The 56,370-nt window shown below is 69.3% G+C and carries 57 protein-coding genes and 1 tRNA gene (1 of these 58 only partly in view); 19 read left to right on the top strand and 39 right to left on the bottom strand.

The genetic code is table 11. The annotated features are described in order from the left end of the window. On the bottom strand, positions 1-1,769 hold the 5' portion of the coding sequence (locus tag DEA06_RS15480; protein ID WP_116648907.1) for a fibronectin type III domain-containing protein. 658 nt of this gene lie to the left of the window's left edge; only the first 1,769 of its 2,427 coding nucleotides appear in the window; its start codon is at positions 1,767-1,769; the stop codon falls past the left edge of the window. A 151-nt stretch (positions 1,770-1,920) separates the two neighbouring features. Further along, positions 1,921-3,123: a HupE/UreJ family protein gene (locus tag DEA06_RS15475; RefSeq protein ID WP_116648906.1), complete on the bottom strand. Its 1,203-nt coding sequence runs from the start codon at positions 3,121-3,123 to the stop codon at positions 1,921-1,923. A 191-nt stretch (positions 3,124-3,314) separates the two neighbouring features. Between DEA06_RS15475 and DEA06_RS15470 the strand changes: the two genes are divergently transcribed. After that, the gene (locus DEA06_RS15470) at positions 3,315-3,953 is read left to right on the top strand and encodes a BMP family ABC transporter substrate-binding protein (protein WP_133241802.1); all 639 of its coding nucleotides are present in this window, start codon (positions 3,315-3,317) and stop codon (positions 3,951-3,953) included. 18 nt (positions 3,954-3,971) lie between these two features. Here the strand turns inward: DEA06_RS15470 and DEA06_RS15465 are convergent, their stop codons facing one another. Both DEA06_RS15465 and DEA06_RS15460 read right to left on the bottom strand, forming a co-directional pair. After that, positions 3,972-4,994 carry an NADPH:quinone reductase gene (locus DEA06_RS15465; protein ID WP_116648904.1) on the bottom strand — a complete coding sequence of 341 codons (1,023 nt, stop codon included), beginning with the start codon at positions 4,992-4,994 and terminating at the stop codon, positions 3,972-3,974. Beyond that, complete coding sequence (locus tag DEA06_RS15460; RefSeq protein ID WP_116648903.1) at positions 4,991-5,422, bottom strand: DUF2809 domain-containing protein; 432 nt, start codon at positions 5,420-5,422, stop codon at positions 4,991-4,993. The genes DEA06_RS15465 and DEA06_RS15460 overlap by 4 nt, the downstream gene beginning before the upstream one ends. A 220-nt stretch (positions 5,423-5,642) precedes the next feature. Here DEA06_RS15460 and DEA06_RS15455 point away from each other — a divergent pair, with 220 nt between their 5' ends. From DEA06_RS15455 to DEA06_RS15445, 3 genes are all read left to right on the top strand, one after another. Next, a complete protein-coding gene (locus DEA06_RS15455) occupies positions 5,643-7,052 on the top strand; it encodes a carotenoid 1,2-hydratase (RefSeq protein ID WP_165818050.1) in 1,410 nt (469 codons plus the stop codon). 55 nt (positions 7,053-7,107) lie between these two features. Continuing rightward, positions 7,108-8,847: a DEAD/DEAH box helicase gene (locus DEA06_RS15450; protein WP_116648901.1), complete on the top strand. Its 1,740-nt coding sequence runs from the start codon at positions 7,108-7,110 to the stop codon at positions 8,845-8,847. Between the two features lie 268 nt (positions 8,848-9,115). After that, positions 9,116-11,665: an excinuclease ABC subunit UvrA gene (locus DEA06_RS15445; protein WP_116648900.1), complete on the top strand. Its 2,550-nt coding sequence runs from the start codon at positions 9,116-9,118 to the stop codon at positions 11,663-11,665. Between the two features lie 4 nt (positions 11,666-11,669). Here the strand turns inward: DEA06_RS15445 and DEA06_RS15440 are convergent, their stop codons facing one another. Then, complete coding sequence (locus tag DEA06_RS15440; RefSeq protein ID WP_116648899.1) at positions 11,670-12,509, bottom strand: aldo/keto reductase; 840 nt, start codon at positions 12,507-12,509, stop codon at positions 11,670-11,672. Between the two features lie 110 nt (positions 12,510-12,619). Between DEA06_RS15440 and DEA06_RS16865 the strand changes: the two genes are divergently transcribed. Continuing rightward, positions 12,620-13,399: a peptidase M23 gene (locus DEA06_RS16865; RefSeq protein WP_240606984.1), complete on the top strand. Its 780-nt coding sequence runs from the start codon at positions 12,620-12,622 to the stop codon at positions 13,397-13,399. A 296-nt stretch (positions 13,400-13,695) separates the two neighbouring features. On the opposite strand, the gene DEA06_RS15430 is transcribed toward DEA06_RS16865, so the two are convergent. Further along, positions 13,696-14,355 carry a DUF1345 domain-containing protein gene (locus DEA06_RS15430; protein ID WP_240606983.1) on the bottom strand — a complete coding sequence of 220 codons (660 nt, stop codon included), beginning with the start codon at positions 14,353-14,355 and terminating at the stop codon, positions 13,696-13,698. 345 nt (positions 14,356-14,700) lie between these two features. Further along, positions 14,701-15,453: a gamma-glutamyl-gamma-aminobutyrate hydrolase family protein gene (locus DEA06_RS15420; protein WP_165818049.1), complete on the bottom strand. Its 753-nt coding sequence runs from the start codon at positions 15,451-15,453 to the stop codon at positions 14,701-14,703. Positions 15,454-15,511: 58 nt separating this feature from the next. On the opposite strand from DEA06_RS15420, the gene arfB reads away from it, so the two are divergent. After that, positions 15,512-15,949: an alternative ribosome rescue aminoacyl-tRNA hydrolase ArfB gene (gene arfB / locus DEA06_RS15415; protein WP_116648922.1), complete on the top strand. Its 438-nt coding sequence runs from the start codon at positions 15,512-15,514 to the stop codon at positions 15,947-15,949. A gap of 108 nt (positions 15,950-16,057) precedes the next feature. Here the strand turns inward: arfB and DEA06_RS15410 are convergent, their stop codons facing one another. After that, a complete protein-coding gene (locus DEA06_RS15410) occupies positions 16,058-16,279 on the bottom strand; it encodes a PLD nuclease N-terminal domain-containing protein (protein WP_116648921.1) in 222 nt (73 codons plus the stop codon). A 187-nt stretch (positions 16,280-16,466) separates the two neighbouring features. Here DEA06_RS15410 and DEA06_RS15405 point away from each other — a divergent pair, with 187 nt between their 5' ends. Together DEA06_RS15405 and DEA06_RS15400 are read left to right on the top strand one after the other, a co-directional pair. Next, positions 16,467-17,006, top strand: coding sequence for a universal stress protein (locus DEA06_RS15405; protein WP_165818048.1), 540 nt, complete (start codon positions 16,467-16,469; stop codon positions 17,004-17,006). Beyond that, positions 17,003-17,308, top strand: coding sequence for a universal stress protein (locus DEA06_RS15400; protein ID WP_165818047.1), 306 nt, complete (start codon positions 17,003-17,005; stop codon positions 17,306-17,308). The genes DEA06_RS15405 and DEA06_RS15400 overlap by 4 nt, the downstream gene beginning before the upstream one ends. A 32-nt stretch (positions 17,309-17,340) precedes the next feature. On the opposite strand, the gene DEA06_RS15395 is transcribed toward DEA06_RS15400, so the two are convergent. From DEA06_RS15395 to DEA06_RS15385, 3 genes are all read right to left on the bottom strand, one after another. Beyond that, positions 17,341-18,165: a universal stress protein gene (locus tag DEA06_RS15395; RefSeq protein ID WP_116648895.1), complete on the bottom strand. Its 825-nt coding sequence runs from the start codon at positions 18,163-18,165 to the stop codon at positions 17,341-17,343. Positions 18,166-18,241: 76 nt separating this feature from the next. After that, positions 18,242-18,877 carry a response regulator transcription factor gene (locus DEA06_RS15390; protein WP_116648894.1) on the bottom strand — a complete coding sequence of 212 codons (636 nt, stop codon included), beginning with the start codon at positions 18,875-18,877 and terminating at the stop codon, positions 18,242-18,244. Continuing rightward, on the bottom strand, positions 18,874-20,493 hold the full coding sequence (locus tag DEA06_RS15385; protein WP_165818046.1) for a GAF domain-containing protein: 1,620 nt from the start codon (positions 20,491-20,493) through the stop codon (positions 18,874-18,876). The genes DEA06_RS15390 and DEA06_RS15385 overlap by 4 nt, the downstream gene beginning before the upstream one ends. Before the next feature lie 233 nt (positions 20,494-20,726). On the opposite strand from DEA06_RS15385, the gene DEA06_RS15380 reads away from it, so the two are divergent. Beyond that, positions 20,727-21,269: a pyridoxamine 5'-phosphate oxidase family protein gene (locus DEA06_RS15380; RefSeq protein ID WP_116648892.1), complete on the top strand. Its 543-nt coding sequence runs from the start codon at positions 20,727-20,729 to the stop codon at positions 21,267-21,269. 3 nt (positions 21,270-21,272) lie between these two features. Here the strand turns inward: DEA06_RS15380 and DEA06_RS15375 are convergent, their stop codons facing one another. From DEA06_RS15375 to adhP, 6 genes are all read right to left on the bottom strand, one after another. Beyond that, complete coding sequence (locus DEA06_RS15375; RefSeq protein WP_116648891.1) at positions 21,273-22,124, bottom strand: universal stress protein; 852 nt, start codon at positions 22,122-22,124, stop codon at positions 21,273-21,275. Further along, a complete protein-coding gene (locus DEA06_RS16655) occupies positions 22,121-22,285 on the bottom strand; it encodes a hypothetical protein (RefSeq protein WP_165818045.1) in 165 nt (54 codons plus the stop codon). The genes DEA06_RS15375 and DEA06_RS16655 overlap by 4 nt, the downstream gene beginning before the upstream one ends. Positions 22,286-22,298: 13 nt before the next feature. Further along, positions 22,299-24,194, bottom strand: coding sequence for a heavy metal translocating P-type ATPase (locus tag DEA06_RS15370; protein ID WP_116648920.1), 1,896 nt, complete (start codon positions 24,192-24,194; stop codon positions 22,299-22,301). Between the two features lie 23 nt (positions 24,195-24,217). Continuing rightward, positions 24,218-24,643 (bottom strand): pyridoxamine 5'-phosphate oxidase family protein, encoded by a 426-nt coding sequence (locus DEA06_RS15365; RefSeq protein ID WP_240606982.1) that lies wholly within the window; start codon positions 24,641-24,643, stop codon positions 24,218-24,220. Between the two features lie 14 nt (positions 24,644-24,657). After that, positions 24,658-25,137: a hypothetical protein gene (locus DEA06_RS15360; protein WP_116648890.1), complete on the bottom strand. Its 480-nt coding sequence runs from the start codon at positions 25,135-25,137 to the stop codon at positions 24,658-24,660. 102 nt (positions 25,138-25,239) lie between these two features. Further along, positions 25,240-26,265: an alcohol dehydrogenase AdhP gene (gene adhP, locus DEA06_RS15355; protein WP_116648889.1), complete on the bottom strand. Its 1,026-nt coding sequence runs from the start codon at positions 26,263-26,265 to the stop codon at positions 25,240-25,242. A gap of 581 nt (positions 26,266-26,846) precedes the next feature. Here adhP and DEA06_RS15350 point away from each other — a divergent pair. From DEA06_RS15350 to DEA06_RS15340, 3 genes are read left to right on the top strand one after another with little or no spacing between them, the layout of a single operon-like run. Next, positions 26,847-27,212, top strand: coding sequence for a metalloregulator ArsR/SmtB family transcription factor (locus DEA06_RS15350; RefSeq protein ID WP_116648888.1), 366 nt, complete (start codon positions 26,847-26,849; stop codon positions 27,210-27,212). Positions 27,213-27,238: 26 nt separating this feature from the next. After that, positions 27,239-27,874, top strand: a complete 636-nt coding sequence (locus DEA06_RS15345; protein WP_240606981.1) for a sodium-independent anion transporter — start codon at positions 27,239-27,241, stop codon at positions 27,872-27,874. Continuing rightward, complete coding sequence (locus tag DEA06_RS15340; protein ID WP_116648886.1) at positions 27,871-29,406, top strand: multicopper oxidase domain-containing protein; 1,536 nt, start codon at positions 27,871-27,873, stop codon at positions 29,404-29,406. Before DEA06_RS15345 ends, DEA06_RS15340 begins: the two co-directional genes overlap by 4 nt. Before the next feature lie 502 nt (positions 29,407-29,908). Here the strand turns inward: DEA06_RS15340 and DEA06_RS16405 are convergent. Next, positions 29,909-31,252, bottom strand: coding sequence for a hypothetical protein (locus DEA06_RS16405; protein WP_133241801.1), 1,344 nt, complete (start codon positions 31,250-31,252; stop codon positions 29,909-29,911). Between the two features lie 43 nt (positions 31,253-31,295). Here DEA06_RS16405 and DEA06_RS16650 point away from each other — a divergent pair, with 43 nt between their 5' ends. From DEA06_RS16650 to DEA06_RS16400, 4 genes are all read left to right on the top strand, one after another. Beyond that, positions 31,296-31,451 carry a hypothetical protein gene (locus DEA06_RS16650; RefSeq protein WP_165818044.1) on the top strand — a complete coding sequence of 52 codons (156 nt, stop codon included), beginning with the start codon at positions 31,296-31,298 and terminating at the stop codon, positions 31,449-31,451. Positions 31,452-31,701: 250 nt separating this feature from the next. Continuing rightward, on the top strand, positions 31,702-32,286 hold the full coding sequence (locus DEA06_RS15325; RefSeq protein ID WP_116648883.1) for a hypothetical protein: 585 nt from the start codon (positions 31,702-31,704) through the stop codon (positions 32,284-32,286). 90 nt (positions 32,287-32,376) lie between these two features. After that, entirely contained in the window at positions 32,377-33,153 is a 777-nt protein-coding gene (locus tag DEA06_RS15320; protein WP_116648882.1) for a nucleotide-binding protein, read from the top strand. 119 nt (positions 33,154-33,272) lie between these two features. Beyond that, positions 33,273-33,620, top strand: coding sequence for a hypothetical protein (locus DEA06_RS16400; protein WP_133241800.1), 348 nt, complete (start codon positions 33,273-33,275; stop codon positions 33,618-33,620). Between the two features lie 82 nt (positions 33,621-33,702). Here the strand turns inward: DEA06_RS16400 and DEA06_RS15310 are convergent. The 3 genes from DEA06_RS15310 to DEA06_RS15300 all read right to left on the bottom strand — a co-directional run bounded on the left by DEA06_RS15310 (position 33,703) and on the right by DEA06_RS15300 (position 34,611). Beyond that, a tRNA-Pro gene (locus DEA06_RS15310) sits at positions 33,703-33,776 on the bottom strand. 26 nt (positions 33,777-33,802) lie between these two features. After that, complete coding sequence (locus DEA06_RS15305; protein ID WP_116648880.1) at positions 33,803-34,066, bottom strand: hypothetical protein; 264 nt, start codon at positions 34,064-34,066, stop codon at positions 33,803-33,805. Next, positions 34,036-34,611: a low temperature requirement protein A gene (locus DEA06_RS15300; protein WP_165818043.1), complete on the bottom strand. Its 576-nt coding sequence runs from the start codon at positions 34,609-34,611 to the stop codon at positions 34,036-34,038. The genes DEA06_RS15305 and DEA06_RS15300 overlap by 31 nt, the downstream gene beginning before the upstream one ends. A 91-nt stretch (positions 34,612-34,702) precedes the next feature. Between DEA06_RS15300 and DEA06_RS15295 the strand changes: the two genes are divergently transcribed. The 3 genes from DEA06_RS15295 (at position 34,703) to DEA06_RS15285 (ending at position 37,419) form a co-directional block, all read left to right on the top strand. After that, positions 34,703-35,392 (top strand): lysoplasmalogenase, encoded by a 690-nt coding sequence (locus DEA06_RS15295; protein WP_116648878.1) that lies wholly within the window; start codon positions 34,703-34,705, stop codon positions 35,390-35,392. Further along, entirely contained in the window at positions 35,389-35,769 is a 381-nt protein-coding gene (locus tag DEA06_RS15290) for a S4 domain-containing protein (RefSeq protein WP_116648877.1), read from the top strand. Before DEA06_RS15295 ends, DEA06_RS15290 begins: the two co-directional genes overlap by 4 nt. Before the next feature lie 111 nt (positions 35,770-35,880). Next, positions 35,881-37,419 (top strand): HNH endonuclease signature motif containing protein, encoded by a 1,539-nt coding sequence (locus tag DEA06_RS15285; RefSeq protein WP_116648876.1) that lies wholly within the window; start codon positions 35,881-35,883, stop codon positions 37,417-37,419. Here the strand turns inward: DEA06_RS15285 and DEA06_RS15280 are convergent. From DEA06_RS15280 to DEA06_RS15200, 18 genes are all read right to left on the bottom strand, one after another. Continuing rightward, on the bottom strand, positions 37,416-38,381 hold the full coding sequence (locus DEA06_RS15280; protein WP_116648875.1) for an NUDIX hydrolase: 966 nt from the start codon (positions 38,379-38,381) through the stop codon (positions 37,416-37,418). The two genes, DEA06_RS15285 and DEA06_RS15280, sit on opposite strands and share 4 nt — an antisense overlap. Before the next feature lie 105 nt (positions 38,382-38,486). After that, a complete protein-coding gene (gene der, locus DEA06_RS15275) occupies positions 38,487-40,010 on the bottom strand; it encodes a ribosome biogenesis GTPase Der (protein WP_116648874.1) in 1,524 nt (507 codons plus the stop codon). After that, complete coding sequence (cmk, locus tag DEA06_RS15270; RefSeq protein ID WP_116648873.1) at positions 40,000-40,701, bottom strand: (d)CMP kinase; 702 nt, start codon at positions 40,699-40,701, stop codon at positions 40,000-40,002. The genes der and cmk overlap by 11 nt, the downstream gene beginning before the upstream one ends. Further along, positions 40,694-41,827: a prephenate dehydrogenase gene (locus DEA06_RS15265; RefSeq protein ID WP_205781305.1), complete on the bottom strand. Its 1,134-nt coding sequence runs from the start codon at positions 41,825-41,827 to the stop codon at positions 40,694-40,696. Before DEA06_RS15265 ends, cmk begins: the two co-directional genes overlap by 8 nt. A gap of 52 nt (positions 41,828-41,879) precedes the next feature. After that, the gene (locus DEA06_RS15260) at positions 41,880-42,686 is read right to left on the bottom strand and encodes a pseudouridine synthase (protein ID WP_116648872.1); all 807 of its coding nucleotides are present in this window, start codon (positions 42,684-42,686) and stop codon (positions 41,880-41,882) included. Further along, positions 42,683-43,285 carry an SMC-Scp complex subunit ScpB gene (scpB, locus tag DEA06_RS15255; RefSeq protein WP_116648871.1) on the bottom strand — a complete coding sequence of 201 codons (603 nt, stop codon included), beginning with the start codon at positions 43,283-43,285 and terminating at the stop codon, positions 42,683-42,685. The genes DEA06_RS15260 and scpB overlap by 4 nt, the downstream gene beginning before the upstream one ends. Continuing rightward, the gene (locus tag DEA06_RS15250) at positions 43,275-44,069 is read right to left on the bottom strand and encodes a ScpA family protein (protein ID WP_240606985.1); all 795 of its coding nucleotides are present in this window, start codon (positions 44,067-44,069) and stop codon (positions 43,275-43,277) included. Before DEA06_RS15250 ends, scpB begins: the two co-directional genes overlap by 11 nt. A gap of 40 nt (positions 44,070-44,109) precedes the next feature. Continuing rightward, positions 44,110-44,997 (bottom strand): ParA family protein, encoded by an 888-nt coding sequence (locus tag DEA06_RS15245; protein WP_183042513.1) that lies wholly within the window; start codon positions 44,995-44,997, stop codon positions 44,110-44,112. Positions 44,998-45,078: 81 nt separating this feature from the next. Further along, positions 45,079-46,731: a M20/M25/M40 family metallo-hydrolase gene (locus tag DEA06_RS15240; RefSeq protein ID WP_116648868.1), complete on the bottom strand. Its 1,653-nt coding sequence runs from the start codon at positions 46,729-46,731 to the stop codon at positions 45,079-45,081. Between the two features lie 98 nt (positions 46,732-46,829). Continuing rightward, positions 46,830-47,753: a site-specific tyrosine recombinase XerD gene (gene xerD, locus DEA06_RS15235; protein ID WP_116648867.1), complete on the bottom strand. Its 924-nt coding sequence runs from the start codon at positions 47,751-47,753 to the stop codon at positions 46,830-46,832. Between the two features lies 1 nt (position 47,754). Continuing rightward, positions 47,755-48,363: an NUDIX hydrolase gene (locus DEA06_RS15230; protein WP_116648866.1), complete on the bottom strand. Its 609-nt coding sequence runs from the start codon at positions 48,361-48,363 to the stop codon at positions 47,755-47,757. After that, positions 48,360-50,057: a CTP synthase gene (locus DEA06_RS15225; protein ID WP_116648865.1), complete on the bottom strand. Its 1,698-nt coding sequence runs from the start codon at positions 50,055-50,057 to the stop codon at positions 48,360-48,362. The genes DEA06_RS15230 and DEA06_RS15225 overlap by 4 nt, the downstream gene beginning before the upstream one ends. Before the next feature lie 92 nt (positions 50,058-50,149). Next, complete coding sequence (gene recN, locus DEA06_RS15220; protein ID WP_116648917.1) at positions 50,150-51,847, bottom strand: DNA repair protein RecN; 1,698 nt, start codon at positions 51,845-51,847, stop codon at positions 50,150-50,152. Continuing rightward, a complete protein-coding gene (locus tag DEA06_RS15215; protein WP_116648864.1) occupies positions 51,844-52,764 on the bottom strand; it encodes an NAD kinase in 921 nt (306 codons plus the stop codon). Before DEA06_RS15215 ends, recN begins: the two co-directional genes overlap by 4 nt. After that, positions 52,761-53,561: a TlyA family RNA methyltransferase gene (locus DEA06_RS15210; RefSeq protein WP_116648863.1), complete on the bottom strand. Its 801-nt coding sequence runs from the start codon at positions 53,559-53,561 to the stop codon at positions 52,761-52,763. The genes DEA06_RS15215 and DEA06_RS15210 overlap by 4 nt, the downstream gene beginning before the upstream one ends. Continuing rightward, entirely contained in the window at positions 53,558-53,734 is a 177-nt protein-coding gene (locus DEA06_RS16645) for a hypothetical protein (RefSeq protein ID WP_165818042.1), read from the bottom strand. Before DEA06_RS16645 ends, DEA06_RS15210 begins: the two co-directional genes overlap by 4 nt. Before the next feature lie 18 nt (positions 53,735-53,752). After that, positions 53,753-54,787, bottom strand: coding sequence for an HAD-IIA family hydrolase (locus DEA06_RS15205; protein ID WP_116648862.1), 1,035 nt, complete (start codon positions 54,785-54,787; stop codon positions 53,753-53,755). Beyond that, positions 54,787-55,587, bottom strand: a complete 801-nt coding sequence (locus DEA06_RS15200; protein ID WP_240606980.1) for a hypothetical protein — start codon at positions 55,585-55,587, stop codon at positions 54,787-54,789. The genes DEA06_RS15205 and DEA06_RS15200 overlap by 1 nt, the downstream gene beginning before the upstream one ends. Positions 55,588-56,370: the final 783 nt, after the last annotated feature.

The raw sequence follows: 56,370 nt of genomic DNA, 5'->3' as shown, positions 1-56,370 counted from the left end.
AGGCTGTAGTACTTCGACCCGGACGCCGAGTTCGCCGTGACGTAGAGAACCCCGCCGGGGCCCGCGGTCACCGTGTCGGCTCCGGCCTGCTCCGCAGCATCCGCCTTCTCACCGTTGCGGATGAGGTAGCTGCGCGCGTAGCTGTGGTCGTGACCCTGGAGGACGAGGTCGATGCCCAGATCCGAGATCGCCGTCGGAAGAGCCAGACGACGGTCGTTGACGATGTCGTTGTCGGTCGCGTGCGGACCCGACGAGTAGATCGAGTGGTGGAAGGCGAGCACCTTCCATTTCGCGTTCGCGCCCTGCTCGGCCACGATGCGGTTCATCCAGGCGATGTGCGAGGCGTTGTCGCGGCTGTTCGAGTTGATGTTCATGAACAGCACGTCTTTGTAGATGAACCAGTAGTCACCGCCCGACGACGAGCTCGAACCGGCGCCCGCGGTGCGGTCGACGTTCGGCGTGTTGAAGTGCTGCTCGTACGCCTTCGAGCCGACGTCGTGGTTTCCGTTGGTAGCGACGAACGGGATGCTGCGGAGGGCGTCGGGCGTGAGGAACGCCGTGTAGTGCGACTCGTTTCCGGCGGACTCGACCTGGTCGCCCGACGAGAAGAGCATCTCGGCGTTCGGGTAGGCCGCCGTCGCGACGTTCAGCGTGTCCTGCCAGCCGGCGGTGTCGCTCGGGATGTTGCCCGAGGATCCGATCTGGGGGTCGCCCAGGAACAGGAAGTCGAAGTCGCCCGAGAGCGCCTGCGTGCGGAAGGAGTACGTCGCCGACCAGGCGCCGGCGGTGCCGACGCGGTAGGAGTACACGGTGTTCGCCGTGAGGCCGGAGATGGTCGCGAAGCGGTTGAACTCACCGCTCGTCGTGGCGCCGCCGGTGGCGTCGACCTTCACGGACGACGAGGGGAAGGTGCCGCCGACGACGTCGGACGACGGCGCGAACTCGACCACCTGAGCGACGTCGGTCGAGGAGTACCACGAGAGGTTGCGCTGGGTCTCGTCCGACCCGATCCCGAGCACGATGTCGCTGAGGGTGGGAGCACCGGCGACCTTGGAGACGGGGACGAGCGACTTCAGGTTCAGGTACAGGTCGCTGGAGGTGGCGCGGTCCTGGTAGAGCGCGATCGCGATGGTGTTCGTGCCCGTCTGCAGTGCGGCCGACGGGACCGTGAACGTCGAGGTGACGGGGTCGCCGCCGCTGTTGCCGGCGTAGGTGAGGTTCTTCTCGGCGTCGGGCGCCGCGATCACGCGGTCATCCACGAAGCCGGCGACCTTCGAGCCGTTGACGAAGATCTGCACGGCGTCGTCGTAGACGACCTCGCCGGTGAGGCCCGAGATCGCCGAGAGCGTCGCCGCGTCGACGGTGAAGCTGGAGCGGAAGTGCTCGGTCGGAACGTCGACCTTCGACGAGGCCGTCGGGTCGATGTACTGGTTCAGAACGGTCTTCACGGGGAAGTTCGCGCCCAGGTTCGGTGTCGCGGAGCCGCTCTTGGCACCGAAGGCGCCCGTGCCGCTCTTCCACGCGGTGTCGTCGTAGCCGGCCTTGGTCCAGACGAGTCGGTCGGCGTTGCCGGCGGCCGGATCGGTGTTGTTGTCGGAGTACTTCCACGTGGCGGTGGCGTCGAGCACTGTGGCCGGAAGATCCGCCGCCGTGGCCGACATCGCCGTGAAGGCGAAGGAACCCGCGATGACGGAGGCGGCACCGAGCGTGGCGACAGCCGCGCGCAAGGTGTGCCGACCCGAGGGGGTCCGAGGAGTGGTTCTCAGCATCTGAGTGTCTGTCTTTCGATCTCGGGTGACGACGAGACGCCCGGCGGGCGCGCGTCAAGCGTGTTTTCGGGGGGTGTCCGGCCGGTGAATGGAAGCGCCGCAATGGGTGACTCGGTCGACAAGCTTGAGTGTTATCAACCAAATCGCGGACTCACCCGACGCCGAGCAGTCGCTGCACGAACCACACCAGCGAGATGGCGGCGACAGCCGCCGCGAGCACGACACCGAGCCACAGCGCCAGGCGGGGACGCCGCCGGCGCAGCAGCATCAGCAGGGGGAAGACGATCGCGATGATCGTCAGCTGCACGGCTTCGATCCCGACGTTGAAGACGAGGAGGGATGCCAGCAGCGTCCACGACCAGGGCTCGTCGATGCCGAGCGCCCCGGCGAAGCCGAGTCCGTGGATGAGGCCGAACGCGAACACCACGATGAGACGGAGGAGTGCGGGGCGGGTCAGCCCCAGGAATCCGCGCTTCTCCTCGAGATCGAGCGATGGTTCGCTGCGCCGGCGCCAGGCGCCCCACAGATACCACCCCGCGACCACCGCGATCGACAGCGCGATGACCGGCTCGACGATCGACGCCGGCAGGTCGACCACACCGAGGGCCGCCAGGAGGAAGGTCAGGGAGTGTGCCACGGTGAACGACGTCGCCGCGAGCACGACTTCGCGCAGCCGCCAGGATCCGACGATGAGCACGAGCAGGAACAGGATGTGGTCGATCCCACCGAGCAGGTGCTCCGCCCCGAGGAGGAAGAACTCGCCCAGGCGCTCCCAGAACGGCTGATCGCTCGACCACGAGGTGTGGGCGGAGTCGAGCACGACACTGCCCTCACCCTCCCCGAAGTCGTAGGAGACGATCGTCTTCGCGTCGGTGACGTATCCCTCATCGTCGGGAAAGAGCGTGCTGTGCATCTCGTACCCGCCATCGCCGACCTCGCAGTCGTACGAGACCACGAACGTCGCATACGGCACCTCGTCGCGGATGTGGGCCGAGGGCTCCTGCACGAGGCGCGAGGCGCACGCGGCACCCGATGCCGCCACACCGAAATGGTCGTCGATGTAGGCGAGCACCGTGTCGGAGTGGGCCCGGAGGGCGGTCGCCTCGTCGCCCGTCTCGAACAGGCCCATGCCCTCCTGGAAGAAGTCGTCGTCGTTCTCGTTCTCGGCCGCCGAGACGACCAGCAGGTCGTACTCGAGGTCGAGCTCCGCGACCACCGTGCCATCGCCCGAAGCGGTGAGGTCGACGTACGCCGTCGAGGTGAAGCCGTGGGCGGATGCGGCGGACGCCGAAGCGACGACGCCGATACCGACGACGGCGAGCGCGATCGCCACGCGGTGGATGAGCCTGTGCACTGCGGAACTCCTTCGGGAACTCCGGAACTCTCCCCCGCGTTCGTGAACGGCGGACCATCCGCGGCGGAACCGCGGGCGAACGGATCGTGGTGCACCGGAGGGAGATGTTGGCCGTGCGTTCACCCGGGCGGACCGGGTCCGACACGGTCGCGCCCGCGCCGGTTGTCATGCTCGCCTCCCGGAGGTACGACGTGACTCGAAGAACTGCCGCGATCGTCGCGGCCACGATGTGCGCGGCGATCCTCGTCGGATGCGCGGCCGGGATCGACGGCGACGACGATCACCGCGGCGCGTTCCTCGGGGGCATCGCGACACCGACGCCGGAGGCCACCATCACCCCGAGCCCTGACTCGTGGGTGCACGCACCGACCGAGCGGGGCTATCGGATCGTGGTCATCTCCGCCGATGACGATCCGCCCACGACCACGGTGTTAGCGGCGGTCGATGCGTGGGCCGACGAGCACGACGCCGACGTCACGGTCCTGGCCGCAGCCGACGACGACCAGGTCGAGGAACGCATCGACGAAGCGGTCGCGGCTGCACCCGACCTCGTCATCGGCGCGGGTGCGGGCGTGGTCGACGTGTTCGCCCTCCTTGCTCCCCAGCACCTCGCGCAGCAGTTCCTGGTGCTGGGCGCACAGCTGCCGGAACCGACCGAGAACAGCACCGCCGTCATCTGGAAGGGCGCGAGCTTCCGCGGCTCCGGCATCAGCACCGCCGACGACACCGATCCCTCGTCGGTCACCCCCGAGAGGGCGGCCGATGCGATCGCCGCCGGACTGGCCAGCATCCGGTGGGGGCTCACCGGAATCGTCGTGTCCCTGCCCTGACCGGGCTGCGCCGGGGCGTCAGACGTCGTCGGAGACCCGGATGAGCACCTTGCCCGTCGCGCCCGCCTCGACCGCGTCGTGAGCGGCCGCCGTCTCGGCGAGGGGGAACCACAGGAGCGGGAGCCCCGCTCCCTCCCCGACCGGAAGCGCTCCGTCTTCGAGCGCACGGGCGATGTCGTCCGCCGCCGCCGAGAGCGCGTGATCGCCGACCGTGTACAGGAGCAGTCCCTGCAGGCGCACGTTCTTCGCGAAGGAGGAGCGGATGGGCCCGCCGAACTGGTCGCCGCCGTTGTCGGCGTAGTAGGCGATAGACCCGTGGTTGGCGACGACCTCGAGGTCGAGACCGAGGTTGGTCGCGAGCGAGACCTCGACGATGTGGTCGACACCGTCGGGAACGATCTTCCCGACCTCGGTCGCGACGTCCTGCGTGCGGTAGTCGATGATGTGGTGCGCGCCGGCCGTCCGTGCGAGGGCCGCCTTCTCGGGCGAGCTGATCGTCGTGAGCACCGTCGCCCCGGCCCATACGGCGAGCTGGATCGCGGCGTGACCGACAGCACCCGCGCCGCCGGCGACGAGCACGGTGCGCCCCTCGAGCGCTCCCGGGCCCAGACGCGCGGGGCCGGATTCGTGCACGGTGAGTGCGCGGTGCGCCGTCATCGCCGGAACGCCGAGGCTCGCGGCGACGTCGAAGCCGATGTCGTCGGGGAGACGTACGGCGCGCATCGCCGGAACCACCGCGTACTCCTGGGCCGTCCCACCCGGCTGGCCGTGCTGCGCGAGGTAGATCCAGACACGGTCGCCCACCGAGAGGTCGTCGACGCCCTCGCCGACGGCATCCACCGTTCCCGCGCCGTCCTGGTTCGGCACGATCTCCGCGAACTCCATCGGACGGTCGGCCGCGCGGGCCTTCCAGTCGGTCGGGTTCACGCCCGAGACGGCGATCTTCACCCTCACCTCGCCACGACCCGGCTTCGGAATCGGACGCTCCGCGACCGAGAGGACGGATGAGGGGCCACGGTGGGAGTACACGATCGAGGTCATGTCGATTCCAACCCGCGGCCGCCCGAGGTCATTCCGCCGCGTCGCCCGACCGTCGCGTCGATGGCCACCGCCGCGACGACGGCGAGCGGGTACACCACGAGATCGCGCGCGTCGAACCCGGTACCGAACACCAGCGCGATCGGCGGGAACGCGGCGGCGAGCGCGACGGGAACACCGGTGAGCTGGAAGAGTTCGACCGCGACGCACCAGACGACGGCGAGCGCACCGAGCGCGGCCCGCCGTCCCGACGCGAAGAGCATGACCAGGCCCGTGTAGACGGCGACGGCGTAGAGCGCGTCTCCGGCGACGTCGGTTGCCGCCGCGCTCGGTGCCACCCGGTGCACGACGAGACCCGCGGCCACGATGACGACCAGCGCGATCGCGGCGGCGACCCGCCGACGACCGACGGTGCGCGGGGACGGGGTCATACGGATCACCGTAACCGCCGGAGCGCGGCTCACCCCGGCGGGACGGTTTCGGCCCGCGCGCTGCGCCGTCCAGCGCAGCATCCACTCCACACACCGTCGCTGCGATCCGCACCCGACAGCCGCGCGGGAATGTGGATTCGAGCTGAAACGTGTCGATCGGATGCTGCGGAGGCCACCGGGGTCTCGTCTCGAACGGCTTCGACACCCTAGGCTCCGGAACATGTCACGACGTGGGTGGGCTTCTCGGATGCCGGTCATCGGTGCGATCGCTTCGGCCCTGCGGGACCTGGTGCACCATTCGCCGGGCGGTGTGCCCGCGCCGACCGTTCCGGTGACGCCCAATCCGCGGTGGTCGGGCTCGACGAAGCCCGCACCAGTGCCTCGGGAAGACGTCGTCCTCCGCCTCCCCGACGACATGTATCGCCACGATGGTGCCCCCACCGAGTGGTGGTGGCACACCGGCACGCTGCGCGCCGGCGACCGGGTCTTCGGATTCGAGATCAACGCCGCATCGTTCACCGGGCAGCACTTCGCGATGACCCAGGTGTCGCTGAGCGACGTCTCCGCCGCGCGGCACTACGAGCGCACGCAGGTGTACGGGCCTGCTCCTTTCGGCGTCTTCGACGTGCGCCACTGGGCCGAGGGAGATCCGGCGAAGACCTGGTTCGCGCGTCTGGGCGACCCGGGCTGGCTCGTCGGAGGCTTCAGCGTGACATCGGGAGGATCGGGCTACACCTCGGCGCCCACGGTGTCGATCGACGGGGACGGATCGGGGGCGAGCGGGATCGCCGTGCTCGACGACCACGGCGGAGTCACTCAGATCGTGCTACTCCAGCCGGGAGCGGGCTACACCGAGACGCCCGCCGTGACACTCACGGGAGGCGGCGGGAGCGGGGCGACGGCGGTCGCCGTCCGCAACTCCGTCACGATGACGGCACCCCAGAGCGACCCGACGAAAGACATCGCCGTGCACTCCGTGCTGGTCGACCAGGAGACGCTCGACGAGGTGGTCTTCGATCTCGTGTTCTCGCAGCAGGGGCGTCCGTTCTTCGTGTGGGGCACCGGAATCGAGCCGAGCGCCACCGAGCAGAGTCTCGAGAAGGACAACTACTACTTCTCCTACACGCGCCTCGACGCCTCCGGCACCATCACCGTCGCCGGGCAGGAGTACGCGGTCACCGGCACGACCTGGATGGATCACGAGTACGGGTTCTTCGGGGGCGGCACGTCCGATACGCGCGTGCGATGGCTTCTGCAGGACATGCAGCTCTCCAACGGATACACGATCTCGAACGCCGGGATGATCGGCGAGGGCTACAAGCCCGAGATCGGGGTGCCGGTCGACGCATTCGCCACCCTGCAGGACGCGGACGGCGAGCTGTACTACGTCTCGAGCACCGTCACCGCCGTCGGTGAGCTCTGGACGAGCCCGCGCACCGGCAACGCGTATGCCCGGCAGTTCCGGGTCGAGATCCCCTCGTTCCAGGCCGACATCACCGTCACGACGCGACTGGAAGACCAGGAGTTCTCGGTCGGCGGCGCCCCGATCTACGAGGGCACGGCCGAGCCGGCGGGCACATTCCTGGGCGACGACGTGTCGGGCGACGCCTGGATCGAGCAGGCGTACTGACCCGCAGCTCACGCTCGACCGTGGTCCGAGGGCTCGCACGCGCTACCGTGGAGTAATGACAGCATCCGAGTCCGACACGTCCGCAACATCCGACGTGGTCGTCGAGCAGCAGTCCTTCTCCGACCTGGGACTCGACGCTTCGGTGCTCAAGGCGTTGAAAGACGTCGGCTACGAGACCCCGTCGGCCATTCAGGCGGCGACCATCCCGCCCCTCCTCGCGGGCCGCGACGTGATCGGCATGGCGCAGACGGGCACCGGAAAGACGGCCGCGTTCGCGCTGCCGATCCTCTCGCAGCTCGACGCGTCGCAGCAGAAGCCGCAAGCGCTCGTGCTCGCCCCCACCCGCGAACTCGCGCTGCAGGTGTGCGAGGCGTTCGAGCGCTACGCATCGCACCTGCGCGGCGTGAACGTGCTGCCGATCTACGGCGGACAGGGCTACGGCACGCAGCTGTCAGCGCTGCGCCGCGGCGTGCACGTCGTCGTCGGCACCCCCGGCCGCATCATGGACCACCTCGTCAAGGGCACCCTCGACCTGTCGGAGCTGAAGTTCCTCGTGCTCGACGAAGCAGACGAGATGCTCAAGATGGGCTTCGCCGAAGACGTCGAGACGATCCTCGCCGACACCCCCGCCGACAAGCAGGTGGCGCTGTTCTCCGCCACCATGCCCGCCCAGATCCGCCGGATCTCGCAGCAGTATCTGCGCGATCCGCAGGAGATCACGGTCAAGAACAAGACCGCGACCTCGTCGAACATCACCCAGCGCTACCTGAACGTCTCCTACCCCCAGAAGGTCGACGCGCTCACCCGCATCCTCGAGGTCGAGAACTTCGAGGGCATGATCGTGTTCGTCCGCACGAAGAACGAGACCGAGACGCTCGCCGAGAAACTCCGCGCCCGCGGCTACACGGCCTCCGCGATCAGCGGCGACGTCGCCCAGGCGCAGCGCGAGAAGACGGTCAATCAGCTCAAGTCGGGAAAGCTCGACATCCTCGTCGCGACCGACGTCGCCGCGCGCGGCCTCGACGTCGACCGCATCAGCCACGTCGTCAACTTCGACCTGCCGATCGACACCGAGTCGTACGTGCACCGCATCGGCCGCACCGGCCGTGCCGGACGCACCGGCGACGCGATCAGCTTCGTCACGCCGCGAGAGCGACGGATGCTGGCGAACATCGAGCGCGCGACCCGGCAGCCCCTCACCCAGATGCAGCTGCCGAGCGTCGAGGACGTGAACGCGACCCGACTGACCCGCTTCGACGAGGCGATCACCGCTGCGCTCGAGCAGACGGCGCGCATCGACCGTTTCCGCGACATCATCGCGCACTACGTCGAGCACCACGACGTGCCCGAGGCCGACGTCGCCGCCGCGCTGGCCGTGGTCTCGCAGGGCGAGACGCCCCTTCTCCTCGACCCCGCGCAGGAGCGCACCGAGCGGTTCGACCGCGACGACCGCACGCGCACTCCCCGCAACGATCGCGACGACGAGGGCCGCCCCGAGCGGCGCGGACGTCCGTCGCAGGCGAACCTGGTCATGTACCGGCTCGCGGTGGGCAAGCGCCACAAGGTCGAGCCGCGCCAGATCGTCGGCGCCCTCGCGAACGAGGGGGGCCTTCGGCGCGAGGACTTCGGAAAGATCGACATCCGTCCCGACTTCTCGCTCGTCGAGCTGCCGGCAGACCTCCCCGACGACGCGCTGAACCGCCTGAGCGGCACCCGCATCGGCGGCAAGCTCATCGAGATGCGCGTCGACCGCGGCGGTCCCGGCGGACGCCCCGACCGCAAGCCCCGCTACTGACATCCGAGCCGCCGACAGGTCGGAGGCGAAGGTGGCGGGCGCACGCCGCACTCGATCGACCCGTATTCAGGATGAAGCCGCGCGCGGGTGCGATCGCTCGCGGATTTCCGGGCCCCGCGTGCGGTCCGTGTGCAATCATCCTGAGTTCGGTCTGAGCCTCGACCATCGGGGCGTTCGGTCGAAGCGCCGCTGTTTCCCGGGTGAGGATCGCCAGCTCGTCATCTCCTACCGTCCTGTCGCTGCTGTCCACACCGCATAGGGTGGCTCGATGTCCGAATATGAGCACGCGGCACCCGACGCCTTCGTTCGCGTACGCGGAGCCGGCGAGAACAACCTTCGCAACGTCGACGTCGATGTCCCCCGCGACACCATCGTCGCCTTCACCGGCGTATCGGGGTCGGGAAAGTCGTCACTCGCGTTCGGCACCATCTTCACCGAGGCCCAGCGCCGCTATCTCGAATCCGTCGCGCCCTACGCGCGCCGGCTCATCCAGCAGGGCCACAACCCGCACGTCGAATCCATCACGGGGCTCCCACCGGCCGTGGCGCTGCAGCAGCGACGCGGCGCCCCCAGCTCGCGGTCGAGTGTCGGAACCGTCACCACGCTCTCGAACTCACTGCGGATGCTCTTCTCACGCGCTGGGACGTTCCCCGAGGGCTTCGACACCCGACTCGACTCGGATGCCTTCTCGCCCAACACCGCCGCGGGAGCGTGCCCCGAGTGCCACGGTGTCGGCGTCGCGCACACCGTCACCGAAGAGACGCTCGTACCCGACACCTCGCTGAGCATCCGCGACGGCGCCATCGCCGCGTGGCCCGGTGCCTGGCAGGCGAAGAACCTGCGCGACATCACGATCGCCCTGGGGTACGACGTCGACCGCCCCTGGCGCGACCTCGACCCCGCCGACCGCGACTGGCTCCTCTTCACCGACGAACAGCCCGTCGTGGAGATCACCCCGCAGCGCGACCGCGTCGCCAAGCCCTACAAGGGCATGTTCTGGAGCGCGAGGAAGTACGTCTTCCACACTCTCGCCGATTCGAAGAGCGCCACGATGCGCGAGCGCGTTCTCCGGTTCGTCCGCACGGGCGTCTGCCCGTTGTGCGGGGGCTCGGGACTGCGGCGCGAGGCACTCGCCGTCACGTTCGCGGGCCGCACGATCGCCGAACTGAACGCGCTGCCGATGAGCGAGCTCGCCGAGGTGCTGCGCCCCACGACGATGCTCGAGGATGCGGGGCAGGCCCTGCCCACGTCGTCCTCCGGCGAGCGCACCGACGTTGCCGTGGCGCTGACCACCGACCTGCTCTCCCGCATCCAGGTACTCACCGATCTCGGTCTCGGCTACCTCGGACTCGGCCGTGTGACCACCACGCTCTCTCCGGGCGAGATGCAGCGCCTGCGCCTCGCGACCCAGCTGCGCTCGGGTCTGTTCGGGGTGGTCTATGTACTCGACGAACCGTCGGCCGGCCTTCACCCGGCCGACGCCGAACCCCTGCTCGACGTGCTCGAGCAGCTCGTGTCTTCCGGTAACTCGGTCTTCGTCGTCGAGCACAACATGGACGTCGTGCGCGGCGCGAACTGGATCGTCGACGTCGGACCGGGAGCCGGCGAAGGGGGCGGCGACGTGCTCTACAGCGGGCCCGTCGAGGGTCTCGCCGACGTGACGGAGTCGGCGACGCGTCCGTTCCTCTTCCCCGATCTCGCCGAGCACCCCGCTGAGGCGCACGAGGTGCGGTCCCCCACGAGCTGGTTGACGCTGGAGGGCGCATCGCTCCACAACCTCGCAGATGTCGACACGACCATCCCGCTGGGGACGCTGGTCGCGGTCACCGGTGTCTCCGGATCCGGGAAGTCGACGCTCGTCGGCCGGGTGCTGCGGGACGTGGTGAACGGACATCTTCGAGGCAGTGATGAGGGCGACGAGGATGACGAGGGAACCGAGACGACGGGCGGGGGCGAGCCCACGGAGGCGACCCTGCCCTCCCCGTCCGTCGATGCCCTCGCCGTTCGCCGTGTGACGGGCCTCGAGAACATCGACCGGCTCGTGCGCGTGGACCAGAAGCCGATCGGACGCACGCCGCGCTCGAACCTGGCGACCTACACGGGCCTGTTCGACGCCGTGCGATCGGTGTTCGCCGCGACCACCCTGGCCCGGGAGCGGGGGTACACCGCCGGGCGGTTCTCGTTCAACGTCGCCGGCGGACGCTGCGAGACGTGCCTCGGCGAGGGCTACGTGTCGGTGGAGCTGCTGTTCCTCCCCGGAAGCTACGGGCGGTGCCCGACCTGCGGCGGCTCGCGCTACAACGCCGAGACGCTCGAGGTGACGTACGACGGCAAGAACATCGCCGACGTCCTCGCGCTCACCGTGGAGCAGGCGGCGGAGTTCCTCGACGCCGTGCCCGCAGCATCCCGGAGTCTGCGCACCCTGCGCGAGGTGGGTCTGGGATACCTGCGGCTCGGGCAGCCGGCGACCGAGCTGTCGGGCGGCGAGGCGCAGCGCATCAAACTCGCGACCGAGCTGCAGCGCACCCGCCGGGGTCATACGCTCTACCTGCTCGATGAGCCGACGACGGGCCTGCATCCCGCCGACGTCCGGCTGCTGCTGACGCAGCTGCACGGGCTGGTCGACGCGGGCAACACCGTCGTCGTCGTCGAGCACGACATGGACGTCGTCGCCGCGGCCGACTGGGTCATCGACCTGGGGCCGGCGGGAGGAGACGCGGGCGGACGCATCATCGCCGAGGGCACGCCGTCTGCCGTGGCGAGCGACCCCGCCAGCCGGACGGCCCCGTACCTCGCGCGACGTCTCGCCGGCTCTTAGGCCGTCACTGCTCCTCGTGGGTGTCGGGGTCGCCGCCGAAGAGCCGTCCGTCGGGCCGGCCCAGCGCGGTGATGGCCGCCATCTCAGCGTCGTCGAGCTCGAAACCGAAGACGTCGAGGTTCTCGGCCTGTCGTGACGGCGTCGCACTCTTCGGGATGGGGACGCTGCCGAGCTGCACGTGCCAGCGCAGGATGACCTGCGCGGGGGTCACCTGGTGCGCCGAGGCCGCAGCCACGACCGGTGCTTCTTCATAGGGGGCGTTGCCCTTCCCGAGTGGACTCCACGCCTCCGTGACGATTCCGAGACGCGCGTTGACCGCCCGCTGCTGCACCTGCGGGAAGTACGGGTGCATCTCGATCTGGTTCACGGCCGGAGTCACCCCGGTCGCCTCGATGACGTCGGTGAGGTGCTGCTCGGTGAAGTTGCTCACACCGATCGACCGCACCAGACCCAGCTCGCGCGCGCGCACGAGGTTCTCCCACGAGCGCACGTACTCCCCCACGCTGGGGTTGGGCCAGTGGATCAGGTAAAGGTCGAGGTACTCCAGCCCCAGACGCCAGAGCGACTCGCGAACGGCGGCCACCGTCGGCTCGCCCTGGTGACGCCCCGGGAGCTTCGAGGTGACGAACAGCTCGTCGCGCGCGAGCCCGGAGCGGCGGATGCCCTCTCCGACCGCCCCCTCGTTGTCGTAGTTGAAGGCGGTATCGAGCGACCGGTAGCCGGTGCGGATGGCGGAGGCGACGGCGTCGGCACCGTCTTCTCCGCGCATCGGGTACGTGCCGAACCCGAGAGCGGGGATCTGGTGGCCGTCGTTCAGGGCGATGGAGGGCGCGAGCTGGGTCATGCGTTCCACGGTACGCCCGGTTCGTTCGCCGAACTCGCCGAGTGCCGCAGCGGCGGCCAGTCCCTTTACGATGGCTTCGCGCCGCCCGCAGAGAGACCGGAGGGAAACACGTGCACGCACGTCCTCCCGTTCGCCGGTCGACAGCCCGGCCAGCACCGGCGCGGCGCGGCGCGAAGAGGCCCACCGCTTCCGGCGCTCGGCGAGCGCGGGCACGGCGCGCGAAGCACCGACGCACCCGACGCACCTGGCTGATCACCTCCGGCATCACCCTGCCGCTTCTTCTCGGCGCCGCTGTCATCTGGGGTGGCGGCTACGCTCTGACCTCTCTGTCGGCAGCCTGGGACGATGCGCTCAGCTCGCCCGCGTTCGGCACCGACCGCGCGGCATCACCCGAGCCCGTGATTCCCGCCGCACCTGGGATCGCCGGGTACGGGGTGGCGCAACTCGGCAACGCCTGCACGATCCTGACCGCGGGGCGCGACCTCGGCTTCGACAGCCGCGACCAGACGATCGCCGTGATGACCGCAATGGGCGAGTCGTCTCTGCGCAACATCGACTATGGCGACTGGGAGACGAGTGGAGTCACGAACCCTGACGGGTCGCGGACGACATCGATCGGGCTGTTCCAGCAGCAAGACACCTGGGGCACGCGCGAGGCGCGCCTCGATCCGTACACCGCGGCGACCATGTTCTACCGGGCCATGGCTGCGCGTGTCCCCGACCGCGCCGCCCTCGAGCCCACGATCGTCGCGCACACCACGCAGGTCAACGCCGATCCGTCTCACTACGCACGCTACTGGGACGCCGCCGTCCGTGCCGTCGCCGCGGTGTCGGGCGCACCGATCGGCGACGATCGCGCAGACGGCATTCCGAGCTGCCCGGCCGCCTGAAGCCTCGTCCAGGACGACGAGACGCGCGCCGACCGCGCCCCCGCGACCGGCTCACGGGTCACGGGTCACGGGTCACGGGTCACGGGTCACGGGTCACGGGTCACGGACCAGCCTCTCTGCGAGCCCGGCCCGCCTCCTCCGCCCGCGTCCGCCGCACCCACGAGCCCGTACTCAGGATGAACGCGGGTCGGGACCCGGCTGCCCGCGTGTTTTCGCGGGCCACCGGCCGGTCGCGCGCATTCATCCTGAGTTCGGTCGAGAAGGGTGTGCGCAGGCGCTGATCGGGCGCCGGCCCGTCAGGCGATGAGTGTCGCCACGAGGTTGATGGTCGCGGCGAGCACCACGACCCCGAGCACGAACGAGAGCAGCGCGTGCCGCAGCGCCTCACGGCGGATGGCGCTGCTCGTCAGGTTCGTGTCCGACACCTGGTAGGTCATGCCGAGGGTGAAGGCGAGGTAGGCGAAGTCGCGGTACTGCGGGGGCTCGGTCTGATTGAAGTCAACGCCCGAGCCCGCGTCGCGGTAGTAGATCGCGGCGTATCGCAGCGTGAAGAGCACGTGCACCAGACACCACGAAGCGGCGACCGTGAGCAGCGCGATGGCCACGAGTGCGAACTTCTGAGGGCCTGTCACCGAGCCCGACTCGTACAGCACGAGCGCAATCGCCCCGAAGCTGGCGAGGCTCGACAGCAGCAGCAGGCCCTGGGCCGTCGCTCTCGTGGGGTCTTCGCGGGTCGCGTGGCTGGCCGTGTCGGCGGGCCCGAGGCGCAGCACCGTGACCCACTCCCACGAGATGAAGGTGACGGATGCGGCGGTCCACCCGACCGCGGGCGCGTACGCCCACGATCCGGCCGCGCTCACGACGACGGTGACCACGACGAGAACGAGGAGCATCACCCCGACGCGCACCCCGGACCGGTGCCAGGCGTCGTCGAAGTCTCGGGTCTGATCGCTCACGCGACTCCTCCCTTCTCCGCGGCGCAACGGGCGTGGCGTCATCCGCACCCTAGCGCGCACCGGACCCGGCCCCGCCTCCTCCGCCCGTGTCCGCCGCACCCACGAGCCCGTACTCAGGATGAACGCGGGTCGGGACCCGGCTGCCCGCGTGTTTTCGCGGGCCGCCGGCCGGTCGCGCGCATTCATCCTGAGTTCGGTCGAGAAGGGTGTCCGCAGCATCCAGGGCGCAGCATCCAGGGCGCAGCATCCGAGGCGCAGCATCCAGTGCGCAGCATCCAGGGCGCAGCATCCAGGGCGCAGCATCCAGGGCGCAGCATCCGAGGCGCAGCATCCGGGGCGACCGGGTCAGCGCCGACGGCGGGCAGCCATCGCGGCCTCGAGCAGGTCGGCGAGCACGGTGCCGCGCGAGCCGGCTTCCTCCGGATGCCACTGGACGCACCAGAGGGGAGCATCTTCGTGCTCGATCGCCTCGATCGTGCCGTCGGCGGCATGGGCGACGACGCGCAGCCCCTCGCCCGGCCGGTTCACCGCCTGATGGTGAGAGCTGCGAACCTCGAGCTCGGTCGCACCCAGCACACGCGCCAAGACGCTGTCGGCATCGAGGTCGACGCGGTGGTCGATCATGCTGTCGGCAGGATCGGCGGCGTTCGAGTGCCCGCCGCCGTGCAGGTGCTGCACGAGGTCTCCCCCGAGCGCGACGTTCACCAGCTGCATCCCCCGGCAGATGCCGACGAGCGGCACCCGGGTCTCGACGGCTCGCTGCACGACGGCGATCTGCGACCGGTCGGCATCGGGGAAGGTCTGACCGAGGTGAGGCTCATCCGCACGACCCCCGTAGAACGACGGGTCGACGTCCTCCCCGCCGGTGACGATCGCGGCGTCCGCCGCATCCAGCCGCCGGACCATCTCATCGACCGAGGTCTGGGCCGCCGGCACGCGGTCGACGGCGAAGCCGACCGCGTCTGCCGCGGCGATCACGCCCGCGGTGAGTTTCTGCAGCCGACCCTCGAAGGCGGGGTCGACGCGACCCCCATCACCGACGTCGACGACGAGGAGGACAGGACGGGGCGGACTCGTTCGGGCGTTCGCATCGGGCACGTCGACATTGTCACAGACCGGATGCCGGCGAGCCGCCCCGCTGTACGAGGATGGACGTATGCCTGTCCCCCATCGTCCGGGCCTCCGGGTCGCGGAGGGTGTCACGATTCCCGAAGCCGAGCTGTCGTGGCGGTTCTCGCGGTCGTCGGGGCCCGGCGGACAGGGCGTCAACACGGCCGACTCCCGGGTCGAGCTCTCGTGGGACGCCGCCGGCTCGAGCGCTCTGTCGACCGTTCAGCGCGATCGACTGCTCGAACGACTGGGCGGTCGTCTGGTCGACGGAGTGCTCACGATCGCCGCATCCGAACATCGCGCGCAGATTCGCAATCGGGATGCTGCGCGCGAACGCCTCGCCGAGATCGTCGCCGACGCCCTGCGTCCGCCGGCTCCGGCCCGGCGTGCGACGAAGCCGAGCCGCGGTGCGAAGGAGCGGCGACTCAAGGCCAAACAGCGGCGGACCGACGTGAAGCAGATGCGTCGGCGACCGATCGACTGACTCGCGCCCCACCCGGGTCAGCGGTCGACGACGCTCCCCTCGGTCACGCGGGTTCGCCGTCACGGCTCGCCGAGACGATCAGCGCCGCACGGCTGCACACCCGTCGCGTCACGGGGATGGGCGAGGACTCTCGCGGCCTCCTCGGCGACCGATCACGAACCAGAGGAGGGGGCCGAGCAACGGGAACGCGAGGATCACGAGAACCCACACCGCCTTCTCCAGTCCCGACGCCGCACGGTTGCGCGCAATGCTGACCGCGGCCAGCACGAAGGGAATCAGAAAGACGACCGAGAGGATCATCAGGTGCCATCCGGTGAGTCCGCTGAACATCCTTCGAGACTGCCAGCGCTGGCCACGTCTGGCAACCGCAGCGCCGTGCGGCTTCCACGGTGGGGCCCGGGCGGTCGCCCACCGATGGCTCGAGACGCATCGACGATCGGGGGACTTTCGTCCCCCGATCGCGAGCCTCCCGCCCGTAGCGTCGAGCCACGGACACGGAGCCTGGAGGGTGATTCCGATGGAGGCCATCGTTCTGGGAGTGGACGGCACCCGCGCATCCGCATCTGCGACGCAGTGGGTCGCCGAGCGGTGCGCGCGCGAGCCGTCTCGGGTGCGGGTCGTGAACGTCATCAGCAACCTGACAGCCGACCGCCACGCGTCGCTGGACCTGCTCGAGAGCGCCGAACGCGTCCTGCGCGACAGGGTCCCCGGTCAAGCCGTCGAGCTGCTCCGAGCCGACGGTGCCGTCACTCGCGCGCTCACGAGACTGAGCGCCGGTGCCGACCTCCTCGTGATCGGCGTCGACCCCGATCATCCCGTGCGGGCAGCCATCGGAGGGTGGGTTCCGGTGCGCATCGTCGCGCACGCGACCGTTCCGGTCTGCGTCGTCCCGGCCGGGTGGACGCAGACCGACGGCGACGTCGCGGTCGGTCTCGCAGACGACACTTCGTCTGACGCCGCCCTCGACCTCGCCGCGCGCGAGGCGTCGGCGATGAAGAAGAAGGTGCACGTCGTGCACGCTTGGGGCTCCCCGGCGTGGTGGTGGAGTCCTCCGTGATCGAGGAGAGACCCGACCGCGTCGTCGAGGAACATCGAGCGCTTCTGGATGCTGCGGTCCGGTCATTGCAACGACGATTCAGCGACGTCGACATCGAGAGCGACGTCGTACGCTCCTCCCCCCTGAACGCACTGCTCGGCCACGCGGAGCGGGCGGCCCTGATCGTCATCGGCACGCACCACCAGGGCGTTCTCGCCGGAGGGCTGACCGGGGCCGTCGCCCAAGATCTGCTGTGGCGGGCCCGCTGCCCCGTGCTCATCGTTCCCGAGCAGGCGTCGACCACGGATCGGCCCGACGCCTGACTCACGTCCTGGTGCGCGCCCAGCTCCTCGCCTCAGGGAGCCGCGGGGGGAACCACGCAGATCGGGTCGCCCAATTCCCCCACCAGGTCCCACGCGACCGACCCGAGAAGCCATCCCGTGAGCAGTCCCCGTCGATGCGTGCCGATCACGACGAGCGAGCTGCGCGAGGCCTGCGAGGTGAGGGCTGCTGCCGGGTTGTCCCGCACGAGCGTGGCTTCGACCACGAGCCCGGGGTGCTCCCGCGTCATCGCGGTGACGGCTTCGTCGAGGATCGCCCGGTGGGCGGCGTGCGCTTCTCGCGCGGCAGACCCTATTCCGGCCGGCGTGGATGGCAGAGGGGAGGCCATCAACCAGGAATGGGCGATCCGCAGGGGTTGTCCCTGCGCGAGCGCTTCGACGGCCGCGAACCGCAGCGCGGCGTCGGAGGAACCGTCCGCCGCCAGCCCCACCGTCACCGGCGCGACGCGCGGCGCCCATCCCGCCGGGACGAGCACGACGGGGACCGCGGAGAGGGCGGTCAGCCGCAGCGCAACCGCGCCGGCGAACACCGAGCGCGCGCGGGCGTTCGTGTGCATGCCCACCACGAGCAGCTCCGCGCCCTGGGCCGAGCGCGACAGCGTGCCCGGCATCCGTCCGTCGACGATGTCGATGTCGACCGCAGCATCCGGTACCCGCGCCCGCAACCGCTCCGATGCCTCCTCCGCGAAACGCGCGATCACCGGTCTCTCCGCGTGGAACATGTTCGCCACGACGACCAGCACAACGCCCGCCGGACGCGTCGATACCCGTTCGGCCACCCAATCGAGTGCCGAGTCGGCGGCGGCGCTGCCGTCGTAGCCGAGAACGATGTGCCCCATGCTGAAACCCCCCGCTTGTCACTGCGACGGTAGGCCGTGCGCGGGGTGAGGAGCGGGTCGAAGGTCCCCCGTCGGGCTACCGGGTGTCGTCGTATTCGACCCGCAGGAGAGCCGCCTGCGTGCGCGATCCCACACCCAGCTTGCTGAGGAGAGACGACACGTAGTTCTTCACCGTCTTCTCCGCCAGGCCGAGTCGTTCGCCGATCTGCCGGTTCGTCAAGCCGTCTGCGATGAGCGCGAGCACCTGACGCTCGCGCAACCCGAGCGACCCCATGCGGGGATCGTCGTGAGGCTGTTCGCGCATCTGAGCGGAAGCTCGCTGCGAAGCGACCGCGCTCAACAGGATCTTGCCGCCGGCCACGGCTCGGATGTCGTCGAGAAGAGTCTTCGCGCCGACGCTCTTCAGGAGGTACCCCGCCGCGCCGGCCAGCACCGCGTCGAAAGTGGCGTCGTCGTCATCGTGGGCGGTGAGCATCAGGCACGCGAGCCCGGGCATCGTGGATCGCAGATCCCGGCACAGATCGACGCCGCTGCCATCGGGCAGCCGCACGTCGAGAACGGCGACATCGGGAGCGGCTGCCGGGATCCGGGCGGCCGCCTGCCGAACCGTTCCCGCTTCTCCCACCACTTCCATGTCGCGAGCCGATTCGACCAGGTCCACCACACCGCGCCGCACGATCTCATGATCATCGACGACGAACACGCGAATCACGCACCCACCTCGCTCTCGGAGCCGATGAGCACCGACCAGTGCGCGCGTGTTCCCGTCGGTCCGCTCAAGATCTGCAGCGTCCCCCCGTGAGCGACAGCGCGATCCTGCAGATTCTTCAGTCCGCTGCGACGGCTGGTGTCGCCCATCCCCTTGCCGTCGTCGACCACGACGAGCGAGAGGGCGTCGTCGCCGACGGTGACCTCCAGCGAGATGCTGTCGGCATCCGCGTGCCGGATGCTGTTGGAGAGCAGTTCGGTGACCGCTGCGACGAGGTCATCGGCGAGCTGTCCTCCGACGATGTGGTCGACCGGCCCTCCGAACCGTATCGAGGGGGTGCGCAGCAGCGTGCCGGAGGCCGCGGCGACGCTGTCGATGATGCGGTGGCGTACCGACGTGGCGTCTTTCGACGACAACGCGAAGACGATCGTGCGGATCTGGGAGATCGCGAGATCGACGTGGTCTGTCGCCTCCTGTATCTGATGACGGCGAGAACCCTCCGGCAGAGCGGCAGCGACCGACAGCAGCGTCATCTCCGCACCGAACAGCTGCTGGATGACGTGGTCGTGCAGATCGCGAGCGATCCGCGCGCGGTCTTCCGCGAGGATGGTGCGCTGCTGTTCGGCACGGGCGTCCGCGAGCTCCAGCGCGATACTCGCCTGCAACGCGAGATTGGCGAGGACCTCCGCGTCCACCTCCGAGAACGCCTTCTCCCCGGGAGACCGGGAGACGATGATCGCGCCCCACGAGCGAAGACGAGAGCGCAGCGGCACCGCCACCGACGATCCGGCGGAATCCCTGGCGTTCACCCGCAGAGGATCGTCGGTCGTGCCCTCGGACGCGCGCACCACCACCCGCTCCCCGTCGACGAGAGCGGGCGCCGCGAAGGTCTGCGCCGTCTGCACGCGGGGGTGGATCGTGATCTCGTCGGGGCCGCGCCAGGCGGCCACTCGTGCCTCCCCTTCCGACTCCGACGCCGTCACGATGGCAACCACCGCAGCGCGCGAGACATCGCTGACCCGCCCCGCGATGAGGTCGAAGGCGCCGTGCGGGGGCGTGCTCAGCAGGGCAGACGAGAGCTGGGATGCGGCGGCCATCCAACGCTCCCGCAATCGGGCTTCCTCGAAGAGCCGGGCATTCTGGATGGCGAACCCCGCGGTGGTCGCCAGGGCGTCCAACAGCTCCTCGTCCTCCGCGGAGAACACGCCGCCGCGCCGGTTCGTGAGGTAGAGGTTCCCGAAGACCTCCTCGCGGACCCGCACGGGGACGCCCAGGAAGGAGTCCATCGGCGGGTGGTGAGCAGGAAAGCCGACCGCACGGGCGTCGTCACCGATGTGCGGCATCCTGATGGGCCGCGGATCGGCGAGGAGAGCACCCAGCACACCGCGTCCCCTCGGCAGATGCCCGATGAGCGCCGCAGCATCCTCATCCACCCCGACGTGGATGAACTCATCCAGCGACGTGCCGTCCGGCGAGACGACGCCGATTGCTCCGTACTCGGCGTCCACCAGCTCCACGGCCGCTTCGACGACCCTGGTGAGCACCGTGGGGAGATCGATGTCGCCGACAACCGTCTGCACGGCGTGCAGCAGCGCACGAAGACGACCCTGCGTGGTCATGACGCGCTCCGCCGTCGTCATCAGCACGGCGATCGCTCGGTCCAACTCCCCACGGGGTTCGTCGGGAAACGAAAGCGGTAGAACGCTGTGCATCTCACCCCCTCATCTGCGTTCAATCTAGGGTCCGTCGCCCCTGACCGCTAGGGGGACGACCTCGCCCGAGCGAGGGGACCTTCGGCCCTGACGTTCCCATCCGGTCTCGGGTGCGATGGAAAGCACACAGAGGAGTTCCGATGCCCATCACGCCGTCGACGCCACCGTCGACCCCCGAGACCACCGCACCACTCGTCACCGCTCTGTCGGCGGCCGAATGCTGGGCATTGATCGAGCAGGGCGAGATGGGCCGGATCGCTCTGGTCGACCCCACGGGCGACCCTGAAGTGTTTCCGGTGAACTATCTGAGCCGCAAGCGTATCGTCTACATCCGCACCGCGAACGACAGCAAGCTGCGTCACATCCGCTCCCATCCCGCCGTCGCTCTCGAAATCGACGGGGCGGACGGCGCGCTTCGCTGGAGCGTGCTCGTCCGCGGCATCGCCCGGCAGGTGACGTCGGACGAAGAGCTGCGCGAGAGCGGCGCCGCGTCGTTGCGGACGGCGACTCCGACACCCACGCGCTACGTCATCCGTATCGAACCGACCGCCGTGAGCGGGCGGAGGTTTCGCGAGTCGGATCGCCCGACGCACGACGCACCCGGCCCGCGGGATACTCGCCCCCGCCGGCCGGAGCCGACACGGCCTCACCCCATCCCGCACCTGCCGCCGTTCTCTCGGTGATCGTCACCTGATGACCGCTGTGATGGTCGCCGGGGCCGCGATCATCTCATGGCTGGTGGACCCGAGAAGAAAACGCGCGATCGCCCCGCGCCCGTGGGTTCCGACCACCACGAGTCGCGCGTGGACGGCGAAACGGTTCAGGACGTCGGCGGCATCACCGCGTTCCACGACGCGTACGACGCGGAGGTCGGGGTAGTCCTCGGGAATTCCGGCGAGAGAGATGGCCTGAGCCTCCTCGGCCAGCGCCTGAAGGTTGTCGAAGTATCCGGCGGGGTACCCGTCGAACTCCACGCTCAGCGGCACAGGTACCCACGTCGTGACCACGGTGAGCGTCTGGCCGTCGCGGTCCGCCTCGGCTGCGCCGAAGGCGATCGCTGCTTCCGACAGGGAGGAGCCATCCGCCCCGACGACGATGCCCTCTCGATCCGAGAGGTCGATGTCGGGAACGACGATGACCGGGCAATGGGCGCCGGCCGCGATGCGCACCCCGTGGGGCCCGCGCCGCACACCGCTCCCCGGCCCCCGGTAGTCACTGCCGATGACGAGAAGACGAGCTGAGACGGATGCTTCGACGAGACGCTCGACCGGCCTCCCCTGGTAGACGAGGGCCGTCACTGCAACCCCCCGAGCGCGGGCTTCGTGCGTGTAGCGCTCCAATCGTGCGCCCGCCTGCTCCATAGCCCTCTCGAGGACTTCCCCCTCCCCGATGACGCCGAGAGGACCTCCCACCACCGTCACGAGGTGAAGCACGCTGCCGCTTCTCGCGGCGCGCTCGATCGCCCACGAGACCGCTCGTCGCCCCGCGTCTCTGTCGTCGACGTGGTCGGCGACGCCGACCACGATCGTCCCGTTCACGGGGCCACCCGCCCGAGCGACGGCGTCATCTCGGGCGTACGCGAACGGACGTCGGGGTAGGCCGAAGAGGTGTCGGTGGTGATGTTGATGGGTTCCGTCGGAGGGAGGGCCAGATCCGCCGGGCTGATCGGTGCCGGACTCGTGAAGCTGAGTCGATCCACGTCGTTGCTCCTGTCATCTCGTCGTGCGGGAAGGATCCCCCGCATCGATCGTCGCGCCGCCGAGGACGCCTTCTCGGGCCGAAAGTCCCGCGGTCTCTGAGCTCGGTCCGCCCAGGGCGCGGAGGGCGTAGAGGATGGTGGCCACGTCGACGAGTTCCTGGATGAGCGCCCCGGCCACCGCGGGGATGGCACCGGAGGTCGCGATGATCATGAGAGCCGTGCTCAGCCCGATCCCGATCCAGATCGCCGTGATCGCGACCCGTAGGGTGTGCCGGCCGATCGCGACCGCCTCGGCGACCTTCGACAACGAGTCCACCAGCACCACGACGTCTGCAGCGTCGCCGGCAGCTGTCGCGCCGCGCGCTCCCATGGCGACTCCGATGTCGGCGGCGGCCAGCACCGGCGCATCGTTGATGCCGTCGCCCACCATCATCAGCGGGCGTGGAACCATCCGCGCGGCATACTCCACCTTCTGGCCGGGGAGCAGGTCGGAGTGGACGACGTCGATTCCCACCTGACTCGCGATCGCTGCGGCCGTCGATGGACCGTCACCGGTGAGCATGACGATGTTCTCCACCCCGTGGTCGCGCAACCACCCCACCACCTCCGCTGATTCCGGGCGCGCGGGATCGGCGAGCACGAGCACTCCGGCGAAGCGCCCGTCGACCGCGACATACGCGGCCGCCTCCCCGCCGTGAAGGGTGATGGGAACTGTCTCGGGCGCGACTTCGGCCACGTAGCCGGGCTTGCCGACAACCACCTCCCGTCCGCCGATCACCGCGGACACACCCAGAGTGGCCACTTCGTCGGCATGATCGGCAGCCCCCAGTGTCAGACCCCGCTCGCCGGCTGCGCGGCGAATCGTGTCTGCGAAGACGTGTGTGGAGTACTGCTCCGCCGAGGCGGCGAGACGAAGCAACTCCTCGGCGCCGAACGGCGACGCGGGCCGCACCTCCGTCAACCGGGGGCGACCCTGCGTCAATGTACCCGTCTTGTCGAAGGCGGCAGATCGCACCCGGGCCAGCTGCTCGATGACTCCGCCGCCTTTCACGATGACCCCCGTCTTCGCGGATCGTGACAACCCGCCGAGGAAGGCCACCGGGGCGGCGATGAGCAGCGGGCACGGCGTCGCCAGCACCAGCACCTCGGCGAACCGTTCCGGTAGCCCGGACACGATCCACGCTCCGCCCGCCAGGACGAGGGCCACCGCCGTGAACGGAATGGCGAATCGGTCTGCGAGGCGCACCACCGGGGCCCGGGAGGACTGCGCGCTCTCCACGAGGGCGACGATCTGCTGGTACTGGCTCCCCGCGCTCGTCCGCTCTGCTCGCAGACGCACGGCCCCGGTTCCATTGACGACGCCCGACAGCACGTGGTCCCCCCTGACCCGCGAGACGGGGAGGCTCTCACCGGTCAGCGACGATTCATCGAAAGTGCCGTCGTCGCTGATCAGAACACCGTCCACGGGGATGATCTCCGACGGGCGGATGAGCAGCGTGTCGCCAACCCGCACGTCGGCGACCGCCACCTCCCGCGTATCGGCCGAGCCCGCATCATCCGGTCGTGTCAACACGTGAGCACGACGCGGAGAGCGGTCGAGCAGGGAGGTCAGATCACGCTTCGCCCGCCGTGTGGCGTACTGCTCGAGAGCTTGCCCACCCGAGAGCATGAGCACCACGATCAACGATGCGACGTACTCCCCCACGGCCAGGGTCGACACCATCGCGACGACGGCGAGCACATCGAGCCCCACGTGACCGGCGAGGACATCTCGCACCATGCCCACGAGCGTCCACGCGATGAATGCTCCCACCCAGGCCGTCGCCGTCCAGCGCGCGATGTCGTCCCTGCCCATCACCGACAGGACGATGACACCGCCGAGCACGACGGCGGTGCCGGCCAGCGTCATGAGGAGGATACGCCGGGGGCGGGTCACGCCGCGTGCACCAGTGAGAACACTCGACCCGATACCGCGCGCGGAGTGATCCGCACCCACCGGTCCTTGACCTCGGGAGCCCACGATTGCAGACCACGTCGCTCGAGCGCCTCGATCTCCGCGGACCTCTCGATCTCGGCGGCATCGCCCTTGACGACCACGCTGAACGCCTCGTCGCGGTCGAAGCCGTCCACCTCGAAGGCCACCGAGCGGTGGATCGTCACTTCCAGCAGCTTCGTGCCCGGCGAGGTGCGGAAGACGATCGCTCGTTCGACCACGAGGTGGTTGACCGGATAGATGTCGATCTCCTCCGCAACGCTCACGGCAATGCGCCCATACGGTGCATCGGCGAGGGCCTGCCAGCACTCCTCTTCCGAGAGGGGGCGCGTCACACCCGGTTCATCGACGTCGTGAGCCATCATCGCGGGTCCGCTCCTCACCGGGTCGGCGTGGCGGACACCACCGCGCTATCGCCGGCCGACGCTCGCCCCACATCGATCAGACCTCGCCGCGGGAGCCAGCTGACGACGCCGAGCAGCGCGAGAACAAGCACCAGCTGCACCGTGCCCGTCGTGAAATACAGGAACTGCAACCAGGACGTGCCACGGATCACCCCGGTCTCCACGAAGATCCAGATGAGCATCCCGAAGCCGGCTACCGCCGACCACAGCAAACCCGCCTCCCGACGCGTCAGCAGAAGCGTGGCCGCGAGAGCCTGCGTTCCACCGACGACGACCATCAGGATGACACCCGGCCACACGAAGGAGACGAAAGGGCCGTCGGCGAGGAACGAACCGGGCATGCCCATTCCGTCCGTTGCGAGGATGAGGATCCCGCCGACGATCGCCGTCAGCGCTTGGAATAGAGCGAGGGCGATCAACGACCACAGAATGATGGATCGCAGGCGCGCAGGCATGTCAGGAACTCCTCATCGATCGTTGGGGTGAGAGTGCCGACAATCCGCTCAGGACGACGAGTCGGGTCGAGGACCGACCTGCGCGCACGCCCCGTGGGGCGGTCATTGCACTCGTCCTGAGTACTCGAAGACGAGTCGAGCGAGCACCTTGCCGGAGAGGACCTCTGAGATCGCGTCATTGACCTGGTCGAGGCTGCGCGGCTCCGCGATGATCCTCGTGCGCCCCGCCGCATGCAGGGCGAACACCTCCGCGAGGTCCTGCCGCGTACCCACGATCGACCCGATGATCGAGATCCCCTTCAGCACCGTCTCGAAGATCGGCACCGTCATCTCCTGATCGGCCGGAAGCGCGACGCAGATCAGGCGCCCGCCGCGACTGAGCGAGGCGAATGCCTGCTCGAACACCCTCGGGGACGCTGCGAGAACGATCGCGACATCGGCGCCGCCGAGCTGCTGGATGGCGGCGACGGGGTCGACGTTCGCGGCGTTCACGACGTGCTCGGCGCCGAGTTCTCGGGCGAGGTCCAGCTTGGCGTCGTCGACATCGATGGCGACGACTGAGCCGCCCATGATGCGCCCGTATTGCACGGCGAGGTGTCCGAGGCCACCGACACCGAACACGGCGACCTTCTCCGTGGGCACGATGTGCGCGACTTTGAGCGCCTTGTAGGTGGTGACACCCGCGCACGTCAGCGGGGCGGCGTCGACCGACGAGATCCCGTCCGGGACGGGCACGGCGAAGCGCGCGCTGGCGATCGCATATTCGGCGAAGGCGCCGTCCATGGAGTACCCGGTGTTCTGCTGCGACTCGCAGAGCGTCTCTCGCCCGTCGATGCAGTAGCGGCACTCGCCGCACGCGTACCCGAGCCAAGGCAGCGCGACCCGCTCCCCGACGGCCCGGCCGGTCACCCCGTCGCCGAGCGCCTCGACGATCCCGACGCCCTCGTGTCCGGGAACGAACGGCGGGCTGGGCTTGACCGGCCAGTCGCCGTGGGCGGCGTGAATGTCGGTGTGGCAGAGACCGCACGTCTCCAATCGCACCAGGATCTGGCCCGGTCCCGGCTCGGGGATCGCACGCTGCTGGATCTGCAGGGGTTCGGTGAACGAGATGACGACGGCGGCTTTCACGGCTGCTCCTTCGGATGATCGCGGGAGTGCCCCGCTCGAGGATGGGACCGGCGGCCCCTACGCTCATCCGACTTTCGTCACATCCGCGGCCGGCCAGAGGGCCGAAGGTCCTCTCGATCACGATCCGGCGGCCACGGTACGTCCGCCCGCCGCAGGATCGCTTCGCCCGGGAGGGACGACGTTCGCCGTCCCCACATCCGTCCTGACCGCGGCCGCACGCCGACGACGTGAACTCGAGGGGCGATCGCGATCGGCCCCCGGTCGAATGATCACGATCGCCCCTCGTCACCACGCAGGTGTGGCGGAAGAGACGAGTCCCACAAACTTGCCTCGCCGTCATATTCCTGCGGTGCGCTCGCGATCCACGGGACCAAAGTCCCGCGGGATTGCGCCGCCGCACCCTTACCGCGAAGACTGCGAGCCGGGCGGTCTCCTCCGTCGCAGAATGCGATGACGGAAGCGGATCGGGCGCCGCCCCGATCGGCCCTCAGCGGGTCTCCTGTCGCTCGGGCGACCACCGTCGTATGATGAATTCATCATCTCGCTATGCGGCAGTGATCGTTTATCCCGAGGAGGGCCTGATGGGTCTGGACACCGGCGAGCGCCCCCTCTACGAGATCAAGGCGAACCTGTTCAAAGGGCTCGCCCACCCCTACCGCATCCGGGTGCTCGAGATCCTCGCGGGCGTGGGGGAAGCCCCGGTCTCGGATCTCATCGCGGAGACGGGGCTCGAGGCGTCGCATCTCTCGCAGCACCTCTCCGTGCTGCGGCGCTACGGACTGGTCGTGTCCGAGCGTCGAGCGAGCGTCGTGTACTACCGCTTGGCATTCCCGCAGGTCGCCGACCTCTTGCGCGTGGCCCACCTGCTCCTGGGCGAACTGCTCCAGGACTCCCAGCGGCACCAGGCCGCGGCACTGACCCTGCCGGTCATCGCGCCCCGTCGATGAACGCCCCGTCAGGGTCGATTCGATCGTTGCTGCCCCGCCGTCGGGACTACAGCGAGTTCCCCTGCAGCTGGCGCCGAGACCTCACCGCCGGGGTCATCGTGGCCATCGTCGCCCTCCCCCTGGCGTTGGCGTTCGGTGTCAGCTCGGGCATGGGAGCAGAAGCCGGCCTGGTCGCGGCGATCGTCGCCGGCCTCGTCGCCGTCGCCGTCGGCATCGGCATCGCCATCGCCGGGTTCTTCGCGCTGCGCGCGCTCAGTGCGGCGAGCGGTGTGCACCGGGAGGAGCTGCCGGGGCCGCCCGTCGTCGGCGATGAGCGCATCGCCCTGTTCCGCATCGATGGTTCGCTCTTCTTCGGAGCGGCCGAGCGGATCCTCGACCGCATCAGCGCTCACGCCGGAATCGAGGTGGTGGTCCTGCGCCTGTCCCAGCTGCAGCTCATCGACGCCACGGGCGCACGCACCCTCACGCAGCTCGCGACCTCACTAGAACGACTCGGCATCACGGTGCTCATCAAGGGGATCAGAACCGAACACGTTCCCGTGCTCGAACGATTGGGCGTCATCATCTCTCTCCGACGCTCCCGCCATCTCTTCGCCGAGGTGGATGCTGCGATCGCGCACGCCCGATCCCACATCGGCCGCACGGCCGCGGCGAGCGGATGAGCTCCGACACCGGCGACGCGGCCGGGCGGCCCCGACAGGGCCCGCCCCCGATCCGCATCCGTCGCAGAACGCTGCTGCTCGGCGCCGGTGCCCTCACAACGATCGGGGCGGCGAGCTATTGGCTCACCGAAGGACAGCCCCCGAACCCGGGGGCTGCGTTCACGACACCCCTGCGGATTCCGCCGCTCCTGCAGTCGGACGTGCTCGACGGCGAGAGGGTGTTCCGTCTCGTGGCGCAGGCCGGTGATACCGAGCTCGTCCCGGGCACGAGGTTCGCGACCATGGGATTCAACGGCACCTACCTGGGGCCGACGATCCGGGCCCGGCGGGGAGAACGCGTGCGCATCCATGTCACGAACGACCTCACCGTGCCGACCACCGCGCATTGGCACGGCATGATCCTTCCGGCGACCCAAGACGGCACGCCCCACCAGAGCATCATCCCGTCGCAGACCTGGACCGCGGCCTGGCAGATAGACCAGCCGGCTTCGACGCTCTGGTACCACCCCCATCCCCATGGACAGACCGAACTGCAAGTCGGCCGGGGCATGGCGGGCCTGTTCCTCCTCGACGACGACTCTTCGCCCGATCTCCCCTCCGACTACGGCGTCGACGACATTCCGCTGATCATTCAGGACATCGCGGTCTCTTCCGGCGGGGGCTCCCCCGGCACACCCGTGACCAGTCCAATCGGGCGGATCGGCAATACCGTGATCGTCAACGGCACCCACGAGCCCCGCTTCGAAGCCTCGACGAACCTCGTGCGCCTCCGCATCCTGAACGCGTCCGCTGCCCGCTGCTACAACCTCGAGCTGTCGACGAAGGATGCCTTCCACCTCGTCGGCACCGATGGCGGTCTGCTCCCTTCGCCCGAGCCACTCACCCGGCTCCTGCTTTCGCCCGCTGAGCGCGCCGAGATCGTCGTGAAGCTCGCCCCGGATGCAGACCTGGTACTCCGCTCGGTTCCCCACGAACTCGGGATGAGCCGTGGAGACAACATCGCCTCCGGCGCCGAAGACACCCTGGGTATCCTGCGCATCGCCGGGCCCCGCACCGCCCCGGCGCGGAGTGTGCCGATCTCTCTGCCGTCCTCGGCACTCCCGCAGCGGGCGAACGCCCTGATCGAGCGGCATTTCACCCTGGGCGACACGACGATCAACGGCGAGAAGATGGACATGACCCGCATCGACACCGTGGTCGCCGCCGGCAGTACCGAGGTGTGGACGATCGAGAACTCCTCGAACCGCGCGCACAACTTCCACATCCACGGCGCCCGATTCGCCGTCCACACCGTGAACGGCGACGTACCGGCCGGCCCCCTGCGCGGGCCGAAAGACACCGTCTTCATTCCGCGCGGCGAGACCCTCGAGCTGATCGTTCCGTTCAGCTCCTTCGCCGACCCCGCCACCCCGTACATGTACCACTGCCACCTGCTCTGGCACGAAGACCAGGGAATGATGGCCCAGTACGTCGTCGCCGATGGCGGACTTGCGACCGGGCCTTCGCACGATGGGGCCGGACGGCACCACTGACCAGAACGGTTCGACCATCACTGCCGGTGAGGGCGAGACGGTTGGCGCCTCTGCATCTCGCAGGGCCCTTCTGTGCCCTCCGGCTGCCGAACGGTTCCTTCCGCGGCCCGTTTCTCCTCCGTGCGGTCGCGCCTTGCGTCCCACGGCACCGCGGGCATGCGCGACGGGCCTGGTACGCCCCGGGAAACGAAAAGGGCCGACCTTTCGGCCGACCCTTCTGTGTTCCGTCGGGATGACAGCAGAACCTGCGGTGGTGCTCCTGGAGGCAACCCACCGCGCTTCGCTTTCCTGCCAGCGGTCGACGTTCTTCCTGCGGGCACTGGATCTACTGGCCTAAGCCAGAACGCGCGTCGCTCCCGAGGAACGCGCTCGTCGCCACCCGCCGCGCTCCAATGGAGCTCACGTCAGGTCAGGAGCCACCAAAGACCCAAGGCGCTTCACCTCTGACGTCGGTGACGCTGCACGCTGGCAGGCCACGACTGTAAGCCGAATATGAAAGGCCTCAGACCATGAACTCGATACGAGCGATGACGCCATCAGGACCGAGGGACGTTATCGACGACTCGAAGCCAGGCCGAACGTCTGGTTGATCCGACCGTTCGCCCTGTACCCGTTCGAAGAGCGTCCCGTCGAACTCCGCCTCCGCGGTGAGAACCCTCTCAAGCTCCAGCGATGCCAGCGCGCGGACCACGCTGTGATGGGCGCCGACGAAAATGCGCGCGCCAATACCGCCGACACGAACGAGGATCTCCTGACCGAGCCATGACTCACCGAAGTCCGACCGTTCGACGAGTTGCCTAGACAAGTCCACCGGAGACCAGCTGTCACGCTGCCAGGCCTGCGAAACATTCAGATCACCCACAAGGGCTGCCCGCGCGGCAACGCGGTGACGCTCAAGCCGAGCAATGATGAACTCATCGAGTTCAAACCTCCACTGAGGCCCTTCGGCCTCCGTCCCCATCCCCGGCGACAAGGCTGAGCGTCTCAATCCCCTCGGCGACCAAGCGTTCTCGGTTGATACTTCGATGGTGGGCGCCTCATCATCCGGGTCGATGGAATGCAGTGAGATCTCGTGCTCGTTGGAGACGATCGCCGTCGCAAGTGCTGGGATTGCTCTGCCCTGATACCGAAGCGCATCCACCTGGCGGACGGCGTGGCCAAGCGCCTTCGCGACGGAACTCGCGTGCTGCGTCCCCTTACATTCAAGGACGCGATACCGGCGAGACGTGGGCGACTTGTCCGGATAGGACAGCAAGTAGTCCGGCTCTAGCGAACCGCGCTGATCAAAATCGCCGGCGGGGTGACCAGCAATCACACCGTTGAGCAGCGAACGTACGGGTAGAGCTTCGATGGGGCCACTCGCACCGTCCGATCGACACCAGGTCTTGGCCGCCAGTACGCCGAAGGCCACCCCCATGTGTTCAGATACCAGCGCACGATCATGGTCGAAGACATTGGCAACCGCAGATGCTCTAAGGATGAGTTTGGTGTTTCGGTGGTCAAACGCGCCCAGGTACCGAATCCAAGCCCACTGACGGGAAAAGCGCTCGAGGACTGCACTTGATCCACCGAGGGGCGTGGCCCGGGCCAACTCGAGCAGGGCATCCATAGGCCTCACACTTAGTACGCCGTGGAGGGACGGAACCGCGCTTAGCTTCTTGGTGGAGTAGTAGTTCGCTGGAGCATGCGTCGCGGGCATGCGGGCCTTGGTAGCCCTACTGTTCGCCTGCTTTGCCGCCCGAGTAGCGTCCGCTTCCATCGCCTTGCGAGCGCTGATCAGTAGTTTGTCATCGCTGTACGCCGACATGTCTGTCCTACACACAAGAGCTGAGATCTCGTCGAGCATGCCTTCACCAACCATTCAGTTCGGGTCGCTCTACGGAGGGTCGGTGGCAGTCGACTTCGAAACCAAGACTGAATGCGTCGTCGTCGACGGGGAACCGCTTGACGCGCTCGCAAGACTGCTCGTTCACACGCTTTACGGGAGCCACGGCCACAGCCTAGAGGAGGGGTTCGAGGGGAGCTGTCTGCCCGGACATGCCTGAGGCTGCAACCTCCTGATGGTCGTCGTTCCGGAGTGTGAAGAGCTCCGCCCGACCCTGTTCACTGAGGTCGATTACGGATCTGCGCCCCCCTGGCTCCTCGCAATCAGCTCACGGGACAGGTGGGTCGCGGCAATGCCCGATCATGCCGGCCATGCGACAAGTCGGGCACCTTCGTGTCCTCTCGAGTAGTCATTCCGACTTGTCGCGGCGCGTGAGCAAACACGGCTGCACACACCGGTATGGTCGCGACATGGACCCCGAAAGTTGGGCCGCGGTCGGCTCATTCACCCTCGACGCGCTCGCGATCCTCATTGCCCCAGCGGCGGCCCTCACCGGTGCGCTTGGGGGTGCTGCCATCGCAAATCGTCGGGCCGCGCAGCGGGAGCGCGAACAGCGCGCGGAAGCACGCCGCGACGCGGCACGGGGCCTCATGGTCGAGTTGCTGCATTCGGGCAACGCATGGAGGATCAAGCTCCAGCACTCAAACATCAGCGCCATCATTGACTCGATGCGAACGCCCGACGAGGACGACAGCACAGCCAAGGGCGACACAGCAAGTGAGCTGAGAGCACTGCGGGAGCGGCTTGAGATGGCCTTCACGGACATATTGCTCCGCGTCGAGAACGTCGAGTTGCGCACCGTCATCGAGCACTGCCGAGCCGAAATGGATCGGTCCCGGGAGGTGACGGGCGCCGTAGACAAGAGGATACGGGAGAAAGATCTAGGGCTCTCAGCGGAAATGCGTGCAGTCTTCGATTACGTCCAGAGCTTTGGCAGTGAGCTCCGCACGATGGAACAGGCCGCCATTCCGTACTTTGCCGCCGCCATCAGGTAGCCCCGGGCTCACGTCGCATCGGCGAGCGCTACTCATTCCCCCATCGTGATGATCGGAGGCTAGCAAGCGCGCAGGCGATACGTTTGCCGCATGGAACTTGCGCGCAAACTGGAACTCATCGACAAGCAGATTTCGGATGCTAATGGTGGCTTCCCAGAGGACTTTGAGGCCTGGCGCAATCGGACCGAGGTGGTCGTTCGAACGATCTTTGGTGACCCGAGTGTGATCCTCGGCAAGTTCAACGAAGTCAGTTACTTTCCGGGTGTGTGGTGGGAGGGAATGGATACCAGCGGCTACCAGCCCGCGGGTGTCAATGAAGTCGTCGCGATCCTCAACGCAGCGAAGCTAGAGCTGGAAATCGGGGCCGAGACGATAGCACCGGCCGAACCCACAACGACCGTCCTACCGTCAACACGGGTGTTCATCGTGCACGGGCGTGATGACGCGCGCAAGTTCGAGCTGGCATCCTTTCTGCAGAACCTCACAGGTGAGCAACCAGTCATTCTCCACCAACAGGCGAACGGCGGGCAGGTTCTCATCGAGAAGCTTGAAGAGCACGCTGGTCGCGCAGGGTTCGCCGTGGTTCTCTTAACAGGCGATGATGTGGGGCGGGCGAAGGAATTGGACGCCGCAGACGCACGTCCTAGGGCCCGGCAGAACGTGATCCTCGAAATGGGCTTCTTCTTCGGCCTCATCGGTCGCCAGCGAGTCGCGGTTCTATACGAATCCAACGTGGAGCTTCCGAGCGACATAAGCGGCCTCGTCTATACCGAGGTCGACGCCGCAGGCGGCTGGAAGCCCAAGCTCGCGGCAGAGCTTGACCGAGCCGGGATCAAGGTCGACTGGGCCAAGCTCGCACAGGGATAGAGCCAGTGCGCTTAACCGATATTGACATACACGCGCACAATTCGCCCGTCGTTCTCTTCTGCGTACACCGGGTAGATGCCGTCGCCCCAAGCCGTGCCAAAGGCGAAACCAGCTCCCGCGTGTCCCTTCTCGAAGGCCAGCTCGCCGTGTCCACCGCCGCTCAGCGTCGCCTGGCACGCTACATCGTACGAATAGTGGAACACCGTGTCCTCGGTGCGCTCGACCTCGCCGTCGACAGCGAAGGGCTCCTGCCTCCAGTCCGCGTCGACTTAGTAAAGATCGGTGATCATGAGCCGCCCACTGTCCACCGCAACCCCGCCGATGTACTCGACTTCGATGGTCTTCGGAGGCTCCTCCACAAATGGCTCGACCACGTCACGCGGCTCATTGTCGTCGTCGTGACCGTCTTCGAGGGCAAGCATCGCGCGGAAGCCTTGAGTTCTAAATCGGTCTTGCTCCAGTTGTGACTTTTAGGGGTAAAGACACACTGAGCGGGAACGAAGAAGGCCCGGACCATGCGACTTCCGCATGGTCCGGGCCTCTTTTCCGTCGGGATGACAGGATTTGAACCTGCGACCCCTTGACCCCCAGTCAAGTGCGCTACCAAGCTGCGCCACATCCCGGAACTGCCCGCACGCGGACAACTCCACTATCCTACCCGGTCCTCAACCCTGCCGCGAACGCGTCGCACCCCGTCGACCTCGAGCGCCACGACGACCGCCGCCAAGACCACCGCTGCGACGACGTACTCGCCCGTTGGAAGAAGGCCTGCACCCACGGCACCGAGCACGGCAGCGACCACCACCGCCGACACCCATCTCGCGATCTGACGGCGCAGCAGCACCGCCCACACCACCGCAAGAAACACGGCGGCCGGCAACGTCAGGGCGAGTCCGGCGACAGCATCCGGCACTTCCGTCTGCCCGGTGACCTTGTCGATCTCGACCTCCACCCCGGCCGACACCGCCCCACCGCCGCGAAGATCGCGCAGTGCGGATACCCGAACGCGAACCCGCGACGGGCATTCGAGAGGGCCTCGTGCTGCTCGCGGATGCAATAGATCCACCAGATCGCGGCGGTGATGACGAGACCGGATACGGCGAGCCACAGCAGATCCACCAGGTGCTCGCCCGCGGCGAGCGCGTCGATCAGAGCGTTCGAGCACGCAGCAGACTCTCGCCGAGCAGCCGCAACGTGAACAGGGAAGAAGGTCCACAGCTGCCAGGCCTCGGGCAGCCCGAGGCGCGCCACCCACAGCACCTGCACGCCGGTGATACCGACGGCGAAGCGCACCGCGGTGCCCCTCGAAGCGGGATCGGATGCGGCGAGCCGCACCCACTGCCCGACCATCGCCAGCCGCATGATCACGTAGCCGAAGGTCACCACCGTGTCGTCGAACTCGACCAGCTCGAGCGCACTCGCCACGCGACCCGACGCATCTGCATCGCGCGCACTCATGCGCCGCAAGCCCATCCGGGACAGCACGCCGCTCACCTCATGAGTACGGGGCGTGCAGCCCGCCTACGATGGAGCGAACCCGGAGGACACCATGCACGAGCAACGAACGGCGACGCTGCCGACGTGGACGTGGGGCTTCGTGCCCTACGCGGTGCTGTCGGTCATCCACGTCGTTGCGCTCGCCCTCGGCGCCGACGCCCTGGCCGGTCCGACCAAGCTCCTCCTCATGCCCGCGCTGGCGATCGCGGTGCTGTGGGCCGGGCGCGGCACGGCCTGGGGCGCGCCGTTCTCGCTGCTCTTCGTCGCCATCGCGCTGTCGTGGCTCGGAGACGGCGCGGCGACGTTCTTCCCCTTCGCACCAGAGCTGCCGGTGATGCTCGGATGCTTCGGACTCGCCCATCTGGCCTACATCTGGCTCTTCGCGCGCGTGCTCCCGACGCGTCCGCTTCCCGCGTGGACAATCATCTACACCCTGTGGTGGGGCATCTTGCTCGCGGTGCTCTGGCCGCGCCTCGGAGCACTGACCGTGGCCGTCGCGATCTACGGGGTGGTGCTCGCGGGAACGGCCGCCACCGCCGCTCGCACCCACCGGATCATCACGATCGGGGCGGCGTTCTTCCTCGCCTCCGACACGCTGCTCGCGTTCCGCCTCTTCACCCCCGAGGCGATGCCGCCGGTGACGAGCCCGCTCGTGATGCTCACGTACACCGTCGGCCAGGGCCTGATCGCGGCAGGCGTCGTGATCGCCGTCCGGCGGCAAGAGCGGACGGCCGCCCGATGACGGCGGCATCCGCGCGCGTCGACGCCTGGTTGTGGGCGGTGCGCGTCTACAAGACCCGGTCGCTGGCCACCGCCGCGTGTCGCGCCGGCCACGTGCGCGTCAACGGCGAGAAGGCGAAAGCCGCCCAACAGGTGCGGCCCGGAGACGAGTTGCGCGTGCGCATCGCCGGGTTCGATCGCATGTTGGTCGTGCGCGAGACGATCGTGAAGCGGGTCGGCGCCGTGCAGGCCGCGGCCGCCGCGGAAGACCGCACTCCCCCGCCCCCGCCGCGCGAGAGCACGCCCTTCGTGCCAGTGCGCGACAGGGGAGCCGGTCGTCCCACCAAACGCGATCGGCGCGACATCGAGAAGCTCCGCGGGCGCGACCTCGAGCACTGAATCCAGGCCTGACGCTCTCGTTGCTCCCTCCCCCGGCGGTCGCCGCGGGAGTTATCCACCGATGCGCCATCTTCGCCATCCGATGTCGTAGGTATGTTCGATAATGTATGCATGAGCTTCTTCGACGACATCCACCAGCACCTCGGTGTGCTGCGCGACGTCGTCGGCGAGGTCGATGCCGGTGCGCTGCCGACGACGGTCGCCGAGGCGCGTGACGCTGACGTGCTGCGCATGATCCGTGAATCGACGAGGGTCATCGAAGCGCTCGCCTCGCTGCGCATCGCTGCCTCAGGAGTGCTCGCCGCGCGGTCGCGGCGCGAGCAGGGCCACGATGGCGTGGCCGCCGGCGAGGGCCACCGCAGCGCAGTGAGTCTGGTGCAGGAGATCACCGGCACGACCCGCACCGAAGCCGCCAAACAGGTGCGGCTGGGCGAGTCGCTGCTCGACGGGGCGAACCTGCTCGGCGCGGCACGGGCACCGTCGGCTGACGATGCCGTGGATGCAGCGGACGCCGGCGACGACGCGGGCTCGGCGAGACCGGTGCGTGAGCCGTGGCACGCCTCGCTCGGGCGGGCACAGTTGGCCGGAACGCTGAGTGCGGCGCAGCACCACGCCATCCTCCGCGGTCTCGGCGATCCCCCTGCGCCTGGCGACTGCACCGTCGACGCGGAGTTCGCCGAGGCGTGGTCATTGGCCGCAGTGCAACTGACCGAAGAGGCTACCCACCGCACGGTCGAAGAGCTCGCGGCGGCGGCGCGAACGATCCGTGACCGACTCGACCCCGACGGAGCGGAGCAACGGTTCGCCGCGCGCTTCGACGGTCGCTCGTTCCGGATGTGGAAAGACACCCACGGTGTCTCGCACGGGCACCTCACCTTCGACGACGAGTCCGCCGCCTTCCTGCAGAGCGTGTTCGACTCCGCCCTCCGGCCTCGCCGCGGCGGACCCCGCTTCATCGCCGACGACGAGAAGGCCGCCGCCGCTGAGCTGCGCGACGATCCGCGCACCAACACGCAACTCGAGTTCGACCTGCTCCTCGACATCCTGCGCGCGGGCGTCCTCGCCGATGCGAAAACCGTGCACGGCACCCGCCAAGCCGGGGTACGCATCGTCGTCACCGACCACGCGTGGCAGACGAGTCACGACGGAGCCCCCGCGGTCGCACACCTCGAAGACGGATTGGCGGCTGTGCCCGCGTGGGTCGCCGCACAACGCGCCTGCGACAGCGGCACCCGCACCGTCTGGGTCGACGGCGCCGGCGAGCCCCTCCGCCTCGGACGCGAACAGCGCCTCTTCAGCTCCGGGCAGCGCCTCACCCTGGCCCTTCGCGATGGTGGATGCCGCTGGCACGGTTGCGACCGCCCCGCCTCGATGTGCGAAGCCCACCACATCGACCCCTACTCCGAGGGTGGCCGAACCGACACCGACCGCGGCATCCTTCTCTGCCGGTTCCACCACATGCAACTCCACCACCACCGGTGGCGCATCACTCGAGAGGGCGACGGCGACTTCGTGCTCCACCCGCCACCCGCACGAGGAGAACCATCCGTGCTCGTCCCGCGGCTCGCACTCACCTACGCGTGGGCCGACATCTCGCCGCCACTTGCCCGGTTCCGCCCACCACCGGGGGCGGCAGCACCGACGAACTAGGCCAGCAGGTCGAGCAGCCAACCCGCGCCGTGCACCGTGGCGCCGAGAGCGCGCACCCGATCGGCGAGCGCACGGTCGCTCGTGACCACGACCACGGCCCCGGCCGCGGCCCCGGCCCCCGCCCCGGCCGCGGCCGCGGCCGACGAGTCGACGAGCGCCGCGGCCGACGAGTCGACGAGCGCTGCGGTCTGCGCAACGATCTCGTCGTCTCCGGATGCTTCGGCACGAGCGATCACGACGCCCTCGGGCGCAGCATCCACCGTCTTCGCCTGCCCCTCGACGACCGCGACGATCGGGGTGAACCAGCCGGTCGCCCCCAGACCCAGAGCGGACGCGGGCACTCCCGACGCCGCGAGAGCGCCCAGCCGCTGGATGAGCCTGTCGGCGGCGCCGGCGCGATCGCGCCACCAGCCATCGGGCACCGAGCCCATGACATTCGCGACGTCGACGACGATCGTCGGGCGCACCTCCAGCAGAGGGCGCAGAAGCCTCCACGCGTCGGCGAACGAGGGATGCAGCGGTCGCCGATCGACCTCCTCGACCGCAACCCAGGCGAGCGCGCGGCTCTCGGGATCGCTGATCACGGGCTCGAACGGCACCACGACATCGCCGACGAGGGTCGTGTAACTCCAGACACCGAGGTCGAAGACGTTCACGAACCGCGGCGCGACCGACTCGGCCGGAACCCCGGCTTCCTCCGCCGATTCGCGCAGGGCGGCATCGTGGGCCGACTCGCCCTGATGACGCGCTCCGCCGGGAAGCGCCCAGGTGTCGCCGTGATGACTCCACGACACTCGATGCTGCAGCAGCACCCCGCGCTCCGGATCGAGGGCGAGGAGCCCCGCGGCACCGAACCGCCCCCAGTAGCGCTCGCCCTCGGGCGTCTCGACCCACGCATCTCCGGGATCGCGTGGCCCGTGCGGGCGACGCGGCTCACCGGGAGCGGGCGGCACGATCGTCATCGCACCAGCCTGTCACAACACCCGCACGACGAAACGGCACCGTCTCGGCGAAACCGCCCCGAATTCGGAGGATCTCGACGAGACGATGCCGTCTCGAGACGCGACTCAGCGCTGGCGACGCTCGCGCACGCGCATGTTCAGCACGATCGGGCTTCCCTCGAAGCCGTAGATCTCGCGCAGGCGACGCTGGATGAAGCGACGGTAGCCCGGGTCGAGGAACCCCGTCGTGAACAGCACGAAGGTCGGCGGACGCGTCGATGCCTGGGTGCCGAACAGGATGCGGGGCTGCTTGCCGCCGCGCAGCGGATGCGGGTGCTCGGCGACCAGCTCGGCGAGGAATGCGTTGAACTTGCCGGTCGGAATGCGCTGATCCCACGACTCCAACGCCGTCTCGAGCGCGGGCACGAGCTTGTCGAGGTGACGGCCGGTGCGCGCCGAGATGTTCACGCGGGGCGCCCACGCGACGTGCGCGAGGTCCTGCTCGATCTCACGCTCCAGGTAGCGGCGACGGTCCTGGTTCTCCATCTCGGGGGTGTTCATGAGGTCCCACTTGTTGAAAGCGAGAACCAGGGCACGGCCCGACTCGAGAACGAGGTCGATGATGCGCACGTCCTGCTCGCTCAGCGTCTGCGAGACGTCGAGCACCACGACGGCCACCTCCGCCTTCTCGAGCGCGGCCGAGGTGCGAAGTGACGCATAGAAGTCGGCACCCTGCTGCAGGTGCACCCGACGACGAATGCCGGCGGTGTCGACCAGACGCCAGACCTTGCCGCCGAGTTCGACGATCTCGTCGACCGGGTCGCGGGTGGTGCCCGCGAGCTCGTTGACGACGACGCGCTCCTCGCCGGCGGCCTTGTTCAGCAGCGACGACTTGCCAACGTTCGGGCGACCGAGGATCGCGACACGACGGGGTCCGCCGATCTCGTGACCGGCGACGGCCGAGACCTCGGGCAGCACCTTCATCATCGCGTCGAGGAGGTCGGCGACGCCGCGACCATGGATCGCCGAGACCGGGTGGGGCTCGCCGAGACCCAGGCTCCACAGCGCTGCGGCCTCGGACTCGTGACGCGCGTCGTCGACCTTGTTGGCGACGAGGAAGACGGGCTTGCCGCTGCGACGGAGGAGGCGCACGACCTGCTCGTCGGTGGACGTGGCGCCCACCATCGCGTCGACGACGAACAACACGACGTCGCACAGCTCGATGGCGACCTCGGCCTGCAGCGCGACCGACTTGTCGATGCCGCGGGCGTCGGGCTCCCACCCGCCGGTGTCGACCAGCGAGTAGCGGCGGTCGGCCCACTCGGCCTTGTAGGTGACGCGGTCGCGCGTCACGCCGGGAGTGTCTTCGACGACGGCCTCGCGACGCCCGATGATGCGGTTGACGAGCGCCGACTTGCCCACGTTCGGGCGACCGACGATCGCGACGACCGGGAGCGCCGGCAGGTACTCGATCGCATCGCCGCTGGCCGTGATGCCCGCGAGCAGCTCGGCATCCTCCGCGTCGAGGTCGAAGTCGTCCAGCGTCGCGCGCAGGGCCGCCGCGCGCTGCTCGGCGAGTTCCTCGTCGAGGTCGGCGAGCTTCTCTTCGAGCTGGTCGGGACCGCCCTCGTACTCTTCTTCATCGCCCATGGTGGGCTCCCATCTTCTGATCGACGACCTCGAGCACGGCCGAGACCGTCTGCTCGAAGTCCAAGTGCGTGGAATCGACGACGGTCACGCCGTCGGCGGCCGTCTGGAAATCGACGACCGTGGAATCGGATGCGTCGCGCCGCCGGATCGCGTCGGCCACGGCCGCCGCATCCTGACCCTCTAGTTCGGCGCTGCGCCGCGCGGCACGCACCTCCGGATCGGCGGTGAGCAGGATGCGGACGGGCGCATCGGGTGCGACCACAGTGGTGATGTCGCGCCCTTCGACGACGACACCGGGGCGGGCCGACTGCGCGACGAGCGAGCGGAACAGGCCGTTGAGACCCTCGCGCACGCCCGCGACACGCGCCACGCCGCTGACGGCGGCGGTCACGCGAGGTTCGCGGATGGCCGAGGCGACGTCGGTGCCGCCCACGGTGATCGCGAAGTCGTGGGGCGCGAGCGAGATGTGCACGTCGAGAGACTCGAACGCGGCGAGCGCCGACGCGGCGTCGTCGGTGTCTCCCCCGGCCTCGAGCATCGACCATGCCAGCGCGCGATAGACGGCGCCGGTGTCGAGGTAGCCGTAGCCGAGACGTGCGGCGACGCCCTTCGAGACGCTCGATTTGCCGCTGCCGGCCGGACCGTCGATGGCGACGACGACGGTCTCGTCGAACGGGCGGGGATCAGTCATGGGTGTTGTTCGCAATCCGCCACCCGCGCGCCTGGAGTCCCTCCGAGGCGCGATGGACGGCATCGGGGACGACGCTGATCTCGGCGAGGCCGAAGGGCGCGCCCGGAGAGTGCTCGAGCCGGAGGTCTTCGACGTTGACGGAGAGCTCACCGAGCTCGCCGAAGAGGCGGCCGAGCTGGCCGGGGGTGTCGTCGACCATGACGACGATGGTCTCGAAGCGGCGGTTCTGGCCGTGCTTGCCGGGGAGACGCTCGACGCCGTCGTTGCCACGGCGGATGGTGTCGGCGACGGCACGACGCGCACCCGGCGCGTCGGGGTGACGCAGCGCCTCGGCGACGCGGGAGAGGTCGCCTGCGAGCTCGTCGAGCACGTCGACGACAAGGGCCGCATTCGCTCCCAGGATCTGCACCCACAACTCGGGCGCCGAGGCGGCGATCCGGGTGGTGTCGCGCACGCCCTGCCCGGCGAGACGGAGCGAACCGTCGGGTGCGTCGACGAAGCGTCCGGCGAGAAGACTGGCCACCAGCTGCGGCACATGCGAGACGACGGCGACCGAGCGGTCGTGCTCTTCGGGCGTCATCTCGATCGGGGTCGCGCCGAGATCGAGCGCGAGCGCCTCGACGACGGCGAGATCGGCCGCGGTCGTCTCGCCGTCGCGGCAGACCACCCACGGCCGCCCGATGAAGATGTCGGCGCGGGCCGAGATCGCGCCGCCGCGCTCGCGACCGGCGAGCGGGTGCGAACCGATGTAGCGGGAGAGGTCGACGCCGCGCGCCTGAAGCGCGCGAAGCGGCTCGAGCTTCACGCTCGCGACGTCGGTGACCACGGCGCCGGGGTGCGCGGCGAGCTCGCGCTCGATCACGTCGGCCGTCACGTCGGGGGGCACGGCGACGACGACCAGCGCCGGCGCGTCATCCGGGCGAGGAAGCCGGCCCGCGCCGTAGTCGACGGCGAGGCGCAGCTGCGCGGGAGACGTGTCGTCGAGCGCGACGTCGACACCGAGTGCGGTGAGGGCATGACCGACGCTCGCGCCGAGGAGGCCGGCGCCGACGACACGAACGGTGCCGCGCACACGCGGTGCCAACGGCACCGGCGGGCGTACGGACGACGCGGTCGAATCGCTCACGGTCTCTCCTGGTCACCCGCCTTCGAGGCGGGGCACGGCGCGGGTGGAATGCTCACTCTTCGGCCGACGGATCGTCCGTGCGGGGAGGGGCGTCGTCGGCAGCGGGTTCGGTGCCACCGTCACGACGCGACAGAGTGAGCAGTGCGCCGCGCTCTATCGTAGTCAATTCGCGGGCGCGCCCAACCGGGAGCGGCCCCAGGGAGAGCGGACCGAAACGCCGCCGGACCAGGTCGACGACGGGGTGACCCACCTCGGCCATCATGCGGCGCACGATCCGGTTGCGCCCCGAGTGCAGCGTCAGCTCGACGATGCTGAAGTCCTCCGACGCATCCAGCAGACGCGCCTTGTCGGCCGCGATCAGGCCGTCCTCGAGCTCGATGCCCTTGGTGAGAGCGGCGATCGTCTGCGGCGAGACACGCCCCTCGACCTTCGCGATGTACATCTTGGTGACCCCGAACGAGGGGTGGGCGAGCACGTGCGCCAGGTCACCGTCGTTCGTCAGGATCAGCAGACCGCTGGTGTCCGCGTCGAGGCGACCGACGTTGTAGAGCCGCTCGGGCCATTCGTCGGCGTACTGGCGCAGATCGGGGCGACCGCGCTCGTCGCGCATCGAGCTGACCACGCCGGTGGGTTTATTGAGAATGACGTACCGCTTCGACGTGTCGAGCTGCACGGCCACACCGTCGACGTCGACGAGGTCGGTCTCGGGGTCGATGCGACTGCCGAGCTCGGTGACGACGACGCCGTTCACGCGCACCCGTCCCGCCACGATCATGTCTTCGCTCACCCGCCGCGAGGCGACGCCCGCATTGGCCAGCACCTTCTGCAGGCGAACGCCCTCGGTGTCCATCTCCGTCATCTCACGACCTCCGCATCGAATCCTGCCGAACCGTCGTCGAGCAGCGGCGCGATGCGCGGCAGCTCGTCGAGGGAGTTGATACCGAGGTTGACCAGCAACGCATCGGTCGTTCCATAGTGGATGGCGCCCGTCTCAGGGTCGGCGTACGCCTCGGTGATGAGCCCTCGGGCCAGAAGCGTCCGCACGACCGAGTCGACGTTCACGGCGCGGATCGCGGCGACCTGTCCCCGCGTCACGGGCTGCTTGTACGCGATCACGGCGAGCGTCTCGAGCGCGGCCTGCGACAGTCGTGACGGGGCCTGGGTGTTGACGAACTCCGAGACGAGGTCGTCGTGCTCGGCGCGCACGTAGAGCCGCCACCCGCCGCCGACCTCGCGCAGCTCGAAGCCGCGACGAGGTCCGGTGCCCCGCCCGTCGTAGTCGTCGACGAGCATCTCGACCGCTTGGCGCACCGCGGCCACCGGCGCGCTGACGGCGGCCGCGAGGCTCACGAGGCTCTGCGGCTCTTCGATCACGAGCAGGATCGCCTCGAGCCGACGGGCGATCGATCCCGTGCCCGCTCCCCCGTTCGGTGGGCCGGCCGGTGTCTCATCGGTCATAATCTGCTCCCAGGGTGGCGAGGTTCTCTTCCGACCAGCGCGCGGCGCTCCAGCTCAGCGTGAGTTCACCCAGCGGCTCGAGCTGCTCGAACGTGAGGGCGGCGTGGCGGTACAGCTCGAGCACGGAGATGAACCGGGCGACGACGACGCCCGGTTGGGCGACCCCGGCGACCAGTTCGCGGAAGGTGAGGGTGCCGGCACTGCGCAGGAGCGTCACGACGACCGCCGCCTGCTCGCGGATGCTGACGAGGGGCGCGTGCAGGTGGTCGAGCCCGACCTGGGGGATCTCCTTCGGTGCGAAGGCGAGCAGCGCCAGGGCGGCGAAGTCGTCGACGCTGTGCGTCCAGACGAGGTCGGGCACGGCGTTGCGGTACTTCTCATCGAGCCGCACGGCGCGCACGTGGCGGCGGTCCTCGGCCTGCAGCCCCGACGCGAACCACGCCGAGACGTCTTTGAACGCGCGGTACTGCAGCAACCGCGCGAAGAGCAGATCGCGCGCCTCGAGCAACGCCACCGACTCCGCGTCGACGAGTTCGCCCTGAGGCAGGAGACCGGCGACCTTCATGTCGAGCAGGGTCGCGGCGACCACGAGGAATTCGGATGCTTCGTCGAGGTCCTCGTCGGGCCCCAGCGCCTTCAGGTACGCGATGAACTCGTCGGTGACGCGGCTCAATGAGACGTCGGTGATATCGAGCTCATGCTGGGAGATGAGGGTCAGCAACAGGTCGAACGGTCCGTCGAACACGCCGAGCGAGACACGGAAGCCGTCGCCGGTCTCGTCGATCGGCGCGGAGTCGTCGCCGACCGGCGGAGTGTCGGCGGCGTCAGGCGACGGCGCCACGGGCGACCAGCTCCCGCGCAAGACGCAGGTAGGCCTGGGCGGCCGCGTGCTCCGGCGCGAACTCGGTGATGGGCATCCCCGAGACCGACGCGTCGGGGAACTTCACCGTCCGGCCGATCACGGTTTCGAGCACGTCGTCGCCGAACGCCTCGACGACCCGCTCCAGCACCTCGCGGGAGTGGAGCGTGCGGGGGTCGTACATCGTGGCGAGCACCCCGTCGAGCGTGATCGACGGGTTCAGTCGGTCGCGCACCTTGTCGATCGTCTCGATGAGGAGCGCGACGCCGCGAAGTGCGAAGAACTCGCACTCGAGCGGGATGAGCACACCGTGGCTCGCCGTGAGGGCGTTCACCGTGAGCAGCCCGAGCGACGGCTGGCAGTCGATGAGGATGACGTCGTAGTCGGCCGAGACCTTGCGGAGCACTCGGGCGAGGATCGTCTCACGGGCGACCTCGTTGATGAGATGCACCTCGGCCGCCGACAGATCGATGTTGGCCGGCACGATGTCGAGGCCCTCGACGCGCGTCGGCACGATGACCTCTCGCGGATCACGTTTCGTGTCGAGCAGCAGGTCGTAGATGGTCGGAGACTCGTGCGTCTGGATGCCGAGGCCCGCCGAGAGCGCACCCTGCGGGTCGAAGTCGACCGCCAGCACCTTGCGGCCGTAGCCGGCGAGCGCCGCCGCCAGGTTGATGGTCGTCGTCGTCTTGCCGACGCCACCCTTCTGGTTGCACAGCGCGATGATCCGGGCCGGGCCGTGCCCCGAGAGCTTCGGCGGGGTCGCGAAGCCGTGGTACGGCCGTCCGGTCGGGCCAAGGGTCACTTCGCCGTCGCCAGCCGTCACCGACTTCTTCGTTGCGCTCCGCGCCACCGACCCACCTGCCCTAGATATCTTGCCTCCCATGCTACCGAGTGAGGGGGCCGGCACCCGCGCGGGCACACCGGCCGCACGTCACTCCGTGCGCACCGGTCTGCGACGCCGAACGGCGACGAGGGTCATCGCGCCGATTCCCGTCAGGAGGGTCGCGCCCGCCATCCACGCCGTCGTCGGCTCAGCGCCGCTCTCGGCCAGGGCCGCCGGGGCGCCGGTGACGGTCGGCGCGGGGCTCGTCGGAGGCTCCGGCGACGGTTCGACCGGGGGCACGACGCCGGTGATCGACGTGACGTCGTCGGCGAGCTGCGCGGTCACGTGGGCCATCGCCCCGATCATGATCCCGAGCGCCTCGTCGTTGACGTTCGTGATGTCGTCGGCGGGCGTGTGGTAGTTCGGGTCGTGGATCTCGCCGACCGTGCCGCCGAACAGCGCGACCTGCTCCTCGGTCTTGACCTCGTCGGCTCCGGTGAACAGACCCGAGGCGGGGATCCCCGCGGAGATGAACGCGTCGTAGTCGCTGCGGCCGTCGAATGCTGTATCGATCCAGGGCTGTCCGACCGCGTCGAAGTAGTCGGTGAACGCCGCCTCGGTCTGGATGGAGCCCTCGGGAACGTCCACGGGGGCCTCGTACGTCGACTGGTCGGCGTCGTAGACCGAGATCACGTAGTTCGGCGAGGCGACCATGTCGAAGTTGAGGTAGGTGACGATCTCATCGGCCTGGGCGTCCGAGAGCCGTGCGACGTAGTCCGCCGAACCGAGCAGGCCGATCTCCTCCGCACCCCACCATGCGAAGCGCACGCGGTTGGCGAGGTCTCCGGATGCGGCGAGCTGCACGGCCGTCTCGAGGATGGCCGCCGATCCCGAACCGTTGTCATTGATGCCGGCGCCGTCGGCCACGGAGTCGAGGTGGGCGCCGAGCATGACGGCGTTCTCGGCGGCACCGGTGGGCGTGTCGGCGATGATGTTGAACGTCTCGATGACCGACAGCGTCTGCTGCAGCTGGAGGTCGGCGGTCACGGTTCCCGCGGCCATCGCCGCCAGGAGCGTCTGCCCCTGCGACTGCAGGATGCCCACCGAGGGGATGAGGTCGGGAGTCTGCTCGGCGAGGGTGCCGGAGACGATTCCCGGCTCGCTGTTGTAGACGAGCATGGCCACGGCGCCGGCGGCACCGGCAGCGACTGATTTCTCACCGAAGGCGCACACACCGCGAGAGACGACGGCGATCTTCCCCGCCGCATCCACACCACCCCACTCGTCGGCGTTGCACCCGGTCGCCGTGGTCGGCGCGACGAGGGCGACATCGGCGAGACCGCCTGCCGGGGTCGACGGCGTGTACTCCATGGGGAGCCCGAACGGGCCGGGGGCGCCGTCCTCGTCTTCGTCGTCGGTGAACGTGATCCCGTCGATCGCGAGCGCGTATTCGTCGATGGTCTGCACCGTCGCCGCGAACCTCTGACGCTGCGGCTCGTACCCGGCCTCGCGCAGCACCTCCTCGACGTAGGCGCCGCTCGCTTCGTACCCCGAGGTGCCGGCCGCGCGATTCCCGTCGTTCGCATCGGCGATCGCCTGGAACGCCTCGAGGTGCGTACGCACTCCCTCGACCGTGACTCGGCTCTCGAGATCGGCGGGATCGACCGCGAACGCCGGGGCCGTGCCCGACGCTGCCACGAGCAGCACGCCCGCTGCGATCGCGATTCCGACGGGTGTCCAGCGACGCTGCGGCTCTCGCACGATACGGTTCTCCTTCGACCTACCTGGGGGTTGAAGGCACGCTACCCGTGATCCCCCACCTCGTCCAGGAAAGTCACAGGGTGGAAACACCCGCCCGCTCAGCGAGCACGCGGATGCGACGTGGCGTACACGTCGCGGAGCGCCTCGACGCTGACGTGCGTGTAGATCTGCGTCGTCGCGACGGAGGCGTGCCCCAAAAGCTCCTGCACGACGCGCACGTCGGCTCCGCCCTGCAGAAGGTGCGTGGCGAACGAATGCCGGAACGTGTGCGGCGAGACATGCGCCTCGAGGCCGGCGCGTTCGGCAGCCTGCTGGATGACGAGCCATGCGCTCTGCCGAGACAACGGGGCGCCGCGAACGCCCAGGAACAGCCGGGGTGACGAGTGACCCCGGGCGGCGAGCGCCGGGCGCACCCGCGTCAGGTACGCGTCGACGGCGGCACGCGCGTACGAGCCGACGGGCACGATGCGCTCCTTGTCGCCCTTGCCGCGCACCCGGACGACGTCGCCGTGGGCGAGATCGTCGACATCGAGCTGCACGACCTCCGACACGCGCGCCCCGGTCGCGTAGAGCAGCTCGATCAGCGCCCGGTCACGAACGGCGGCCGGCTCGGCGGGCACGTCGTCGCCGGGCGCAGGGCCCGCGGCATCCAGCAGCTCTTCGATCTGGGTCACCGTGAGCGCCTTCGGCAGCCGCCGCGCGGCCTTCGGTGGGCGCAGCCGACCGCTGGGGTCCTCGGTCTCGGTGCCTTCGCGCACGAGGTACCGATGCAGGCCCCGCACCGACGACTGCAGGCGCGCGAGCGACGACGACGCCGGGGGCGGGTGGGCCGACGCCCGCTCGGCCGCGAACTCGGCGACCATCGCCGTCATCACCCCCGACGTATCGGCGACTCCGCGCTCGGCCAGCCATTCGGCATACACCGCGAGGTCGCGCCGGTAGGCCTCCTGCGTGTGCTCGGAGAGACCCCGTTCGAGTGAGACGTGCCGCAGGTACGCGTCGACCGCCCGCTCGATGCGCACGTCAGTGCTCCGCGGCGGCTTCCCGCCTGAGCACCTCGGCAGCCGCCATCACGCCGGCGATGAGGATCGCGTTGCCGAACCGGCCCTCGATGATCCCGTCGACGACCTCGGCGAGCGCAACCCGCTCCACACGGATGTCGGCCTCCTCGTCCTCGCGGTCGAACGCGGCGGGAGCGGCCTCGAGATCGCGGGCGAGGAAGATGTGCAGCACCTCGTTGTTGCCGCCGGGCGAGGTGTACATCTTCAGCAGCGGCTGCCAGCGACGGGCGACGAGGTCGACCTCCTCGGCGAGCTCGCGCTTCACCGAATCCGCGGGCGGCTCCCCCGCCACGTCGAGAAGCCCGGCCGGGATCTCCCACTCGCGCAACCGCACGGGGTGGCGGTACTGCTGGATGAGCACGACGCGATCCTCGTCGTCGATCGCGACGACCGCCGCTGCGCCCGGATGGTCGACGTACTGCCGCACGATCTCACCGTCGCCGTATCGCACGGTGTCGGAGCGGACGTCCCACACCCGACCGGTGTAGACCTTCTCGGAATCCACCACCTCGGACTCGACCGACTCGTCGCGGAGTCCCGCGACGGTCCCCGAACCCGCGGCATCCGTCACGCCGACTCCTCGACGTCGAACAGCTCGCTCGCACGGTGACGGTCGAGCGCGGCGCCGACAAGGCCGCGGAAGAGCGGATGCGGCGCGGTCGGGCGCGAGCGGAGCTCGGGGTGCGCCTGCGTGGCGATGTAGTACGGGTGCACGTCGCGCGGGAGCTCGACGTACTCGACCAGGTCGAGATCGGGGTTGAGCCCGGAGAACACCAGGCCCGCCGCGGCGAGCTGCTCGCGGTAGGCGTTGTTGACCTCGTAGCGGTGACGGTGGCGCTCCGACACCCGGGAGGCGCCGTACACCTCCTCGGCGACCGAGCCCGCGGCGAGGTCGGCCGGGTACAGCCCGAGGCGCATGGTGCCGCCCAGATCGCCGCGGTCGAGGATGTCGACCTGCTCGGCCATCGTCGCGACGACCGGGTGCGGACTGTCGGGGTCGAACTCGCTCGAGGACGCGCCCTCGAGACCGGCGACATGACGGGCGTACTCGACGACGATGCACTGCAGCCCCAGGCAGATGCCGAGGGTCGGGATGCCCTGCTCCCGGGCGAACTTGAGCGCCCCGAGCTTGCCTTCGATACCGCGGATGCCGAAGCCGCCGGGGATCACGATGCCGTCGAGTCCGCCGAGCGCCTTCTCGGCACCCTCGGGCGTCTCGCACAGGTCGGAGGGGATCCAGGTGACGGTGACGTGGGCCTCGTGCGCGAACCCACCGGCCTTGAGCGCCTCGGTCACCGACAGGTAGGCGTCGGGCAGGTCGATGTACTTGCCGACCAGGCCGATGGTCACCTCGTGCTTGGGGTTGTGCACCGCCTGCAGCACCTTCTGCCAGCGCGACCAGTCGACGTCGGCAGCCTCGCTCAGCCCGAGGGAACGGACGAGGTATTCGTCGAGCCCCTGGTCGTGCAGCATCGACGGGATGTCGTAGATGCTGGGCACGTCGACCGCGTTCACGACGGCGTCCTCGTCGACGTCGCACATGAGCGCGATCTTGCGCTTGTTCGACTCGGTCACCGGCCGGTCGCTGCGCAGCACCAGCGCGTCGGGCTGGATACCGATCGATCGGAGAGCGGCGACCGAGTGCTGCGTCGGCTTGGTCTTCTGCTCGCCCGACGCCCCCATGAACGGAACGAGGGAGACGTGGACGAAGAAGACGTTGCCGCGGCCGAGTTCGTGCCGAATCTGTCGAGCGGACTCGATGAACGGCTGCGACTCGATGTCGCCGACCGTTCCGCCGATCTCGGTGATGATGACGTCGGGCTGCGGATCTTCGCTGGCCTGCAGACGCATGCGTCGCTTGATCTCGTCGGTGATGTGCGGGATGACCTGCACCGTGTCGCCGAGGTATTCGCCGCGCCGCTCGCGCGCGATGACCTCCGAGTAGACCTGGCCGGTCGTGACGTTCGCAGCCTGGCTGAGCTCGATGTCGAGGAACCGCTCGTAGTGCCCGATGTCGAGGTCGGTCTCAGCGCCGTCGTCGGTCACGAAGACCTCGCCGTGCTGGAACGGGTTCATCGTGCCCGGATCGACGTTGAGGTACGGATCGAGCTTCTGCATCACGACGTGCAGGCCGCGCGCGGTCAGAAGATTGCCGAGACTGGCGGCCGTGAGGCCCTTGCCGAGCGAGGAGACCACGCCCCCGGTCACGAAGATGTGCTTGGTGGTCTTGCTGGAAGAGATGCCCGTAGATGAAGAGTCCGTCACGGGCTTCCATGCTATCAGTCCGCTCGCCAGCGAGCCCGCCGTCGACGCGCCGGGACTGTGACGACCAGCGTCGGCCGAGGCGTCGCCCGCGCTCACCGCGGCGCGCGTGCCGTGTCGAGAAGCTCGCGGGCGTGGGTGAGAGCGGCGTCCGAGTCGGCCAGTCCCGAAAGCAGGCGCGCCATCTCGGCCTCGCGCTCGGCCCCCTCCAGACGCTTCACGCTCGACGCCGTGACCGACCCGTCGTTGCTCTTCACGACCGAGAGATGGTTGCCCGCGAACGCCGCCACCTGAGCGAGGTGGGTCACGACGATCACCTGCGACGACTCGGCGAGCCGGGCGAGTCGCCGCCCGACCTCGATCGCGGCGGCACCGCCGATCCCGGCGTCGACCTCGTCGAAGACGAACGTCGGCACGGGATCCACTCCCGCGATGACGACCTCGATCGCGAGCATCACGCGGCTGAGCTCCCCTCCGGAAGCCCCCCGAGCGACGGGGCGCGGGTCGGCACCCGGATGCGGCGCGAGGAGGATCGTGACGTCGTCGCGACCGTGGGTGCTCGCCGCTCCCGGAGCCACCTCGACGACGAGCGTCGCATCGGGAAGAGCCAGGGCGTGCAGCTCGTCGGTCACGAGCGCACCGAGCCGGAGGGCCGCGGCCTCGCGCTCGGCCGTCAGGGCGGCGGCGGCGACGTCGAGCGCGGCGGCCGCGGCATCCCGTTCCGCCGTCAGGCGCTCGATGCGGTCGCCGTCGTCGTCGAGTTCGGCGAGACGGGCCGACCCGGTCTCGAGCAGTGCGATCGCCGCGTCGACCGAGCCGTGGGCACGGGCTAGGCCCGAGAGAGCCGCGCGCCGCTCCTCGGTCGCCGCCAGCTCGTGCGGACCCGACTCGTCGAGATCGGCGAGGTAGGCGGAGACGGCGGCGGCGAGGTCGGCGATCCGGTAGCCGACGTCGGCGGCCTGCTCTGCGAGGGACTCGAGGGTCGCGTCGTGGGTGCTGCCGCGCTCGAGCGATCGGCGAGCGTCGGCGACGAGCGCGGTCGCGTCGGCGGCGTCCATCTCGCTCGAGAGGGCTTCGTGCGCGGTGGCCGCGGCCAGCCGCAGCTCCTCCGCGTTCGCGAGGCGCTCGGCGCGCTGTGCCAGATCGACGTCCTCACCGGGGAGCGGGGCGACGGCCTCGATCTCGGCGAGCGCCGCGCGCAGCTCGTCGGCCTCGCGGCCGCGGACGTCGCGGTCGTCCTGCAGCTCGGTCAGCGTCGCATCGAGGGCGCGCCAGTGCTCGTATCCGGCGCGGTAGTCGGCGAGGGCGGCGGCCACCGGGGCGCCGCCGAAACGGTCGAGTGCGTCGCGCTGCGCGACGGCGGAGCGCAGGCGCAACTGGTCGGACTGCCCGTGGACGACCACGAGGGAGTCGGCGAGTTCGGCGAGCACCCCGGCGGGGGCACTGCGCCCGCCGACGGTGGCGCGTCCTCGGCCCTCGCTCGACACGGTGCGTCCGAGGTAGAGCTCGGCCTGGCCGTCGCCGAGGGGTTCGACGTCGCCGCCGGCCTCGCGGACGCGGTCGACGACGGCGCCGTCTTCCGGAACGCTCCACACGCCGTCGACGGCGGCCTGCGCCGCCCCGGAGCGCACGGCGCCCGAGTCGGCGCGGTTGCCGAGCAGGAGTCCGAGCCCCGTGACGACCATGGTCTTGCCGGCACCGGTCTCGCCGGTGATCGCGGTGAAACCCGGACCGATCGGCAGCGTCGCCTCGGCGATGACGCCGAGGTCGCGCAGTCGCATCTCCTCGATCATGAGATCTCCGGAGCCGGTCCGCGCCACCCGGTCACGGGGAGACGGAACTTCCGCACGAGGCGGTCGGTGAATGCGGGCGGGTGGAGCCGCGCCAACCGCACGGGCTCGCTGGAGCGGCGGACGACGACCCGCGCACCCGGCGGCAGTTCGTGCGAACGGCGACCGTCGCACCACAGGATGCCGACACCGCTCGTGCGTTCGAGCACCTCGATGGCGATCGGGGCCTCGGGCCCGACGACGAGCGGACGCGCGAAGAGGGCGTGCGCCGAGAGCGGCACGACGGCGATCGCCTCGACGGACGGCCAGATCACGGGTCCTCCCGCCGAGAAGTTGTAAGCGGTCGACCCGGTGGGCGTGGCGACCACGACGCCGTCGCAGCCGAACGACGACAACGGACGCCCGTCGACCTCGATCACGACCTCCAGCATTCTTTCGCGACTGGCCTTCTCGACGGTGGCCTCGTTCAGCGCCCACGTCTCGTAGATCACGGCGTCGGTGGAGTCCTTGACCCGCACCGACAGCGCGAGGCGCTCCTCGACACGGTAGTCGCGGTCGATGACCCGGCGGACGGCGTCGTCCATGTCGTCGCGCTCGCTCTCGGCGAGGAACCCGACGTGACCCATGTTGATGCCGAGGACGGGCGCCGTCCCCCCGCGGACGAGCTCGGCAGCGCGGAGGATGGTGCCGTCGCCGCCGAGCACGATCGCGAGTTCGATCTCGCCGACCGCGACATCCTCCCCGAGGGTGCCGACACCGTCGAGCGGGAACGCGCCCTCGAGGTCGTCGCGGTCGTCGCGCGAGAACACGGCGCGAGCACCCGCCTGTCGAAGGGCGGAGACCACGCGCCTCGCGGCGTCGACGGTGTCGTCTCGGCGCGCGTGGGCGACCACGAGGATGTTGCGATCGCTGGGTGTCATCGGCTTCCGGTCAGTTCGTTCACGGTGCTTCCCCATTCTGACGGATCGCTCCCCCACGACGTCGCGAGGTGGACCACATACTCCCGATTGCCGTGCAGACCGGCGATCGGAGAAGCGATGAGCCCCGCCGTCCGCAGGCCCGCATCCCATGCGGACCACAGCACGGTCGACACGGCGTCCGCGCGGAGATCGGGGTCTGTCACGAGCCCGCCCTTGACCGCGGTGCGTCCGACCTCGAACTGCGGTTTGATCAGCAGCACGATGTCGGCGTTCTCGGCCGCGGTGGCGACGACGGCGGGAAGGACGTGCGTGAGCGAGATGAAAGAGAGGTCGCCGGTGACGACGGAGGGGCGCTCAGCGACCCCCGTCGCGGACGCGAGGATCGCCGCATCCATGTACCTGACGTTGAACCCTTCGATCGACACGACGTCGGGGTCGAGGGCGAGGAGAGGGTCGAGCTGCCCGTGACCGACGTCGACGGCCAGCACCGGTCGCGCACCGCGCTCGCGCAGCACCTGGGTGAACCCCCCGGTCGATGCGCCCATGTCCAGCGCGACCCGGTCTTCCACGGCGATGTCGAACGCGTCGAGACCGGCGAGCAGCTTGTGCGCGGCACGACTGACGTAGTGGTCGGATGCGGCGACCGCGAGCTGCGCCTCGTCGTCGATGCGCGCCGACGGCTTCACCACGATGCCGCCGTCGACGCTCACCAGCCCATCGGCGATCAGCTGTGCGGCCTGAGTACGCGAACGCGCCAGGCCGCGGCGGGCAAGCTCCGCGTCGAGACGCGCCGTCATCCGCTCACGTGGTGATCGGTGGGTCCGGACTCGAGGCGACGGGCCAGCTCGTCGTGCAGCGACGCGTAGGCGGCGGCGCGATCGCCCAGCGGTTGCCCCTCGATGATGCGCAGCCGACTGATCAGCTCCGAACCCTCGGGCCCGGCGTCCTCCGTGCGGTTGGCGTCGGTCATCCAGCTATCGTAACGACCTCACGGCCGCCAGAACGGGTCGGCGTACAGACGCTCCGGCACGCGGAACCCGAAGATCGCCCGCCCGGAATTCCACACGGCCGCGGCCCCGGCCCGCACGAGGTCGACGGGGCGGTCGCCCTCCGAGACGATCCGCAGATCCGCGCCGTCGATCTCGACCGTCGCCGAGCCCACCGTGGTGCGCGCGCCCTTCACGACGGTCGCCGGGTACGGCTCGAACATCTCGCGCAGATCGCTCACGATGAAGTCGGGGCGCGAATCGGGAGGCGCCGCGAGCAGGTGCTTGGGACGATCGATCCCGGTGAGAACGTGCACCGACCGCATACCCGCGGCGACGGCGCCCTTGATGTCGGTATCGAGGCGGTCGCCGATGAACAGCGGAGTCGACGCGTCGAAACGCTTCTCCGCCTCGCGGAAGATCGGCACCTCGGGCTTGCCGGCTACCGTCGCCAGACGTCCGACCGCGGTGTGGACGGCCGACACCAGAGTGCCGTTTCCCGGGGCGATGCCGCGCGCCTGCGGGATCGTCCAGTCGGTGTTGGTCGCAACCCAGGGGATGCCACCATCTTCGACCGACGTTTTCAGTGCGAACGCCGCCTCCGCGAGGTGCACCCATGCCACATCGGGGGCGAACCCCTGCACCACGGCGGCCGGCGCATCGTCCGCGGAACGCGTGACGACGAAGCCCGCCTTCTCGACCTCCACGACGAGCCCCTCGCCACCGACGACGAGCACCGTCGAGCCCGGCGCGACGAGATCGGCGAGCAACGTCATGGCGGCCTGCGGGCTCGTGACGATGTCATCGGCGCGCGTCGCGGTGAGGCCCAGCTCTACGAGGTGCGCGGCGACCGACGCATCCGTTCGCGACGCGTTGTTCGTGATGAACCCCACACGGCGGTCGGATGCTGCGCGGTTGAGACTCTCCACCGCGTGCGGGATCGGCCCCGGGCCGGCGTACACCACACCGTCGAGGTCGGCGAGCACCACATCGACACCCTCCAACGGTGTCGGTGTGGACGACGAGCGCCCCCACATCAGCGGTCCTCGCCGTCCGTCTCGTCGTCGGCGGCGGCGCGCGTGTCGCTCTCGCCGCTCTCGCCGCCTTCGCCGCTCTCGTCGCTCTCGCCGCTCTCGTCGCTCGAGGACACCGCGACGGGCTCGCCCGCGTCAGTCTCCTCGGCGGGAGCCTCTCCCGGCTCCGCGTCGGAGGCGTCCGACATCCCCTGGTCGGCGGTGTCCTCATCGGGATCCGCCGGGATGACGGCGTCAGGGTCCTCGGTCTCGTCGACGATCAGCACCTCGTGGTCGGCGACACCCGACGCATCGTCGAGGGCGTCGGCGGCGACGTCGGCGCGCCGACGCCACAGCTGCGCCTCATCGTCGCGGCCGAGCTCCTCGAGCACCGCCGCGCGCGCGGCGAAGAGCGCAGGGCTCCACTCGAACGCACGGTCGGGATCGAGCTCGGGGATGTCGAGCTCCTGCAGAGCACGCTCGGTCTCGCCGAGGTCGAGCCGCGCACCCGACATGGCGATCGCAAGCTCGACGCGCACCTCCGTGGGGAGCGTCGAGCGATCGACCCCACGACCCTCTTCGAGACCACGGTCAGGACGACCCACACCACGCTCGCTGTCGACGAGGAGCGCGATCTGATCGTCACGACCGGAGATGCGGCGGTAGGTGCGGAGTTCTCGAAGCGCAAGCGAGAAATCGCCGATGCCGTAGGCGGTGATGGCGGCGGTCTCACGGACGACCGCGATACGGCCCGCGCGACGCGTGGCGGCGAGGGCATGTTCGTGCGCGAGGGCGGGGTCGTCTTCGATCAGACGAGCGGCCATGGCCAGGTGCCGCGCGACCTCTTCCGCGTTCTCCTTGCTGAGGGTCTTCAGCTCATTGCGCGCCTGGGCGGGCAGATCGCGTGCGGTGATGTCTTCGGGGAGTTCGGGGCCGCTCTCGCGGAAACGCTCCGGCGGGCGTGACGCACGGTCGGACGACGAGGACGGCCGACCGCCGCCACCCGCTCCGCGGTAGCCGGCGCCGCCCGTGGGGCGGCCGCCACGATCATCGCTGCGGGGAGGACGACCACCGCGATCATCGCTGCGGGGAGGACGACCGTCACGAGAGGAGGCGCCGTCGCGGGCGGGACGTCCGGCTGAGGAAGGGCGACCGTCGCGCGCGGGGCGCGCATCGCGGTTCGGCCGGTCCGACGAGCCGTACGACCGACCCGCGGCCGGACGCCCTCCGGAATCAGAGCGCGGGGCATCGCGACGCGGCCGATCACCGTAGGGCGCGCGCGCACCGTCGCGCTGCGGACGGTCGGTGCGCGCAGGGCGGTCGTCACGCCCCGCACGGTTATCGGATCGAGGAGTGCCGCCCCGCGACGGTCGCCCCTCAGACCGCGGTCTGTCCGAGCGCGGACGACGATCAGCGTCGCGGCGTGCATCACCGCTCCGTCCGGAGCGATCGTCGCGACGGGGAGCGTCGGCGTCTTCAGTTGCCATGGCGGGTCCTCCTGGTGGGCCAGCTTACGGGCCCGTAAACGCAAAATGGCCACCCAACTTTGGGTGGCCATTTCACTGAAAAGAAGTCCGGCGGTGTCCTACTCTCCCACAGGGTCCCCC

This window comes from Microbacterium sp. Gd 4-13, from assembly GCF_003095395.1.
GTDB lineage: Bacteria > Actinomycetota > Actinomycetes > Actinomycetales > Microbacteriaceae > Microbacterium.
The sequence above is the reverse complement of the archived record's forward strand: the minus strand, read 5'-3'. Positions and strand labels throughout refer to the sequence as shown.

Excerpts from the sequence above, each read along its gene's own strand:
- DEA06_RS15465 (WP_116648904.1), bottom strand. The coding sequence starts at position 4,994 with ATGACCTCGATCGTGTACTCCCACCGTGGCCCCTCATCCGTCCTCTCG.
- DEA06_RS15460 (WP_116648903.1), bottom strand. The coding sequence starts at position 5,422 with ATGACCCCGTCCCCGCGCACCGTCGGTCGTCGGCGGGTCGCCGCCGCG.
- DEA06_RS15455 (WP_165818050.1), top strand. The coding sequence starts at position 5,643 with ATGTCACGACGTGGGTGGGCTTCTCGGATGCCGGTCATCGGTGCGATC.
- DEA06_RS15450 (WP_116648901.1), top strand. The coding sequence starts at position 7,108 with ATGACAGCATCCGAGTCCGACACGTCCGCAACATCCGACGTGGTCGTC.
- DEA06_RS15445 (WP_116648900.1), top strand. The coding sequence starts at position 9,116 with ATGTCCGAATATGAGCACGCGGCACCCGACGCCTTCGTTCGCGTACGC.
- DEA06_RS15440 (WP_116648899.1), bottom strand. The coding sequence starts at position 12,509 with ATGACCCAGCTCGCGCCCTCCATCGCCCTGAACGACGGCCACCAGATC.
- arfB (WP_116648922.1), top strand. The coding sequence starts at position 15,512 with ATGCCTGTCCCCCATCGTCCGGGCCTCCGGGTCGCGGAGGGTGTCACG.
- DEA06_RS15410 (WP_116648921.1), bottom strand. The coding sequence starts at position 16,279 with ATGTTCAGCGGACTCACCGGATGGCACCTGATGATCCTCTCGGTCGTC.
- DEA06_RS15405 (WP_165818048.1), top strand. The coding sequence starts at position 16,467 with ATGGAGGCCATCGTTCTGGGAGTGGACGGCACCCGCGCATCCGCATCT.
- DEA06_RS15395 (WP_116648895.1), bottom strand. The coding sequence starts at position 18,165 with ATGGGGCACATCGTTCTCGGCTACGACGGCAGCGCCGCCGCCGACTCG.
- DEA06_RS15385 (WP_165818046.1), bottom strand. The coding sequence starts at position 20,493 with ATGACCACGCAGGGTCGTCTTCGTGCGCTGCTGCACGCCGTGCAGACG.
- DEA06_RS15380 (WP_116648892.1), top strand. The coding sequence starts at position 20,727 with ATGCCCATCACGCCGTCGACGCCACCGTCGACCCCCGAGACCACCGCA.
- DEA06_RS15370 (WP_116648920.1), bottom strand. The coding sequence starts at position 24,194 with ATGACGCTGGCCGGCACCGCCGTCGTGCTCGGCGGTGTCATCGTCCTG.
- DEA06_RS15365 (WP_240606982.1), bottom strand. The coding sequence starts at position 24,643 with ATGATGGCTCACGACGTCGATGAACCGGGTGTGACGCGCCCCCTCTCG.
- DEA06_RS15360 (WP_116648890.1), bottom strand. The coding sequence starts at position 25,137 with ATGCCTGCGCGCCTGCGATCCATCATTCTGTGGTCGTTGATCGCCCTC.
- DEA06_RS15350 (WP_116648888.1), top strand. The coding sequence starts at position 26,847 with ATGGGTCTGGACACCGGCGAGCGCCCCCTCTACGAGATCAAGGCGAAC.
- DEA06_RS15340 (WP_116648886.1), top strand. The coding sequence starts at position 27,871 with ATGAGCTCCGACACCGGCGACGCGGCCGGGCGGCCCCGACAGGGCCCG.
- DEA06_RS16405 (WP_133241801.1), bottom strand. The coding sequence starts at position 31,252 with ATGCTCGACGAGATCTCAGCTCTTGTGTGTAGGACAGACATGTCGGCG.
- DEA06_RS15325 (WP_116648883.1), top strand. The coding sequence starts at position 31,702 with ATGGACCCCGAAAGTTGGGCCGCGGTCGGCTCATTCACCCTCGACGCG.
- DEA06_RS15320 (WP_116648882.1), top strand. The coding sequence starts at position 32,377 with ATGGAACTTGCGCGCAAACTGGAACTCATCGACAAGCAGATTTCGGAT.
- DEA06_RS15300 (WP_165818043.1), bottom strand. The coding sequence starts at position 34,611 with ATGAGTGCGCGCGATGCAGATGCGTCGGGTCGCGTGGCGAGTGCGCTC.
- DEA06_RS15295 (WP_116648878.1), top strand. The coding sequence starts at position 34,703 with ATGCACGAGCAACGAACGGCGACGCTGCCGACGTGGACGTGGGGCTTC.
- DEA06_RS15290 (WP_116648877.1), top strand. The coding sequence starts at position 35,389 with ATGACGGCGGCATCCGCGCGCGTCGACGCCTGGTTGTGGGCGGTGCGC.
- DEA06_RS15285 (WP_116648876.1), top strand. The coding sequence starts at position 35,881 with ATGAGCTTCTTCGACGACATCCACCAGCACCTCGGTGTGCTGCGCGAC.
- DEA06_RS15280 (WP_116648875.1), bottom strand. The coding sequence starts at position 38,381 with ATGACGATCGTGCCGCCCGCTCCCGGTGAGCCGCGTCGCCCGCACGGG.
- der (WP_116648874.1), bottom strand. The coding sequence starts at position 40,010 with ATGGGCGATGAAGAAGAGTACGAGGGCGGTCCCGACCAGCTCGAAGAG.
- cmk (WP_116648873.1), bottom strand. The coding sequence starts at position 40,701 with ATGACTGATCCCCGCCCGTTCGACGAGACCGTCGTCGTCGCCATCGAC.
- DEA06_RS15260 (WP_116648872.1), bottom strand. The coding sequence starts at position 42,686 with ATGACGGAGATGGACACCGAGGGCGTTCGCCTGCAGAAGGTGCTGGCC.
- scpB (WP_116648871.1), bottom strand. The coding sequence starts at position 43,285 with ATGACCGATGAGACACCGGCCGGCCCACCGAACGGGGGAGCGGGCACG.
- recN (WP_116648917.1), bottom strand. The coding sequence starts at position 51,847 with ATGATCGAGGAGATGCGACTGCGCGACCTCGGCGTCATCGCCGAGGCG.
- DEA06_RS15215 (WP_116648864.1), bottom strand. The coding sequence starts at position 52,764 with ATGACACCCAGCGATCGCAACATCCTCGTGGTCGCCCACGCGCGCCGA.
- DEA06_RS15210 (WP_116648863.1), bottom strand. The coding sequence starts at position 53,561 with ATGACGGCGCGTCTCGACGCGGAGCTTGCCCGCCGCGGCCTGGCGCGT.
- DEA06_RS16645 (WP_165818042.1), bottom strand. The coding sequence starts at position 53,734 with ATGACCGACGCCAACCGCACGGAGGACGCCGGGCCCGAGGGTTCGGAG.
- DEA06_RS15205 (WP_116648862.1), bottom strand. The coding sequence starts at position 54,787 with ATGTGGGGGCGCTCGTCGTCCACACCGACACCGTTGGAGGGTGTCGAT.
- DEA06_RS15200 (WP_240606980.1), bottom strand. The coding sequence starts at position 55,587 with ATGGCCGCTCGTCTGATCGAAGACGACCCCGCCCTCGCGCACGAACAT.